The sequence below is a fragment of the Veillonella nakazawae genome, assembly GCF_013393365.1.
Classification (GTDB): domain Bacteria; phylum Bacillota; class Negativicutes; order Veillonellales; family Veillonellaceae; genus Veillonella; species Veillonella nakazawae.
In genome coordinates this window covers 1,222,060-1,279,730 of record NZ_AP022321.1, presented here as the reverse complement: position 1 = coordinate 1,279,730, position 57,671 = coordinate 1,222,060, and the positions used below count along the sequence as shown (strand labels likewise).

General features: G+C 37.8%; 51 protein-coding genes (2 of these 51 only partly in view). 47 read left to right on the top strand and 4 right to left on the bottom strand.

The window, feature by feature from the left end:
• From VEIT17_RS05805 to VEIT17_RS05700, 22 genes are all read left to right on the top strand, one after another.
• A protein-coding gene (locus VEIT17_RS05805; protein ID WP_060924775.1) for an ABC transporter ATP-binding protein crosses the window boundary here: on the top strand, positions 1-592 show its 3' portion. Its footprint begins 119 nt before the window's first position; 592 of the gene's 711 nt are visible here — the last part of the coding sequence; its start codon lies beyond the left edge, outside the window; the stop codon is at positions 590-592.
• Between the two features lie 419 nt (positions 593-1,011).
• On the top strand, positions 1,012-1,755 hold the full coding sequence (locus tag VEIT17_RS05800; RefSeq protein ID WP_178885215.1) for a polysaccharide biosynthesis/export family protein: 744 nt from the start codon (positions 1,012-1,014) through the stop codon (positions 1,753-1,755).
• A 36-nt stretch (positions 1,756-1,791) separates the two neighbouring features.
• A complete protein-coding gene (locus tag VEIT17_RS05795; RefSeq protein WP_178885212.1) occupies positions 1,792-3,618 on the top strand; it encodes a polysaccharide biosynthesis protein in 1,827 nt (608 codons plus the stop codon).
• Between the two features lie 120 nt (positions 3,619-3,738).
• Positions 3,739-5,184, top strand: a complete 1,446-nt coding sequence (locus VEIT17_RS05790; protein WP_178885210.1) for a GumC family protein — start codon at positions 3,739-3,741, stop codon at positions 5,182-5,184.
• A gap of 1 nt (position 5,185) precedes the next feature.
• Entirely contained in the window at positions 5,186-5,797 is a 612-nt protein-coding gene (locus VEIT17_RS05785) for a CpsD/CapB family tyrosine-protein kinase (RefSeq protein WP_155086922.1), read from the top strand.
• A 69-nt stretch (positions 5,798-5,866) separates the two neighbouring features.
• Entirely contained in the window at positions 5,867-7,072 is a 1,206-nt protein-coding gene (locus VEIT17_RS05780; protein ID WP_337250260.1) for a DegT/DnrJ/EryC1/StrS family aminotransferase, read from the top strand.
• Complete coding sequence (locus tag VEIT17_RS05775; protein ID WP_178885207.1) at positions 7,066-7,752, top strand: sugar transferase; 687 nt, start codon at positions 7,066-7,068, stop codon at positions 7,750-7,752. The genes VEIT17_RS05780 and VEIT17_RS05775 overlap by 7 nt, the downstream gene beginning before the upstream one ends.
• A gap of 11 nt (positions 7,753-7,763) precedes the next feature.
• A complete protein-coding gene (locus VEIT17_RS05770; RefSeq protein ID WP_178885205.1) occupies positions 7,764-8,630 on the top strand; it encodes a LicD family protein in 867 nt (288 codons plus the stop codon).
• Positions 8,631-8,639: 9 nt separating this feature from the next.
• A complete protein-coding gene (locus tag VEIT17_RS05765) occupies positions 8,640-9,362 on the top strand; it encodes an IspD/TarI family cytidylyltransferase (RefSeq protein WP_178885203.1) in 723 nt (240 codons plus the stop codon).
• Entirely contained in the window at positions 9,355-10,404 is a 1,050-nt protein-coding gene (locus VEIT17_RS05760; protein WP_178885201.1) for an NAD-dependent epimerase/dehydratase family protein, read from the top strand. Before VEIT17_RS05765 ends, VEIT17_RS05760 begins: the two co-directional genes overlap by 8 nt.
• Positions 10,401-11,468, top strand: coding sequence for a glycosyltransferase (locus VEIT17_RS05755; RefSeq protein WP_178885199.1), 1,068 nt, complete (start codon positions 10,401-10,403; stop codon positions 11,466-11,468). Before VEIT17_RS05760 ends, VEIT17_RS05755 begins: the two co-directional genes overlap by 4 nt.
• Positions 11,469-11,487: 19 nt before the next feature.
• Positions 11,488-12,729 (top strand): O-antigen ligase family protein, encoded by a 1,242-nt coding sequence (locus VEIT17_RS05750; protein ID WP_129822898.1) that lies wholly within the window; start codon positions 11,488-11,490, stop codon positions 12,727-12,729.
• The gene (locus tag VEIT17_RS05745) at positions 12,707-13,639 is read left to right on the top strand and encodes an ATP-grasp fold amidoligase family protein (protein ID WP_129822899.1); all 933 of its coding nucleotides are present in this window, start codon (positions 12,707-12,709) and stop codon (positions 13,637-13,639) included. Before VEIT17_RS05750 ends, VEIT17_RS05745 begins: the two co-directional genes overlap by 23 nt.
• Positions 13,593-14,756 carry a CapA family protein gene (locus tag VEIT17_RS05740; protein WP_238672454.1) on the top strand — a complete coding sequence of 388 codons (1,164 nt, stop codon included), beginning with the start codon at positions 13,593-13,595 and terminating at the stop codon, positions 14,754-14,756. Before VEIT17_RS05745 ends, VEIT17_RS05740 begins: the two co-directional genes overlap by 47 nt.
• On the top strand, positions 14,756-16,207 hold the full coding sequence (locus VEIT17_RS05735) for a lipopolysaccharide biosynthesis protein (protein ID WP_178885197.1): 1,452 nt from the start codon (positions 14,756-14,758) through the stop codon (positions 16,205-16,207). The genes VEIT17_RS05740 and VEIT17_RS05735 overlap by 1 nt, the downstream gene beginning before the upstream one ends.
• A gap of 26 nt (positions 16,208-16,233) precedes the next feature.
• Positions 16,234-17,331 carry an NAD-dependent epimerase/dehydratase family protein gene (locus tag VEIT17_RS05730; RefSeq protein WP_119208290.1) on the top strand — a complete coding sequence of 366 codons (1,098 nt, stop codon included), beginning with the start codon at positions 16,234-16,236 and terminating at the stop codon, positions 17,329-17,331.
• The gene (locus tag VEIT17_RS05725; protein WP_119208288.1) at positions 17,332-18,498 is read left to right on the top strand and encodes a nucleotide sugar dehydrogenase; all 1,167 of its coding nucleotides are present in this window, start codon (positions 17,332-17,334) and stop codon (positions 18,496-18,498) included.
• A gap of 36 nt (positions 18,499-18,534) precedes the next feature.
• Complete coding sequence (locus tag VEIT17_RS05720; RefSeq protein WP_178885195.1) at positions 18,535-18,981, top strand: VanZ family protein; 447 nt, start codon at positions 18,535-18,537, stop codon at positions 18,979-18,981.
• Positions 18,982-19,245: 264 nt separating this feature from the next.
• Positions 19,246-20,049 carry a tyrosine-protein phosphatase gene (locus VEIT17_RS05715; protein WP_178885193.1) on the top strand — a complete coding sequence of 268 codons (804 nt, stop codon included), beginning with the start codon at positions 19,246-19,248 and terminating at the stop codon, positions 20,047-20,049.
• A gap of 243 nt (positions 20,050-20,292) precedes the next feature.
• On the top strand, positions 20,293-22,443 hold the full coding sequence (gene nrdD, locus VEIT17_RS05710) for an anaerobic ribonucleoside-triphosphate reductase (protein WP_178885191.1): 2,151 nt from the start codon (positions 20,293-20,295) through the stop codon (positions 22,441-22,443).
• 143 nt (positions 22,444-22,586) lie between these two features.
• Entirely contained in the window at positions 22,587-23,084 is a 498-nt protein-coding gene (gene nrdG / locus VEIT17_RS05705) for an anaerobic ribonucleoside-triphosphate reductase activating protein (RefSeq protein WP_178885189.1), read from the top strand.
• A 2-nt stretch (positions 23,085-23,086) separates the two neighbouring features.
• Positions 23,087-24,325, top strand: coding sequence for a chloride channel protein (locus VEIT17_RS05700; RefSeq protein WP_178885187.1), 1,239 nt, complete (start codon positions 23,087-23,089; stop codon positions 24,323-24,325).
• A 169-nt stretch (positions 24,326-24,494) separates the two neighbouring features.
• Here the strand turns inward: VEIT17_RS05700 and VEIT17_RS05695 are convergent, their stop codons facing one another.
• Complete coding sequence (locus tag VEIT17_RS05695; RefSeq protein WP_156719554.1) at positions 24,495-25,043, bottom strand: gamma carbonic anhydrase family protein; 549 nt, start codon at positions 25,041-25,043, stop codon at positions 24,495-24,497.
• A gap of 17 nt (positions 25,044-25,060) precedes the next feature.
• Positions 25,061-26,014, bottom strand: coding sequence for a nitronate monooxygenase (locus VEIT17_RS05690; RefSeq protein WP_156719553.1), 954 nt, complete (start codon positions 26,012-26,014; stop codon positions 25,061-25,063).
• A gap of 536 nt (positions 26,015-26,550) precedes the next feature.
• On the opposite strand from VEIT17_RS05690, the gene VEIT17_RS05685 reads away from it, so the two are divergent.
• The 20 genes from VEIT17_RS05685 (at position 26,551) to uvrC (ending at position 49,719) form a co-directional block, all read left to right on the top strand.
• Positions 26,551-26,685, top strand: coding sequence for a rubredoxin (locus VEIT17_RS05685; protein WP_004693422.1), 135 nt, complete (start codon positions 26,551-26,553; stop codon positions 26,683-26,685).
• Positions 26,686-26,786: 101 nt separating this feature from the next.
• Complete coding sequence (locus VEIT17_RS05680) at positions 26,787-27,299, top strand: YceD family protein (RefSeq protein ID WP_156719552.1); 513 nt, start codon at positions 26,787-26,789, stop codon at positions 27,297-27,299.
• A 25-nt stretch (positions 27,300-27,324) separates the two neighbouring features.
• Positions 27,325-27,501, top strand: coding sequence for a 50S ribosomal protein L32 (gene rpmF / locus VEIT17_RS05675; protein ID WP_004693428.1), 177 nt, complete (start codon positions 27,325-27,327; stop codon positions 27,499-27,501).
• Between the two features lie 304 nt (positions 27,502-27,805).
• Positions 27,806-28,366 carry a transcription factor FapR gene (gene fapR, locus VEIT17_RS05670; RefSeq protein ID WP_105085443.1) on the top strand — a complete coding sequence of 187 codons (561 nt, stop codon included), beginning with the start codon at positions 27,806-27,808 and terminating at the stop codon, positions 28,364-28,366.
• A gap of 3 nt (positions 28,367-28,369) precedes the next feature.
• On the top strand, positions 28,370-29,398 hold the full coding sequence (plsX, locus tag VEIT17_RS05665) for a phosphate acyltransferase PlsX (protein WP_156719551.1): 1,029 nt from the start codon (positions 28,370-28,372) through the stop codon (positions 29,396-29,398).
• Entirely contained in the window at positions 29,382-30,377 is a 996-nt protein-coding gene (locus VEIT17_RS05660; protein ID WP_060924752.1) for a beta-ketoacyl-ACP synthase III, read from the top strand. The genes plsX and VEIT17_RS05660 overlap by 17 nt, the downstream gene beginning before the upstream one ends.
• Before the next feature lie 15 nt (positions 30,378-30,392).
• Positions 30,393-31,337 carry an enoyl-[acyl-carrier-protein] reductase FabK gene (gene fabK / locus VEIT17_RS05655; protein WP_105094461.1) on the top strand — a complete coding sequence of 315 codons (945 nt, stop codon included), beginning with the start codon at positions 30,393-30,395 and terminating at the stop codon, positions 31,335-31,337.
• A gap of 10 nt (positions 31,338-31,347) precedes the next feature.
• A complete protein-coding gene (fabD, locus tag VEIT17_RS05650; protein WP_105085446.1) occupies positions 31,348-32,289 on the top strand; it encodes an ACP S-malonyltransferase in 942 nt (313 codons plus the stop codon).
• 1 nt (position 32,290) lies between these two features.
• On the top strand, positions 32,291-33,034 hold the full coding sequence (fabG, locus tag VEIT17_RS05645) for a 3-oxoacyl-[acyl-carrier-protein] reductase (protein ID WP_105085447.1): 744 nt from the start codon (positions 32,291-32,293) through the stop codon (positions 33,032-33,034).
• A gap of 51 nt (positions 33,035-33,085) precedes the next feature.
• The gene (locus VEIT17_RS05640) at positions 33,086-33,316 is read left to right on the top strand and encodes an acyl carrier protein (protein WP_004693441.1); all 231 of its coding nucleotides are present in this window, start codon (positions 33,086-33,088) and stop codon (positions 33,314-33,316) included.
• 77 nt (positions 33,317-33,393) lie between these two features.
• Positions 33,394-34,350, top strand: coding sequence for an NAD(P)H-dependent flavin oxidoreductase (locus VEIT17_RS05635; RefSeq protein ID WP_005386972.1), 957 nt, complete (start codon positions 33,394-33,396; stop codon positions 34,348-34,350).
• A gap of 36 nt (positions 34,351-34,386) precedes the next feature.
• Complete coding sequence (gene fabF / locus VEIT17_RS05630) at positions 34,387-35,631, top strand: beta-ketoacyl-ACP synthase II (RefSeq protein WP_005386970.1); 1,245 nt, start codon at positions 34,387-34,389, stop codon at positions 35,629-35,631.
• Positions 35,631-36,368 (top strand): ribonuclease III, encoded by a 738-nt coding sequence (rnc, locus tag VEIT17_RS05625; protein WP_178885185.1) that lies wholly within the window; start codon positions 35,631-35,633, stop codon positions 36,366-36,368. The genes fabF and rnc overlap by 1 nt, the downstream gene beginning before the upstream one ends.
• Positions 36,369-36,563: 195 nt before the next feature.
• Positions 36,564-37,706 (top strand): elongator complex protein 3, encoded by a 1,143-nt coding sequence (locus VEIT17_RS05620; RefSeq protein WP_178885183.1) that lies wholly within the window; start codon positions 36,564-36,566, stop codon positions 37,704-37,706.
• Positions 37,707-37,751: 45 nt separating this feature from the next.
• Positions 37,752-41,306, top strand: a complete 3,555-nt coding sequence (smc, locus tag VEIT17_RS05615; RefSeq protein WP_178885181.1) for a chromosome segregation protein SMC — start codon at positions 37,752-37,754, stop codon at positions 41,304-41,306.
• On the top strand, positions 41,306-42,241 hold the full coding sequence (ftsY, locus tag VEIT17_RS05610; RefSeq protein WP_178885179.1) for a signal recognition particle-docking protein FtsY: 936 nt from the start codon (positions 41,306-41,308) through the stop codon (positions 42,239-42,241). Before smc ends, ftsY begins: the two co-directional genes overlap by 1 nt.
• A 76-nt stretch (positions 42,242-42,317) precedes the next feature.
• Positions 42,318-42,614 (top strand): hypothetical protein, encoded by a 297-nt coding sequence (locus tag VEIT17_RS05605; RefSeq protein ID WP_233542569.1) that lies wholly within the window; start codon positions 42,318-42,320, stop codon positions 42,612-42,614.
• The gene (gene uvrB, locus VEIT17_RS05600) at positions 42,614-44,788 is read left to right on the top strand and encodes an excinuclease ABC subunit UvrB (RefSeq protein WP_178885177.1); all 2,175 of its coding nucleotides are present in this window, start codon (positions 42,614-42,616) and stop codon (positions 44,786-44,788) included. Before VEIT17_RS05605 ends, uvrB begins: the two co-directional genes overlap by 1 nt.
• 117 nt (positions 44,789-44,905) lie before the next feature.
• Positions 44,906-47,758 carry an excinuclease ABC subunit UvrA gene (gene uvrA, locus VEIT17_RS05595; protein ID WP_178885175.1) on the top strand — a complete coding sequence of 951 codons (2,853 nt, stop codon included), beginning with the start codon at positions 44,906-44,908 and terminating at the stop codon, positions 47,756-47,758.
• A 134-nt stretch (positions 47,759-47,892) separates the two neighbouring features.
• Positions 47,893-49,719 carry an excinuclease ABC subunit UvrC gene (gene uvrC, locus VEIT17_RS05590; RefSeq protein WP_178885173.1) on the top strand — a complete coding sequence of 609 codons (1,827 nt, stop codon included), beginning with the start codon at positions 47,893-47,895 and terminating at the stop codon, positions 49,717-49,719.
• Positions 49,720-49,784: 65 nt separating this feature from the next.
• On the opposite strand, the gene VEIT17_RS05585 is transcribed toward uvrC, so the two are convergent.
• On the bottom strand, positions 49,785-50,897 hold the full coding sequence (locus tag VEIT17_RS05585; protein ID WP_105085552.1) for an IS1249 family transposase: 1,113 nt from the start codon (positions 50,895-50,897) through the stop codon (positions 49,785-49,787).
• Between the two features lie 215 nt (positions 50,898-51,112).
• Complete coding sequence (locus VEIT17_RS05580) at positions 51,113-52,456, bottom strand: MATE family efflux transporter (protein WP_178885171.1); 1,344 nt, start codon at positions 52,454-52,456, stop codon at positions 51,113-51,115.
• A 290-nt stretch (positions 52,457-52,746) separates the two neighbouring features.
• Here VEIT17_RS05580 and VEIT17_RS05575 point away from each other — a divergent pair, with 290 nt between their 5' ends.
• The 5 genes from VEIT17_RS05575 to VEIT17_RS05555 all read left to right on the top strand — a co-directional run.
• A complete protein-coding gene (locus VEIT17_RS05575; RefSeq protein ID WP_178885169.1) occupies positions 52,747-53,406 on the top strand; it encodes a TerC family protein in 660 nt (219 codons plus the stop codon).
• A gap of 145 nt (positions 53,407-53,551) precedes the next feature.
• Positions 53,552-54,220, top strand: a complete 669-nt coding sequence (locus tag VEIT17_RS05570; protein WP_005386950.1) for a TerC family protein — start codon at positions 53,552-53,554, stop codon at positions 54,218-54,220.
• On the top strand, positions 54,220-55,707 hold the full coding sequence (gene rlmD / locus VEIT17_RS05565; protein ID WP_178885167.1) for a 23S rRNA (uracil(1939)-C(5))-methyltransferase RlmD: 1,488 nt from the start codon (positions 54,220-54,222) through the stop codon (positions 55,705-55,707). Before VEIT17_RS05570 ends, rlmD begins: the two co-directional genes overlap by 1 nt.
• Positions 55,708-55,853: 146 nt before the next feature.
• Positions 55,854-56,561, top strand: coding sequence for a hypothetical protein (locus VEIT17_RS05560; protein ID WP_178885165.1), 708 nt, complete (start codon positions 55,854-55,856; stop codon positions 56,559-56,561).
• 379 nt (positions 56,562-56,940) lie between these two features.
• A protein-coding gene (locus tag VEIT17_RS05555; RefSeq protein WP_178885163.1) for a hypothetical protein crosses the window boundary here: on the top strand, positions 56,941-57,671 show its 5' portion. It continues 25 nt past the right edge of the window; only the first 731 of its 756 coding nucleotides appear in the window; the start codon lies at positions 56,941-56,943; the stop codon falls past the right edge of the window.

The window sequence follows — 57,671 nt, the reverse complement described above, 5'->3', positions numbered from 1 at the left end:
GTCTACAACTATGAAGACCATAATGGGCCTTGTAAAGCCAACATCTGGTAAAGTATTATTTGAAGGCCAAGATATTACTGGTCATAAAACACATCAAATTGTACATGGTGGTATTTCATTAGTTCCAGAAGGTCGCCAAATCCTTCAAGATATGAGCGTTTATGAAAACCTTGAAATGGGCGCTTATATCCGCAACGATAATGAGATTGAAGAAGATATTAAAAAAGTATTTAAACGCTTCCCAATCCTTGATGAACGTAGTTATCAATTAGGTGGTACTCTATCTGGTGGTCAACAGCAAATGTTGGCTATTGGTCGCGCCCTTATGGCACGTCCAAAATTGTTATTATTGGATGAACCATCTATGGGTCTTGCACCATTAGTAGTAAACGAAATCTTTGAAACTATCAAAGAGATTAGTGCTGAAGGAACTACTGTTCTTTTGGTAGAACAAAATGTACGACAAGCATTAAAAATAGCTGATTATGCGTATGTATTGGAAACAGGTAAGATGGTATTATCTGGTCCTGCTGACGAAGTACGTCATGATCCTCGCGTTATGGAAGCATATTTAGGCGGTCGTGTTGAATAATTAATACTTTGAGTCGATAGACTTATCTAAAATTTTTAATAAGGTGTATATACTAGAAAACTAGTATATACACCTTATTTTTTTATTTAATCAATAAAATTGATGAGTGTTTGATGATTTTATGAATCGACTATGAATTGAGTTTATATATTTTTTATTTATATATCTAAAATTAATGAAAAAAACGAGTGAAATATGAGTGAAATGCGTAAAAAAATACACATAATTAAATGGTAAAAACCTTATATTTACGCGATTTATTCTTAAAGGTTTAATGAAGTTAGCTCAGAACGGTCTGTGTTTATGGAAGAAAGTTTAAAATAATGATAAAATGACTTAACCGATTTTTTAGGATTAATAATTCTAAAAAAATAAAGTGTTGTATTGAGTGAGTTGAATGTAAATCAAAGAGGTAAAATATGAATAAAAAACAGTATATGATGATGGCCGCATTCTTATGTGCCACAACAACATCCATGGCTGCACCTGTTAATGTAACAGCTGAACAGTCTTACGATTCTAAAATATTACAAACTGAAGGCCACGCACCACTAGAAACTAGTGCATCTGTAGTGAGCTCTGATAAGGTGTATCGTCTACGACAAGGTGATGAACTAACTATTCAAGTTGTACAACAAGCAGATCTTGGTACACGTAATGGTAACGATATTATGTACACTGTTCGTCCTGACGGATATGTATCATTCCCTATGGTGGGACCAGTGAAAGCAGATGGTTTAACCGTCGATGAGTTTACCGCCCAATTACAGCAAGGTTTATCTCGGTACATTATTAATCCGGATATTACTGTAAATGTTACAAAACTCGGAGGAGTTCGGGTGTACGTATTCGGTGAGATTAATAAGCCTGGTGCTTATACATTGACTAAGTCTAGTACTGTTCTTGATGCGATTGGTGCGGCTGGTAGCTTTAACTGGGATACAGCTAAAAAGAAAATTTACTTAATTCATCAAGACAATCCTGAAAAACCAATTCCTATTAATTTAAATCGCATGTTACAAACTGGAGATATGTCCGAAAACTATATTATGCGAGAAGGTGATGTTCTTTACTTGACTAAAAATAGTCGTATTAACTTTGCTCGTGATATTGCTCCAATTTTGACTGGTGCATACATGGTATCACGTATCGGTAAGGATTAAGGATAGGGTTTATCTCACATATAAGGGGGCGTTCTTTTGCGTTCATATTTATTACCAGCCATACTATTTATTGCCGATATTGCGACGATTGTTATTGTTGCTTTCATTAGTTTATTTATTAGATTTGATGGCTATATAGAACCTCGATATATTGATCAAATGGTAGACGCATTGCCAATATTGCTGATTTCGTATATGTTGATGTTCTTGCTTATGCATCTATATACGCGTATTTGGCGTTATGCAGGGATGCGAGAGGTATTGGCAGTATTTGTCGCTACGACAGTAGGTACAGCAATCTTTTACTCCTCTATGTTTGTATTTGGTAAATCATTACCAAGATCAATCTATTTTATTACTTGGTTCCTTACAACTGGTGCAGTAGGTATGGGACGTATGTTGCTACATTATGTGGCGCTTCATTATAGCAGTGGTGATGATGGTGAAAGTGGTCAAGTGAATACGTTGATCATTGGTGCTGGCGATGCAGGGGCAACTATTGCTCGTGAAATTGAACGGTATCATAAGCGCTCTCGTCGAATCATTGGCTTTGTAGATGATGATATGTTCAAACATAACCGCCTTATGAATGGCTTTAGAATTTTAGGTAATCGTGAAGATATTCCAATGCTTGTAGCAAGATATAAGGTTGAAGAAATTATCATTGCTATGCCATCGGTAAAGCGTGATGTTATTCGAGAAATCATGGAAATCTGCTCACCTCTAAAATGTAAAATCAACACATTACCTGGGATGTACCAATTATTAGATGATGAGGTTTTAGTATCTCATTTGCATCCTATTTCCATTGAAGATTTATTGGAACGTGATGAGATTCATCTCGACACATCAAAAGTAGAACCATATTTAAAAGATAAAGTCGTTCTTGTTACGGGAGCAGGTGGTTCTATTGGCTCTGAAATTTGTCGTCAAGTATTACGGGTTAGACCTAAAAAACTATTGTTACTAGGTCATGGTGAAAATAGTATTTATCTTATTCACCAAGAGTTGCGTTCAATTGTAACTGAAGGTACATTGGTTCCCATTATTGCTGATATTCGAGATAAAAATCAGTTAGACCAAATCTTTACCGATTATGAACCAGATGTAGTATTCCATGCAGCAGCTCATAAACATGTACCGCTTATGGAAATCCAACCGATTGCAGCGGTGTTAAATAATATTTATGGCACTCGTAATGTGGCAGATGTAGCAGGCGCACATGGTGTTGAGCGCTTCGTTATGATTTCCACAGATAAAGCGGTAAATCCAACAAGTGTTATGGGGGCTACGAAACGGGTGGCAGAAAAGGTTGTACTTGGTATGAATCACAAGTACGATACAAAGTTTATTACCGTTCGCTTTGGTAATGTTCTTGGTAGTCGCGGTTCTGTTATTCCATTATTCCGCAAACAAATTGAAGCTGGTGGACCTGTAACAGTTACAGATCCTGAAATGACTCGTTACTTTATGACTATTCCAGAAGCAAGCCAACTTGTATTACAAGCTGGTGCAATGGGAAATGGTGGTGAAGTGTTCTTATTAGATATGGGTGAACCAGTAAAAATTGTTGATTTAGCGAAAAATATGATTCGTCTGTCTGGATTTGAGCCTGATAAAGATATTCGCATTGAGTTTACTGGTTTGCGTCCAGGTGAAAAGCTATATGAAGAATTATTAACTGCTGAAGAAGGTACTAATACAACTACACATAAGAAAATCTTTGAAGCTGCCTTAGAAGATGTAAATCAAGAATGGTTAAGCCGTGAAATTGATCGCTTTGAAACATGTAAATCTGACTTGGATGTAATCAATGTATTACAAGACATCGTTCCTACATATCATCCAAATCATAATGTATAACAATTTAGTTACAATCATTTATTTAGAGCTGTAGTCTACGTGAGAGGGAGATATACAGTAACTATTCCTTAGAGGGAGAGACCCTGTTGTTTGTATACTTTCACAGAAAGGGGTATATGGGTGGAACAAATTATTGATTTAAAAGAGGTCGGTAGAGTCCTCGTTAAACGACGTCGTAAGATTATCAATATTACGGTAGCATGTATAGTATTGGGTGGTGCATATGGTCTCCTAGCACCATCTACATATCAATCTACATCTATGTTGCGCATTAAACAATCTCAAGGATTAAGTAATTCTGTTTTATCAAGTACTAATGGTTACTCTGACTCTATGGCGCGTCAATTGATGAATACAGATGCTGAAATTTTAAAGAGTCGTAATGTTGTAGAACCTGTTATTGCAGCAATTGAAGATCCAGAAGGAACAGGTAAAGCACCTACATACGAAGAGTTTGTTAAAACACGTATTGAAACAAAACCATATAAAGAAACTGAATTATTACAAGTTAGTGTAACTGGTAAAAGTCCAGAACAAGCACAAGAGGCTAATCAATTATTAATTGATACATTCTTAAAGCGCTTGGCAGATATTTCCCATGTTGAGCAACGGACGACACGCGAATTTTTACAAAAACGTGTGGTAACTGCAAAAGAAGAATTGGGTCAAGCAGAAAAGAAATTACAACAATTCCAAGTGGACAATAAGGTATATTCCACGGCGGATCAAATGAAGGGGCTAACAGATAAGATTACCCTTATTGATCGTGAGAAAGCTCAAAACCAATTGGATTTGGAAACGGCGCAAGCAGCTTTAGGTAGTATTAATGAGCAATTAGGCTCTGCAGGTAAAAGTATTGCGGATAGTGCAACTGTTCAAGCATATAAAGGACAATTAGCTGACTTAGAATCTCGTAAGGCCTCTTATGTTGGTAAATATACTGATGAGCATCCGGCAATGAAAGAGATTAACCAACAAATCGAAGAAGCTAAGAGTGGTTTAAATGCTGAAATTAATGCTATTGCATCTCAACAAGCTCCATCTAGTAACTCTGCACAGCAAGGTTTGTTAGCAGATAAATTCAGAAATGAAGCGGCTTTAGCTGTAGCACAAGGTAAAGAATCTACATTAGCTGAACTTGATAAAGAAAATGAGGAAGCTATGAAAGGTTTGCCTGAAAAAGAACGTGGCTATATCCAGGCAAAACGTGATGTTGATGTAGCCCAAGACATTTACGAAATGCTATCTAAGCGTTTGGAAGAAGCTAAAGTAGCTGAAGTAATGGTACCAAATGAAGTTCAAATTGTAGATGCTCCTACATTGCCAGAAAAGGCTATTGCACCTCGTAAAATCCTTATTTTATTAGGCTCTGCAATTTTGGGTATTATCCTAGGCTGCCTTTACACATTGGGTCAGTTCTTCTGCAACCGCAAGGTTCAATCTGTACAAGAAATCAAAGATATTCTTGGCATTGAAAATTTAGGTGTCATTCCTAATCATGAAGAAAAGGAATATGAAGAACCAAGCAATCGTATTGTAGCATTGTGGCGTAAAGTGAGAGGTTAATATGATTAGACTAATTTCTAATGAGCGTGGTGATACACCACTTGTAGAAGCATATCGTACATTGCGTAGCAATTTACAATACGTATGTAATCAACATAAATGTAAGATCATTTGTATCACCGCTGCCACTAGTGGAGAAGGAACATCTGAGGTAGCGGCTAATACGGCATTAGCTTTATCGAAGAATAATAACAAAGTTCTTTTGGTAGATGGTAATTTACGTAATCCAGTTCAGCATGTAGCATTCAACGTGCAAAATAAAGGTCTTACTAATGCAGTTATTATGGATGAAGATTTGACGATTCATCGCAATATTGTTCCTCATTTAGATGTGCTTACTGCTGGTGAAGTAGTTAGCCATCCTTCAGAGGTAGTTGATTCTAGTAAATTATCTACAATATGGGATTATATCCGCGACGAATATGATGTAGTTATCATTGATACACCACCAGTATTAGATGTTACGGATGCCATTGTATTAGCTGAAAAATCTGATGGTGTCATGCTTGTTGTTAAAAATGAAGTCGCAGGTCCTAAAGATTTAATAGAAGCTAAGAAACGACTTACTCAAGTTGGAATTCCTTTATTAGGTTCTATCGTCATTGATGTGTAGTCAATAATTTAATATATATTCCATTAGATAAATCAAGCGTATCGACAAGGTACAGAAAGTAATGAGGTGATGTATATGAAAATTAATTTTTCCCCTCCTGATATTACAGAGTTAGAAATCAATGAAGTTGTTGAAGCCTTAAAGAGTGGTTGGATTACAACTGGACCGCGCACTAAAGAATTAGAAAAAAAGATTGCGGCACAGTTAGGTACACCTAAAGCTGTTTGTTTAAACTCTGCTACCGCGGCGCTTGAGATGTCTCTCCGTGTATTAGGTATTGGACCTGGCGATGAAGTTATTACCAGTGCCTATTCCTATACTGCTAGTGCAAGTCCGGTTGTTCATGTAGGGGCTACACTAGTTATTGTAGATACCCAAAAAGATTCATTTGAAATGGATTATGATGCAGTGGCTCGTGCTATTACACCAAAAACAAAGGCAATCATTCCTGTAGATATTGCAGGGGTACCTTGTGATTATGACCGTTTACGCTCTATTGTAAACGAAAAGAAATCGCTATTTACACCTGCCAATGATATTCAAAAAGCATTGGCACATATTCCTATCGTTGCGGACTGTGCCCATTCCTTTGGTGCTTCATACAAAGGTATACCAACTGGCAATGTAGCTGATTTTAGTAGTTTTTCCTTCCACGCAGTAAAGAACTTTACGACTGCCGAAGGGGGCTGTGCTACATGGCGACATATAGATGGTATTGATGATGAAGTCATTTATAAGCAATTCCAATTATTATCTTTGCATGGACAAGATAAGGACGCCCTTGCTAAGACAAAGGCTGGTGCATGGGAATACGATATTAAGGGTACATATTATAAATGTAATATGACCGATATTATGGCGGCTATTGGTTTGGCTCAATTTGAAAGATACCCAAAACTGTTAGCACGACGTAAGGAAATCATCGCAGCTTATGATGCAGGTTTAAAAGATTTACCTGTTACAGTATTAAGTCACTATACTGATGATCATCAAAGTAGTGGTCATTTGTACTTAGTTCGCTTAGATGGACGTGATGCAGAATACCGTAACAAGGTAATTGAAGCTATGGCTGAAGCTGGAATTGCAACCAATGTTCACTATAAGCCAATTCCTATGCATACGGCTTATAAGAACTTAGGATTTACCATCGATGATTATCCAAATGCTTATAATCAATTTAAAAATGAAATCACATTGCCTCTTCATACATTGCTAACGGATGAAGAAGTGCAATATATCATTGAAACATTTAAAAGGATTATTACCGAATGTTAGTAAAAAACTTTCACGATCTACCACAAGAGTTGCAGTGTGAAGAGGTGCGTCCATACTTTGAAATATTGAATCAAAGACGAACAAGCCTTCTTTGTAAAAGCATATTTGACCGTGTTATAGCTGCTGGTATGCTCATTGTATTAAGTCCTGTATTTTTGGTGTTAGCCATCATGATTAAACGAGATAGCGAAGGGGAGGTCTTCTTCCGCCAAACTCGGGTGACGCAATATGGTCGTACCTTTGGTATCTATAAATTTCGTACCATGGTAAAAAATGCGGAATCATTAGGTGCTCAGGTGACATCACAAAATGATATGCGCGTTACAAAGGTAGGCAATATGCTTCGTAGCTGTCGTCTTGATGAATTGCCTCAGTTAATCAATATCCTATTAGGAGATATGAGCTTTGTTGGTACAAGACCAGAGGTGCCTCGTTATGTGGCGGCTTACACAAATGAAATGAAAGCAACTTTGTTATTACCAGCAGGGGTAACAAGTGTTGCAAGTATTGCTTATAAAGATGAAGATCAACTTTTACAAAATGCTAAAAATGTTGATGAAGTGTATATCAATGAGGTTTTACCAGGTAAAATGGCTTGGAATTTAAAGAGTATTAAAGAGTTTTCTTTTTTACAAGATATTAAAACGATGATTGATACCGTATTAGCTGTTTTACGTTAAGAGAGGTTCCTATGAGTACATCTATGACAAAGGAAATACAAGAAAAAGAGCTTAGTATGTTGCTGTACTTTAAAGAGTTTTGTGACAAACATAATTTGCGCTTTTATCTCTGTGGCGGTGGCCTCATTGGGGCAATACGTCATAATGGCTTTATCCCTTGGGATGACGACTTGGATTTATTTATGCCACGTCCAGATTACGAAAAGTTAGCTGAACTATGGCCTAAGTATGCAGATACAGAACGGTATACCTACTGTCGTACAGATCAACATCATATCTATCATGATGCAGGTGCTTCTATTAGAGATAATCATACGACATTTATTAATCGCCATAGTATGCATGAAGATATTTGTCATGGTTTAGCTCTTGAAATTATGCCTATTGATGGTTGTGCACCAGGAAAAATTAGCCGTACTTTACAACTTATGTGGGCCATGACCTTTGCACTTTTTAATGCACAACGTTTACCGGATAATAAAGGTCCGATGTATCGTGCATTGGCAGGATGTATTTACAAGGTATTCTCTAGTCAGTCATTACGTTACCATATATGGCGCTTTGCAGAAAAGCAAATGACCAAATATGATTTCAATACGAGCAAGGAGTGTACTGAGTTAATTGGTAGTTTAAAAGGCATGAAGTTGCGTCATCCTCGAGAAGACTTTGCTTCTGTTGTATATAAAGACTTTGAAGGTCATCAGATACCTGTTATGAAAGGGTATGAAAGATATTTACGTCTTATTTGGGGCGACTATATGCAATTACCACCAGTAGAACAGCGTGTAGCAAAACATGATGCTGTGTTTGCTGATTTACATACACCTTACAAGGAGTATAGGGGCATACATTATGCCAAGAACGAAGCTCAACCTTAAGGAGGGCCTATGAAACGAATAGCAGTAATCTTTGCGGGTGGCGTAGGTGCTCGAATGAATAACAGCAAGACGCCAAAACAGTTTCTAGAATGGAACGGTAGACCTATTCTGATTCAAACTTTAGATGTGTTTGAACAAACCGACTCTATTGACGGTATTGTTTTAGCTTGCAAAGCAGAGTGGATTGATCATACTAAAAACCTCATCAAAGATGCTGGTTTACAAAAAATTGTATCCATTGTTCCAGGTGGAGACAGTGCTTTAGACTCTCAATATAATGGATTGGCAGAGGCAAAACGATTATTTCCTAATGAAGAGGTTACCGTATTGATTCACGATGGTGTTAGACCACTTGTGGATAAGGCAACAATAGAGAGAAATATTGAATCTGTAGAAACAAAGGGTTCTGCTATTACGGTTACACCTGCTATTGAAACCGTTATGGTTACAGATAATGGTTCTATAAACCGAATTTTAAATCGTAGTGAATGCCTTATGGCAAAAGCACCTCAAAGCTTTAAACTAGATGATATTTTATCGGTTCATGATAGAGCTAAAGCAGAAGGCATCCATAATTTTATAGATTCTGCATCCATGATGATGCATTATGGATACACCTTGTATCCAGTATTAGGAGAAACAGAAAATATAAAGATTACTACACCATCTGATTATTATATGTTCACAGGTATTATTAAAAACCGTGAATTAGGAGGATTACAAGATGAGTAATTCCGTTATTAAACGCGAGTTAACAGCTTTACTACAAGATAAAGAGTACTTTGAATTCCTCTGCCATCAGCGCATTCTTGTGACAGGTGCGACGGGACTTATTGGTTCTATGTTTATAAAATTGCTTATACTTGCCAATGAGACTTTTAACTTGGACATAAAGGTAATAGGTCATGTACGAAGTCATGATAAAGCACAGGCTATATTAGGTAACTACTTAGATAATGATTCCATTACACTTATTGATGGTGCTTTAGAATCTATTGACGTACCTTGTGACTATATCTTACATGGTGCTGCACCAACACAATCTAAATTCTTTATGGAGCATCCAGTAGAAACTATTCGTACATCTATTCATGGTACGGAAGCTATGCTTGAATTAGGTCGTCATAAAACAGTAAAAAAACTTGTGTACTTATCGAGTATGGAACAGTATGGTGTACCCTATGAATCTGGACAAGTGATGACAGAAGAACGATTAGGGTATTTAGATCATTTAAATATTCGCAGTTCTTATTCTGAAAGTAAGAGATTATGTGAGTGTTATTGTAAGTCCTATGCTGTAGAATTTGGAGTTCCTGCTGTTATAGCTAGACTTGCTCAAACTTTTGGACCAGGTGTTCCTGTATCTGATAATCGTGTATTTATGCAGTTTACTAAGAGTGCGCTACGAAATGAAAACATTATTCTTCATACAAAAGGTGACTCCATGTCGAACTATTGCTACATTACTGATGCATTAACGGGCATTTTAACCCTCATGAAGGATGGCGAAGCTGGTGAAGCATATAATATTTGTCATGATGAGGAGACTCGCTCCATAGCAAGTATTGCGCATCTAGTAGCTACACATGTAAGTCATGGAAAAAGTGAAGTAGTTTTTGACATTCCAGAAGATGTACAAGGTTTGGGATACGCACCGACAGTTCACATGTTCTTAAGCTCTAAGAAGTTGAAATCTTTAGGTTGGCAGCCTAAAGTGTCAATGGCACAAGCCTATGTAAGACTTGCAGAATATATCCAAGAGGAAGGCTTATGAAAAAGGAAATAATTATTGTTACCATCTCCCTCGGTAATGATGGGGCTGAACGTATTTTAACAGAGTTAGCTCGTCAGTGGGTGCATGATGGTCACCATATTACGGTTATCCAAACAAGCCCTAATCGTTATGGTAATGAATATGCTTTAGAGGAAGGTATTGAACAAATTCAGATTCATACTACAAGCTCCAATAAAGTAATTCGCTTTATTCAGGAAATTAAAGAACTAATTAAGATTTTAAAGACTAGACCAAATGCAACATGTCTATCTTTTTTGTCGGCATCAAGCTTTATACTGGCTATTAGTTCGTGGTTTGTGAAGAATCGCATCGTCTTTTCGGAGCGAAATAATCCGCGTAAGGTGCCTATTGGTTGGCATCAACAAGCGTTGCGTAATTTTGCCTTTAGATTTGCTGATGCGTTAGTATTCCAAACTGAGGATGCTCGTTCATATTTCCCTGAATCTGTACAAAAGCGTGGTGTTATCATTCCAAATCCTATTAATGGTAAACTGCCACCACCAATAGAAGGGGAACGTGAGAAGACAATTGTTACGGCTTGTCGATTACATCCGCAAAAGAATTTGCCTATGATGATTAATGCTTTTAGTATGCTGGCAGATGAGTTTCCAGAGTATAAACTTATCATTTATGGCCAAGGCGTTTTAGAGGATGAACTACGTGCTCAAATTAAAGCGCTCAATTTAGAGAATCGTATTTTATTACCTGGCTTTGCTAGTAATATTTTAGAGAAGGTTGCACCTTGTTCTATGTATGTTTCATCATCTGATTTTGAAGGTATTTCAAACTCTATGTTAGAAGCACTTGGCATGGGCTTGCCTACAGTAGTTACAGACTGTCCAGTAGGTGGTGCTCGTATGGTAATAAATAGTGGAGAGAATGGTATCTTGGTACCTGTAGGAGATACAAAGGCTATGTATGAAGCTATGCGCAGTATTCTGAAAGACCCTGCATTAGCAGCAAAACTTTCACAGGAAGCTATCAAGGTGCGTGATAAATTTCCACTATGTAAAATTGCTAAACGTTGGTTAGATGTTTTATGAGTTGTAAGGAGGAGAACCATTGAAGTTAAATATAACGGCTATTGCTGACCGCATGATATGGTTCATAACTCTAATTTTTTTAGTGTTGTCGTTGACCATTTCCTTTGCCCTTGGCGATGCGAATTATGGTGCCTATGTATTATTTGTATGCCTATTTGGACTTATTATTTTTTATCTCATACGAGAGCAGGGAGTTATAAAACTTCGGTTTACTTGGATGCATGGTTATATGCTGCTCTTTATTGGAGCCTGTTATCTGAGTACTATTAATGCTATTGAGCCATCTGTAGCACTCAGTCGAAGTTTTGATATCGTCAAGATATTCTTTATGCTTATCATTTTATACATGTGTTATCAAGATAAAACATCGGTGGACACATTATTAAAAATTGGTATGTGGACCGGTTATATAGTTTGTTTTTACACGGTATATTTCTATGGCTTAGATTACTTTATTACGGTTTTGTCATCTTCTGCACGAATTGCAAATGATGCATTAAATGCGAATACTGTAGGTTTATTAGGTGCCAATGCTATCGTTATGACATTGTATTACATGTTATACAATCGACCTCGTTGGTGGAATATTATAGCCTTACCTACATTGGGTATTCTAGCAGCTACTGGTAGTCGTAAAGCTTTAGTATTTGTTGTTGTTGGTACAGTATTACTATTTGTATTTAAAAGTTTACGTAGTGCCAATGTAGTAAATTCTATTGCTAAGATTATTGGGTCATTGTTAGCTCTTACTATCATTGGTATTGCAGTTTTACAATTACCTATGTTTTCAGAGGTTCTGGATCGTATGTCGAGTATGGTGGATGCTTTCTCCGGTACTGGTGGTGATTCATCTACCATTATTCGTTTAGCCTTGGTTGATATAGGGTGGGATTTATTTTATCAATCGCCCATCACTGGGGTGGGGGTAAATAATCCATCTGTACTTACCTATTTTTTATATGGTAAAGAGAATTATTATTTACATAATAATTATATTGAACTATTAGCGGGTACAGGGATAATCGGCTTATTGGCGTATTACTCAATGTATGTGTATATAGCTTATAACTTAATTCGTTATCGAAATTTTCATAGCAATGAATATGTAATGGTGCTCATTTTATTCCTTTCTCAAATCGTCATGGATATGGGGATGGTGTCTTATGAAAGTAAGAGTACATATTTTTATATGATGATGTTTTATTTAGAGGTGCAATTGCTTCGGAAAGGACGTAAAAATGAAGCTCAGCAAGTTATGTAAAGTTGGCATGTCCTTTTTAACAAAACCTTACTATCGCACAAGAGTATTAATCAAATTAGGTTATTATGATTCTTTATCTGATGAAGAGTTTTTAAAGAAAGTATTCCCAAAATACATGGGCTATCCTCTAGATTTAGAGAATCCTAAAACTTTTAGCGAAAAGTTACAATGGCTAAAGGTTAATTACAGAGACCCTATACAAACTGTAATGGTTGATAAACATGAAGTTAAGAACTTTATTGCTCAACGGGTGGGTGAACAATATATAATTCGCACACTTGCTGTTTGGGATTCTGTAGAGGATATAGACTTTGATGCATTACCTAATCAATTTGTTTTGAAATGTACACATGATAGTGGGGGCATCGTTATTTGTAAAGATAAGTCATCCCTTGATCGAGAAGCTGCTAAAGCTAAATTAAGTGCATCCTTACAACGGGATTATTCGCGTATAGCCAGAGAGTGGCCTTATAAAGATGTTCCTCGTCGGATTATAGCAGAGGAATATTTATCTGAGCTAGGTAGCAATGAAATCTTAGATTATAAAATGTATTGTTTTCATGGCAAACCAAAATTGACTGTAGTATGTTCTAACCGCTTTTCTAAAACAGGAACGCGTATGAATTTTTACGATATCGATTGGAATCCTATGGGCATTCATTTTGGACATTATCCGCCGGTATCAACTGAGTTCACAAGGCCTGAAACATATGAAGAAATGCTAAGATTGGCTACTGAACTTAGTAAAGACTGTCCGTTTTTACGTGTTGATTTCTATGAAATAAAGGGACGACTTTATATTGGAGAGTTAACGTTCTTCCCGGGTGCAGGATTCGAAAAGTTTCGTCCTATGACAAAAGATTATGAATTGGGAGAGTGGTTACACCTTGAAACTGTACATCGGGGCTGATTTTGTCCCAACGGATATAAATAGAGAATTATTTGAATCTGGTAATGGAGAGGCTTTGGTTGGTAAGGAGTTACTGGGACTTCTAAAGGAATCTGATTTAAATGTATTTAATTTAGAGGTGCCTTTAACAGATGCATCTACTCCGATTAATAAATTTGGTAATAATTTAAAGTCTCCTACAAAAACAATCTATGGTTATAAGGCTTTAGAGCCTATATTTTTAACATTGGCTAATAATCACTCCTTAGATCATGGTGTAGAAGGATTAACTACTACACTGGAGTTATTAAAAAAGCATGATATTAAAAATGCAGGTGCTGGTGCTAATGTAAAAGCAGCTAAAAAGCCATTTATCTTTGAAAAAGAAGGTATACGTATAGGATTTTACCTATGTGCAGAACATGAGTTTACCGTTGCTTCTTGTCATACAATGGGGGCTAATCCATTTGATGTATTAGAGAGCTTTGATGATGTAGAAGCTTTAAAGAAAACTTGTGATTATGTTATCGTCCTATATCATGGTGGGAAGGAGTTTTATCGCTATCCATCGCCAATGTTACAAAGATATTGCAGAAAATTTGTTGATAAAGGGGCAGACCTTGTAATTTGCCAACATAGTCATTGTATAGGTTCTCGTGAGGACTATGGTAAGGGGATTATTATTTATGGCCAAGGTAACTTTATCTTTAACTCTGAATCCTATATACATCATAAGGAGTTTGTAAAAGATTCCTTATTAATCAGTGTAGAGGCTACAAAGGATACCTTTGTTGTATCTGAAGTGCCAATTCGTGGTACCGAAAGGGGCACCCGTTTGGCTACTGAATCAGAAGCCATTGAAACATTGACGGAATATAAAAAGCGAAGTGAAAACATTAGAGATGCTCATTTTGTTGCTCAAGCATATAAGGATTTTGCTGATACTCATGTAAAGCGATATTTGCGTGAATTTTTAGGTAGATCTTTTATTATCCGCGCAATAAATGGATTATTTGGACGAAAATTAATGCAACTTATTTTAGGAAAAACAAGTTATTTAGCAATTCAAAATTACTTGGAATGTGAAGCTCACCATGAATTATTCTTGCGGGGCATTAAGAATATCAATAAAAAATAATGGATACAAAAATAGTAGCTGCTGCTAAATGGTCTGTCATAACAGAGGTTTTAGCAAAGCTTATTACACCACTAACAAATATAATATTGGCCCATATGCTAGCACCTACGGCATTTGGGATATTGGCAACAATTATGATGGTTATATCCTTTGCAGAAATGCTAGCTGATGCGGGATTCCAAAAATTTCTTGTACAGCACGAGTTTCAAAGTGATAAAGAAAAACAGGAGGCTACAGATGTAGCTTTTATTGCTAACTTAGTTCTATCTTTACTCTTGTGGGGGGCTATTATAGTCGGTCGTGATGAATTGGCCGTATTAGTTGGAAATGATGGCTTAGGCATACCGTTGGCCATAATGGGGGCCATGATTCCGCTCTCTGCTTTCAGTAGTGTACAAATGGCATTGTATAGACGGGACTTTAACTTTAAGTTTCTTCTTAATATTCGGCTCATCACAATTCTGACTCCTATATTGATATCCATACCTATGGCGCTCATGGGATATGACTATTGGTCTTTAATCGCTGGTATGTTAGGGGCTCAGTTATTTACGGCTTTGGCCTTATTGAAGAGTAGGAAAAATCAAATCCACCTCTTCTTTAGTTCTCGCGTCTTTATGAACATGTTTAGTTATAGTGCATGGTCATTGGCTGAAGCATTTTCTATTTGGCTTACTGCATGGGTGGATACCTTCATTATTAGTCGCTTTTTAGATGCCTATTATTTAGGGATATACAAAATGCCTATGGCTATTGTTACAACTGTTATGGCCATGGCTACTTCATCTTTAGCGCCTGTATTATTTGCCGCTTTAAGTCGAGTTCAACAGGATGAACAGGCATTCTCAAATACATTCTTTACCTTCCAACGCTATATGGCTCTTTTTTTAGTACCTATAGGGATAGGCTTGTTTGTATTCCAAGACTTTGTTGTTGATCTCTTATTGGGACCACAATGGAAGTTAGCAGGTATTGTATTGGGATCTTGGGCCTTGAGTTCCGCTATTATGACAGTAACAGCGAATTTGATTTCTGAAGTATTCCGTGCAAAAGGAGTTCCTAATTTATCATTCTGGACTCAAATATTACATTTAGTTGTATTAATACCGGTAATTTATATTTGTATTCAGTATGACTTTAGTACATTTGTCTATGCTCGTTCAATAGTACGCATGGAAATGTTAATGGTTGCCATGATTTTCTTAGCATTATTTATACATATGAGTGCCCTTCGAGTGATTACTAATATAGGTGTATATCTAATTACTGCATCTATTGTTGGTGCTCTTGCATATAGTATTTTACATTTATATGATGCGGTATGGTGGACTATAGCTTGTATGATCTTATGCGTGGTGCTATATGTGGCTATATTATGTATTGTTCCATCTGAGCGTGCCATTATTACTTCTGGCATTGATAAAGTATTAAGTAAAGTAAGACGCTCATAATTAACAGAACTATGAAAGGAGTACATATGCTTTCAAAAAATGTAGACTTAAACAACACGGTGATCCTAGTAACGGGAGCCGCTGGATTTGTAGGGGCTAATCTTGTTATGTCCCTGTTATCTGAAGCAGAAGGAACTCAAATTATCGGCATAGATTCTGTTAATGATTACTATGACGTGGCCTTAAAAGATTATCGATTGCAACAAATTGATGAGATGAGCAAAGATAATAAAAATACGTGGATATTTAAAAAAGGGAATATTGCAGATAAAACCTTTATTGAAGAAATTTTCTCTACCTATAAACCACGTGTTGTTGTTAATTTAGCAGCACAGGCGGGTGTGCGTTATTCTATTACGAATCCTGATGCTTATATTGAGTCTAATATTATTGGCTTTTACAATATATTAGAGGCTTGTCGTCATTCTTATGATAACGGTGAAAGTGGAGTAGAGCATTTAGTTTATGCATCATCGTCTTCTGTATATGGAGCGAATAAACAAATTCCATACTCTACAGATCATAAAGTAGATAACCCAGTTTCTCTGTATGCGGCTACTAAAAAATCAAATGAGTTATTGGCTTATTCTTATGCCAAGTTATATAACATTCCTAGTACAGGACTTCGTTTCTTCACTGTATATGGTCCTGCAGGGCGTCCTGATATGGCATACTTTGGTTTTACTAATACATTGCGTAGTGGCGGTACCATAAAAATCTTTAACTATGGTAATTGTAAACGTGACTTTACCTATATCGATGATATTGTAGAAGGCGTATCTAAGGTTATGTGCGCAGCACCAGAGCGTCGTAATGGTGCTGATGGGTTACCAGTGCCACCGTATGCTATTTATAATATTGGTAATAGTCATCCTGAAAATCTCCTCGATTTTGTACGTATTCTTTCAGAGGAATTAGTTTCTGCTGGTGTATTACCAGAAGATTACAATTTTGAAAACCATAAAGAATTAGTGGCAATGCAACCCGGTGATGTACCTGTCACTTATGCAGATACAAGTGCTCTAGAAGAAGATTTTGGATTCAAGCCGAATACATCTTTACGCGAAGGGTTACGGAAATTTGCTATATGGTATAAAGAGTTTTATATGACGGAGGGCAAATAAATGAAGATTGCAATTGCTGGGACCGGCTATGTAGGCCTTTCAAATGGTGTTTTATTAGCACAACATAATGAAGTAGTAGCCCTCGATATTATTCCTGAAAAGGTAGAAATGTTAAATCGCAAAGAGTCACCTATTGTAGATGCAGAATTGCAAGAGTATTTGGCTACTAAAAAATTAAACTTTAAAGCTACCTTGGATCCTGTAGAGGCTTTTACAGGTGCTGATTATGTTATTATTTCAACCCCTACTAATTATGATCCTCAAAAGAATTTCTTTGACACATCTTCTGTAGAGCAAGTTATCAAAACAGTATTAGATATCAATCCAGATGCTGTTATGGTTATCAAGTCAACAGTACCAGTTGGATATACAGCTCAAATGCGTAAAGAATTCGACACGGAGAACTTGATTTTCTCTCCAGAGTTCTTACGTGAAGGTAAAGCTTTATATGATAATTTACATCCTTCCCGTATTGTGGTAGGAGAAGACTCTAAAAGAGCTCGTTGCTTTGGTCAACTATTAGCTGATGGTGCCATCAAAGAAAATGTGCCTCAATTATATACGGATTCTACGGAAGCAGAAGCTATTAAATTATTTGCTAATACTTATTTAGCATTGCGTGTTGCTTACTTTAATGAGTTGGATTCTTATGCCGAAGTTCGTGGTCTTAGTACAAGCCAGATTATTAATGGTGTTTGTTTAGATCCTCGTATAGGCGATTTCTATAATAATCCATCCTTTGGTTATGGCGGTTATTGCTTACCAAAAGATACTAAGCAATTATTAGCCAACTATAATGATGTTCCGCAAAATTTGATTTCTGCTATTGTTGATGCTAATAGAACTCGCAAGGATCACATAGCAGATGTTATTATAGGAAAGAACCCAAAAATTGTTGGCATCTATCGCTTGACTATGAAAATGAACTCTGATAACTTTAGAGCATCTGCGATCCAAGGTGTAATGAAACGAATCAAAGCTAAGGGGATTGCAGTAGTTGTTTATGAACCGACTCTTGATGCAGAAGACTTCTTTAATTCTCCTGTGATTCGTAACTTTGAAGACTTTAAACGTGTTAGTGATGTCATAGTAGCTAACCGTTGGGATAAGAGTTTAGAGGATGTGAAGGATAAAGTTTACACAAGAGACATTTTTGACCGCGATTAATATGAGTATATGCATTATGGCGTTTAGGAGAGTACTATGAAACGTTGGATACTATATATCCTGTTAGGGCTAATAGTATTTTTTATATGGGATAATTCGATGCAGAATGGTGGATCATCAGATGGATTTAGTTTGCTTTTTGCAGAGACTTTGACTCCTATAGCAAATAAATTAGGCTTTCATGGAAATATATGGATCTTGAATAGGATTGTTCGAAAATTAGCTCATCTCACAGAGTTTACAATCCTTGGTAGTGTTTTATATGCGATTCTACGTCGATATATTAAATATGGTACAGTAATAAAAACGATAGGTTTAGGAATGTTGATAGCTTGTCTTGATGAATTTATACAATTATTCTCACCAGGTCGTAGCTCTCAGTTTTCTGATATTTTGATCGATACAGTAGGTATTTTTATTGGTATTTTAGTGGTAAAATTAGTCTATTATATCAGGTATAAGAGAAGTACATTTAAAAATTAAATTGTTAATAATATACAGATGAGTGAAAAATACCTCATAATCTTAGTGATTATGAGGTATTTTTAATGAAGATAATATGAAAATATAAATAATATATTAAATAAACACATTATAATTTATCTATTTTTATATAAAAATCACTATACAAGCTACTTTTCCCTTGATATAATCATGAATAGAAAATGAAAAATAAATGAGAACAACATGAAATTTATAAAGAGAACGATATCTATAAGGGGTTATCGTAAGTAGAAGGGAAAGAATATGAATCGCGTGGTTGACTTACATGGTTGCATTTTGCCAGCTGTGTTAGGGCCTCAAGGGCCACAAACAATGGCAGAATCAGTAAAAATGATAAAATCTTTGGCTGAACAAGGAATTACAGATATTTTCAGTACACCTGATGTAATAGTATCTATGGATATGAATACTTGGGATGAAATGGAAACAACATTGAATGATGTAAAACTTGCAGTAGGTGAGCAACAAGTAGATGTTACTATTCACAGTGGTGCTCGCGTTTTACTTTGTGATGAAATGGTTGAATATATCGTTGCTCATCGCAATCAGTATTTGTTGGGGAATAGCCATTTTATGTTAGTAGCATTACCTGAAAATAGTAAGGTTCACCATATTAATGCATGGTTGCTAAGCTTACTAGATATGGGCATTGTTCCTATCATTAGTGAAGTAGAAACGCATCGCCAATTATTTACAAAACCAGAACAGCTATTGGAATGGGTAGATAAAGGGATTTTAATTCAATGTAACATGGCATCCTTTAATCATAGTAATGCTAATTATCATAGAGCGATCGAATTATATCGTAATGGATTAATTCACTTCTTTGGCACTGGTTATTGTAATGAAAGTGATGTACAAGCGCATCAAGGGTATGTAGAAGCTATTTCTAAATTAGACAGTACATACAAAAAAGATTTGTTGCCAAATATTCATCTCAATGAGCGCGATCTTTTAGCTGATCGCACATTCTATCCTACTGTTCCTTCTAGTTGGGTAGGTCAAAAATCTAACTTCTTGACTCGTCTATTTGGGTTTACATTATAATTTAAATAGGTTCTTTTATTCATGCTATATTAGCATGGCTGAAAGAGCCTATTTTTACTTTATATAGTATTTGTTCTTGAAAACAACCACCATATATAGTATACTGAGTTAGCGGTAAAAATAGAGAGTTTACTAATAATTCTTTACATTTTTACATATAAATTTATAAAAGTATGGTATACCATACTTTTTTCTTTGTCATAACATATATTTCAGCGGTAACAAAATGGGGAGGTTGCCAATATGTTGCAGGTCATTAAACGGGATGGTACAAAGGTACCTTTCGACAAAAACAAAATTGCTTTGGCTATAGAAAAAGCCGAGCATAGTAGTACAGGGTTGTACGAAGAGGGGTTGGCACAGCGTATCGCTGATGAAATTGAAGAATATGCTACAAAGCTCCAAAAGGACATGACAATTTATGCTATTGAAGATCAAGTGTATTATAAGTTGATTGAGTATCATAATCCTGCAACGGCACGTGCCTATGAAGGTTACAAAGCTGTGCAAGCTTTTAAACGTCGTCAAAATACTACAGATGATGATGTAATTGGTTTATTAGACCGTAGTAATGTTAGCGTTCTCGACGAAAACTCTAATAAGGATGCTGCGATTGTATCTACACAACGTGATTTAATTGCCGGTGAAGTATCTAAGGATATCGCGCGTCGTAAGTTAATTCCTACAGATATTTTAGAGGCCCATGATAGTGGTGCCATTCACTTCCATGATATGGATTACATTATCCAGCCTATGTTTAATTGTTGCTTAATCAATTTGGAAGATATGCTTACAAATGGTACAGTTATCAATGGTAAGAAGATTGATACACCTAAATCATTCCAGGTTGCATGTACGGTGACAACACAAATTATTGCTCAAGTTGCATCTGGGCAATATGGCGGTCAAAGTATTAATGGTATTGATCGCATTTTGGCGCCATTCGTACGTAAATCTTACGAAAAAATCCTTAACAATGTTATTGAAGAACAAGTTGAGATTTACGGGATGGAACCAAATATGGAAAAGGCTCGTGAAATTGCGTGGAAACGTACGCGTAAAGAGGTTAAGGATGGCATCCAAACTATCCAATATCAAATCAATACATTGATGACTACAAATGGTCAATCTCCATTTGTTACGTTGTTCATGTATTTTAAACCTGATTATGAATACGCTAAAGAGGCTGCTCTCATTACAGAAGAGATTTTACGACAACGCATTAAGGGTGTAAAAAATGAAGCTGATGTATATATTACGCCAGCATTTCCTAAATTGATTTATGTTCTTGATGAACATAATGTAACGCCTGATAGTCCATATTACTATTTAACTGAACTTGCTGCACAATGTACGGCTAAACGCATGTATCCAGATTACATTTCCGCTAAGAAGATGAAGGAAAACTATGAAGGTAATGTATTTAGCCCAATGGGATGTCGTTCTTTCTTATCTCCTTGGAAGGATGAAAAGGGGAACTATAAGTTTGATGGTCGTTTTAATATGGGCGTTGTAAGTTTGAACTTACCTCAAATTGGTATCTTAGCTCGCGGTAGTGAAGAAAGATTCTTTGAAATTTTAGATAAACGTCTTGAATTAGCGGAAAAAGCATTACTATTACGTTACAACTTATTAAAGGATGTAGTAAGTGATGTATCGCCAATTCATTGGCAACACGGTGCTATTGCGCGCCTAAAAAAAGGAGAGAAAATCGCTCGCTTCCTTACTGGTGGTTATGCAACAATTTCTCTTGGCTACATCGGTATTTATGAAGCAACTCGATTGATTACTGGTCAGTCTAACACAGGTGAAAAAGGGCGTGTATTCGCCATGAAAATTATGGATCGTTTAAATGATGCCATCAATCTATGGCATGATAAACATAATCTTGGCTTTGGTTTATATGGTACACCTGCTGAAAGCTTAACAAATCGATTCTCTTCTCTCGATCGTGCTCGCTTTGGTGTAATTGAAGATATTACTGATAAAGGGTATTACACTAATAGTTATCACGTTAATGTTCGTGAAGAAATCAATGTATTTGATAAGTTTAATTTTGAATCTGAATTCCAAAAGAAGTCAACTGGTGGTTGTATCTCCTATGCAGAAATTCCAAATATGACTAATAATATTCCAGCCGTTTTAACTATGATTCAATATATTTATGACCATATTTCTTATGCTGAATTTAATACCAAGTCTGACTACTGTCACGAATGTGGTTTTGATGGTGAAATTAAGGTCAATGAAAATAATGAGTGGGAATGTCCTCGTTGCCATAACACAAACCGTGATAAATTAACTGTTATTCGTCGTACTTGTGGTTATTTGGGTGAGAACTTCTGGAATGAAGGCCGTACGAAAGAAATCAAAGATCGTGTAATGCATATCTAATAATAGATAGCATCACTGTTATTATTATAATTCTATACATGGTAAAAGCTGTGCCTAGCGCACAGCTTTTACTATACATGTGAAAAATTGAAATATATCTATATAGTGTTGATCATTTGATATGCACTACTATGGAGGTAATTATGAGATATGGGCAAATAAGACAATATGATATTGCCAATGGAGAAGGAATTCGTACATCTATCTTTGTGACTGGATGTACGCATTGTTGTTATAACTGCTTTAACGAAGAATACCAAGATTTTAATGCCGGTAAAGTATGGACACAAGCTGAAACAGATCTAGTTGTCTCTTATGTTAAGAATCCTAACTGCTCAGGTTTAACTTTATTGGGTGGAGAGCCTTTCCAAAATGTACAAGGTTTATTACCTGTAGTAAGAGCTGTACGAGGGGCTGCACCGGAAAAGAAAATTTGGGCCTATTCCGGATATGAAATAGATGATATTTTAGAGGATGAGTTGCGAAGTGCTTTATTACAGGAAATTGATATCCTCGTAGATGGTCGATTTGTAGATGAACTTAAAGATCCAGCATTACGATTTAGAGGTTCATCTAATCAACGTATTATAGATGTTAAGAAAACATTAGAAACTGGTGAAGTTGTGTTAGCAATGGAGTAGGTATGGCATTTGATAAACGTTTAATAGGTCTCATAATTGTTGTTGGATTTATAGCGGGATTAGTAGGGGCTTCTTATACACATTTAATGCATAGTATTCAGCATTTTGTATATCATTATTCTTCTGCAGATCATATGAGCTTTGGTGCTGCTGTAGCGCGAGTATCCCCAGTAGAACGATTGATACCACTTATTATTTGTGGTCTCATAGGTGGTGTGGGCTGGTTTCTTATTCACCGATATGGTAAAGGTGTTGTAGATATTAAAACTGCGGTTTCCGGTAAGATGGATATGAATCCTATCACTACTGTTTTACATGCAACCTTACAAATTATTACGGTAGCTATAGGTTCACCTTTAGGGCGAGAAGTAGCCCCTCGTGAAGCAAGTGCGGGGATTACAACTTTTTTAGTTAAGCACTTTGATATAAAACAAGAAGATCGCCAATTATTGATTGCTTGTGCTGCAGGCGCGGGCTTAGCAGCAGTTTATAATTCACCATTATCGGCGGCAATCTTTACCTTAGAAACCTTGCTCCTTACTTGGAATATACGCGCCATGAGTGCTGCACTTATATGCTGTGGATTAGCAACTTTTGTAACTCGACAAGCTGGTGTAGGGGATGTAATTCAATATACAATGGCTCAACCTAGCTTGGGCAGTCACTATGTAGAATTCTCTATCGCCTTGGGCGCTATTGTTGCTTTAGGTGTAGTTTTATTTAATATTACTCAAGGTAAGTTACCTTCTATTCATCGTAGCAGTCCTGTTATGATTCCAATATCTATCGTTGCGTTTACAATTATTGGTGCGTTAGCTATGTATTTCCCTGAAATTTTAGGGAATGGTAAGGCTGGGAACGAATTAACCTTTACTAATGATATTACATGGACTTATGCTCTAGGATTATTTGGTTCTAAGTGGGTAGCGGTATTACTCGCATTAGCAGCTGGAGCTTATGGTGGGCGTATTACTCCATCTATGATGTTGGGAAGTACGTTAGCCATAGTATTTGGTACTTTTTGGTCTATTGCTGTAGCTCCTATATCATTAGGTATGGCTGCCTTTATCGGTGCTGTAGCATTTTTAGGACTAGCACAGAAGATGCCTATGACATCTTGCGTATTTATGCTTGAGTTGACTAGATTTTCCGTAGAGATGTTATTCCCTATAGCGTTGACCATGGGTACAGCGCTCATGGTAGAACAAATTGTTCAGGACAAATTAAATACCGGTAAATAGTTTTCGAACTAGAGTATTTATCAATGTATCGTTTTGGATAGTCTACTAACTTATAAGGCTATATTTAGTTATTTTGAAAGCTAAGTTCTGTTTGCGATAAAAAATAAAAACGGATAGTTGTTTATCAACTATCCGCTTTTGTTTTTTTGTATAACTTTTGTATATGCATTTATACGATTTTAGCGTTTTTATCGTATTCCTCGCCACCTGCATCAGGAAGCATACCGTATTCAATAGTCCATAAGTGTTTATATTTTAAAGCTTGGTTGTGAATACGTTCGATTTGAGTTTCGTCTGTGCGAACAATACGAGCAGGAATACCTACGACTAAAGAGTTAGGTGGGATGACAGTGTTTTCTTTTACTACCGCACCGGCTGCAATAATAGAGCCAGAGCCAATATGACAACCACTTAATACAATGGCACCCATGCCAACTAACACATTGTCTTCGATTGTACTAGCATGAACGATGGCACCGTGGCCGATTGTTACATAATCGCCAAGGACGCATGCTTTATCGTCGTCTACATGTAATACAGAGTTGTCTTGTACATTAGAGTAACGACCTACTACAATCTTATTTACGTCACCACGAAGTGCACAGTTTTGCCAAATAGAAGCATATTCTTTAAGTTCTACATCACCAGCAAGTTCTGCACCGGGCATTACGCAACTTTTAGGATCTAATTTTGGATATTTTCCATGAAATGGTAACATATGGTACTCCTAATTTATTAAACAATTTCAAGAAGGCGTTGTGCCTTACGAATAGACATAATTGCTTCGTTCATTACAGTTTGAACAATTGTATGAGCTGGTTCAATAGCGACAAGACGATTCAAAGCTTGACCAACTTGTACCGCGCCGTTTACAACATCGCCATCGATAGCGGCGCGTTTATTAGTGCCTTGAGACATTTTTGTACGCTCTTCAGGTGTAGTAACACCATCAGTTTCTGCTGCTAAATAGCGAGTAGTAAATTCATTTTTTAAGCTGCGAACACCGCCGTGGCCAGAGAGAAGACCGGTTACAACAGAATCAGTATCTGTAGCTTTGATGATTGCTTCTTTCATATTTTGATGTGCTTGGCATTCTTCCGCTAGCAAGAAGCGAGAGCCCATTTGTACACCTTCCGCACCCATTAGTAGTGCAGCTGCAAGACCGCGACCATCTACGATAGAACCGGCAACTACTACAGGAATAGAGATTTCTGGTAAAATATTTTCCATTAAGGACATTGTTGTTTGGCTACCGATATGACCACCAGCTTCCATACCTTCTACGATCATCGCATCAGCACCTGCTTCTTCGATACGTTTAGCCAATTTAAGGGAAGGGACTACAGGAATAACTTTGATACCAGCCTCTTGGAGTGGTTTGATATATGGTACAGGATTACCAGCACCGAGTGTTACAAATGCAGGTTTTTCTTCGATAATAATATCGACTAACTCATCTTTATTAGGTGCCATTAACATGAGGTTAACACCGAAAGGTTTATCAGTTAACTCTTTACATGCACGAATTTCATTACGTGTCCATTCAGCATCACGACCACCAAGGGCGATAACACCTGTTGCGCCAGCATTAGCAACGGCAGCTACTAATTTGTGTTCAGATACCCAAGCCATAGCACCTTGGATAATAGGGTATTCAATTTGTAAAAGTTCTGTTAAAGCTGTTCTCATAAATCCTCCTATGATAACAATATAAATGATGATTTCTCTAGTTAATATTTCATATTAAGAAGGTAAATATCTTATTATGAGTATATTGCATAGAAAAGTAAGAGTTCATAAGTACATACTTATATAATATGTTATTAATTTAGATGTTTTAGAATATAGAGTGTGACCATATTCTCTTCTATATATAATAGTATAATATATAAATTATGTACACCTTGGGTAGTAGTTGATTTACTTAATATACCAAAAATAATTGGTATAATAATTATTTTTGGTATTGAAACATCGAAATGATGGAGGAGTGTGTTGGTTCATATTTAGGTCTAAATCCCTATAAATGATAATGCGTTTCAAATTATGGAGTAGCACAAATCCGCATATTATATATGCTTTATAAATATTATAAAAAATGAGAAATTAAGAAAATGAGTATTGAAAAGTTTCGATATCTTTGATATACTACATTACAGATAGAGTATCTGAATTATAAAAGATAAACATTAAACAATAATTTTCAAGTGAAGGAGGAAATACTCATGGAAAAATACGTATGCGTAGTATGTGGTTGGGTTTATGACGAAGCTGTTGAAGGCGTAAAATTCGAAGATCAACCAGCTGATTATGTTTGCCCAATTTGCGGTGTTGGTAAAGACCAATTCGAAAAAATGTAATTGACTTACCAAAAAGACTATCTTGAGTCCGCTTAAGATAGTCTTTTTTATTTGACAAAGCACTATGTCATGTTTATAATATTATGAGTCGAGGTAAGATTATGAAACTGCAAGTAGAGCAAGCAAAAGAACATATAGGAAAGAAATTTCCTTATAGCTATACGATACCATCCTCTGAGCTTGGTGACGTAACTGCTTTTCCTTGGAGCCGTCATGATATAACCATTAATGGTGAGTTTTGGTTTGATGGTCAAAATTACATCGTTCAAGGTTCGATAGAGTCTAAAGGCGATTACGAATGTTCTCGTTGTTTAACTACAACAGAGCAAGATCGTAAGGATTCCTTTGAGGAAATCTTTAGTGACTCTAGAGAGGCTACTGATGATGTGATTCCTTTCGATGGAGAGGAAATTGACTTAACCGAACTAATTAGGGATACATTAATCATCAATGAGCCCTCTCAAGTGTTATGTCAGGATGATTGCAAAGGATTGTGCGTTCATTGCGGAGCAAATTTAAATGTTTCACCTTGTTCTTGTGAATCCTTTGTGGTGGATCCTCGATTCGCAGAGTTACGTGCTTTGCTTGATGAGAAAGATGATAGATTGTCCTAATGATTGTACTAAGGAGGTGCAGATAATGGCAGTACCTAAGCGTAGATTGTCTAAATGCCGTCGCGATCGCCGTCGTGCTAATTGGAAATTGGAAGCTCCTGGTTATGTAGCATGCCCACAATGCCACGAACCTAAGATGCCTCATCGTGTTTGCCCTACATGTGGTCACTATAAAGGTGAGCAAGTAGTAGCTAATGCTTAATATGTGAGCTAAAAAAAGACGCCTACTGTAGTAGGCGTCTTTTTTGTATACTTTTAGTAATATATAACTTAATATACTTGATATGCATTAGTCAGTGCCATTATTTTATAGTAATATAAAACTGTAGAATAGTGGCATTTTTTATACTTTTATAAACAAAAAGATACTTAAATATAAAATAATAACTATATTTGGTATATATGTGCAAAATCTGTTACTATATGTATGAAAAGCCTTGCAAATAAGGGAATTATTGTATATACTTAGGATGTAATATTAATACTAGGTCATAAAAGGTGGTCCCATGAGTCGGTTAAAGAAGCAAGAGCGCCAAAAGCAGTTACAAGAAAAACTGAATATTACGCCATTTCTTACTGATGAAGAATTGGCTACACACTTTAATGTAAGTGTGCCAACGATTCGTCTGGATCGTCTAGAGTTGGGCATTCCTGAATTGCGTGAACGCATACGCGTCATGGCTACAGGTCAATCACAAGAAGCGGTAGAACATGTACCGTACGAAGTGGTTGGTGAACTGATCGATGTTACGGAAGGCCAACAAGCATTATCAATGCTACGTACTACTTCTGACATGGAAGATCGATTTGGACATGTAGAGCCACAGTATTTATATGCTCAAGCAAATTCCCTCGCAAAGGTAGTCATGGGGACTACTGTTTGTTCTGCGGAGGTTGGAAATATAAAATATAAAAATCCAGTTGGAGCTGGTACTAATCTGGTGGCAAAAGCAGAAATTGTGCGTCGCCGTGGTAATAAGTTCTTTATTTGGGTCATTATAAGAGATAAAATAAAAGAAGTATTTCGCGCAAAATTTATTATGGAATCCGTAGAGAATAGGGTGTAGATTATGAAAATTGCAATAGACGCCATGGGTGGCGACTTTGCTCCATTGGAGACTGTACTAGGATCCATTGAAGCCGTACGAGCAAATGAACACATTGAAGTGGTGCTCGTCGGCGATGAGCAGCAAATTTTTAATATATTAGAAGCTAGGAATGAAGCTAAGAATCCACGCATTTCTGTACACCATGCCAGTCAAGTTATCGGTATGGATGAGCATCCAGGACAAGCATTGCGTAAGAAAAAGGACGCATCCATTGTGGTAGCAACATCTTTAGTTCGTGATAATGCTTGCGATGCCGTGATTGCTCCTGGTAGTACAGGTGCAGCTGTAGCAGCTGCATTGTTTGGCCTCGGTCGTATTAAGGGGGTTGATCGCCCGGTTATTGCAACTCCGATGCCAACAGTTAGTGGTATTACTGTTATGTTAGATTCTGGTGCTAACTCAAATAGTAAACCAAAACATCTTGTACAAGGTGCATTGATGGGTTCTGAATATGCAAAACTTTTATTAGGTAAAGAAGAACCTACAGTAGGGTTATTAAATATTGGCGAAGAAGCCACTAAGGGGAACGATGTCGTTCTAGCCACATATCCAATTTTGGAACGTATGAAAACTATTAACTTCAAAGGTAATATTGAAGGCCGTGATATTCCAAAAGGGGTCGTAGATGTTGTTGTTTGCGATGGTTTTGTCGGTAATGTGGTACTTAAATTTGCAGAAGGCTTGGTAACAGGTCTTACACAATTAGTAAAGGATAGCATTATGGCAGGTAGTATTTTTGCCAAAATTGGTGCTATGCTTGTAAAGCCAGCTTTAAAAAAGATGGCAAAACGCTTAGATCACACAGAAAATGGTGGTGCTCCACTCTTAGGGGTTAATGGGGTGTTTATGATTGCTCATGGTAGCTCCAAAGCTAAAGAGATTAAAACTGCTATTGAAATTGCTAGTGATTTAGTAGAACGTAAAATTATTCAACACATAAGAGAAACAATGGATATTGAAGGAGCCTTGAAGTATGACTATGATGAGTAAACCGGTTGGAATCATTGGTACTGGGAGCTTCCTTCCTGACAATGTAGTAACAAACTTTGATCTAGAAAAAATGGTTGATACCAATGACCAATGGATTAGAGAACGTACTGGTATTGAGGAACGACGCATTGCACCGGAAGGTATGAATACATCCTATATGGCGACTGAGGCAGCAAAAAAAGCTATGCAAATGGCTAAGGTTAGTGCCGAAGATATAGACGTGATTATTTTTGCTACCTTAACACCGGATATGATTATTCCTTCAGCCGCTTGTGTATTACAAGCAAATTTAGGCGCTAAGAATGCAGCGGCCTATGATTTACAAGCTGCATGCTCTGGCTTTGTATATGGATTGATTACTGCAGCTAGCTATATTAGCTCCGGTTTATACAAAAAGGTGCTCGTTGTGGGCGCTGAAATTCTCTCCCGTCGAGTAAATTGGAACGATCGTAGTACAAGTATCCTCTTTGGTGATGGCGCTGGTGCCGCAGTAGTATCTGAAGTCCCTGAAGGTTATGGCATTAAAGGTGTTGATATGGGTGCCGACGGTACTGGTGGTCCATCTCTTTGTATTCCTGCAGGTGGTACAGCCGTAGTTGCCAATGACCAACGCATTGAAGAAGGTTTAACATTCATTCATATGGATGGTTCTGAAGTATATAAATTTGCTGTTAAAACGATGGGGCGTACTGTTTTAAAATCTTTAGAACGAGCTGGAATGGAACTTAATGAGTTGGATTTCTTTATTCCACATCAAGCAAATATTCGTATTATTGATTCGGCTGCAAAACGCTTACATATGCCGATGGAAAAAGTATTTGTTAATTTACATAAGTATGGTAATACATCTGCCGCGTCTGTAGCGATAGCTTTGGACGAAGCTAATCGTGAAGGGCGTTTCAAACGCGGCGATAATGTTGCGTTTGCAGGATTTGGTGCAGGCCTTACATGGGCTAGCCTTGTCTTGAAATGGTATTAAGGAGGACACATCAAGATGATTAAGACTGACATTTGTGATTTATTGCAGATTGAGTACCCAATCTTACAAGGTGGTATGGCTTGGCTCGGTACTGCAGAATTAGCGGCAGCTGTTTCCGAAGCGGGTGGCCTTGGTATCATTGGGGCTGGTCATATGCCTCCTGATATTTTCCGTAATGAAATTCACAAATTAAAAGAGCGCACAAACAAACCATTTGGTTGTAATATTATGCTCATGTCTCCATTTGTTAAAGAAGTTATGGAAGTAGTTGTGGAAGAACGCGTTCCTGTAATTACAACAGGTGCTGGTAATCCTGGCGTGTATATTCCAGCTTTAAAAGAAATCGGTACTAAAGTAATTCCTGTAGTTGCTTCCGTATTACTTGCAAAACGCTTGTTGCGCGGTGGTATTGATGCAATTATCGCAGAAGGTACAGAATCTGGTGGTCACGTAGGCGATATTACTACTATGGCATTGATTCCACAAGTAGTAGATGCTGTAGATGTTCCAGTTATCGCAGCTGGTGGTATTGCTGATGGCCGTGGTATGGCTGCAGCCTTTGCATTAGGCGCTCAAGCAGTACAAATGGGTACGCGATTCGTATTATCCGAAGAATGTATTGCTCATGAAAACTATAAAAATGCAGTATTGAAAGCAAAAGATCGTGCCACTGTTATGACTGGTTTAACAACAGGTCACCCTGTACGTATCATTGATAATGCATTAGCTCATAAATATAAATCCCTTGAATTTAGCGGTGGTTCCAAAGAAGATTTAGAAAACTTAGGTGCAGGCACACTTCGTAAAGCTGCTATTGAAGGTGATGTAAAAGAAGGCTCTGTAATGATTGGTCAAATCTCTGGCATGTTAACAGATGTTAAACCATGTGCAACTATTATCAAAGATATCATGGCTGAAACTGAAACTGTAATTAAAAAACTTCAAGGTCTTGGTAAATAAGGAGGCCCTTATGAAAACAGCATTTGTTTTTCCTGGTCAAGGTTCCCAAAAAGTAGGCATGTTACAAGATTTGTACAATGCATATCCTATTGTGAAACAACGTTTTGAAGAAGCTGACGAAGCGCTTGGTTATTCTATTTCCAAATTGTGCTTTGAAGGCCCTGATACTGAACTTGTTAAAACTGCTAATACACAACCGGCTATCTTAACTGCATCTGTAGCTTGCTATGAAGTTCTTAAAGAACAAGGCTTTACACCTGATATCGTAGGTGGTCATAGTCTTGGTGAATACAGTGCTCTTGTAGCGGCAGGTGTATTGAATTTTAAAGATGCTGTGTATGTTGTTCATAAACGCGGTGAATATATGCAAGAAGCTGTGCCATTGGGCAAAGGTGCTATGGCAGCAATTCTAGCTTTACCTCGTGAACAAGTTGTAGAAATTTGTAAAGAGGTTAACGATTCTGTTGGTTCTGTGCAAGCAGTTAACTTCAACTGCCCAGGTCAAATTGTTATTGCTGGTGAAACAGCAGCGGTAGAAACTGCAGCAGAAAAGATGAAAGAAGCCGGTGCAAAACGTGCTGTTATGCTTCCTGTAAGTGCTCCATTCCACAGCCGTTTGATGGAACCTGCAGCTCTTCGTTTAAAAGAAGAGTTGGATAAAATCGAAGTGAGCGATGCTCAAATTCCTGTAGTGGCAAATGTGACAGGTAAAATTTTGACTAATGCAAACGATATTAAAGAGTCCTTAGTTACACAAGCTGCAAATCCTGTATTGTGGGAAGACTGCGTAGCTGAAATGGTTAACTTTGGTGTAACTCGATTCGTTGAAGTAGGTCCTGGTAAAGTACTTACTGGCTTTACTAAAAAGATCAATAAAGATATGGAATTAGCCAATGTTGAAGACATTGCATCCTTAGAGAAAACGCTTGAATTTTTGAAAGGGGTTCGATAAAATGCATTTAGAGGGTAAAGTAGCCATTGTAACTGGCGCATCCCGTGGCATTGGTCGCGCTGTAGCTATCAATTTAGCACAATCTGGTGCTGATGTGGTAGTTAACTATAGCGGTAGCGAAGGTGCAGCTCAAGAAACTGTTGAAGCTGTACAAGCTTTAGGCCGTAAAGCCATTAAAATTAAAGCCAATGTAGCTAATGCTGATGAAGTTGCAGCTATGGTGGAAGAAGCTCATAAAGAGTTTGGTCACATTGATATTCTCGTAAATAATGCGGGTATTACGCGTGATGGTTTATTGATGCGTATGAAAGACGAAGATTTTGATGCTGTTATAGATATCAACCTTAAAGGTGTATATTTAGTAACTAAAGCAGTATCTAAAATCATGATGAAACAACGTTCTGGTCATATTATCAATATGACATCTGTTGTAGGCGTTATGGGTAATGCAGGTCAAACTAACTATGCAGCATCTAAAGCTGGTGTAATTGGTTTTACTAAATCCTGTGCTAAAGAATTAGCAAGTCGTGGCATTACTGTTAATGCTATTGCACCAGGATTTATCAATACTGATATGACTGATGTATTACCAGAAAAAGTTAAAGAAGCTATGGTTGCAGAAATTCCATTGGGCCGTATGGCTAATGCTGAAGAAGTAGCGACAGTAGCAACATTCCTTGCTAGCGATTTTGCTAACTATATTACAGGCCAAGTCATCAATGTAGATGGCGGTATGGTGATGTAGTTTCAAAATTAGACTATATATAAATACACTTTGAAAGGAGGTGAACCACCAATGAACACTTTCGATAAAGTAAAAGCAATCGTTGTGGAACAATTAGGCGTTGATGAAGCTGAAGTTACCATTGATTCTACATTCATCGACGACTTAGGCGCTGACTCCTTAGATATCGTTGAATTGATCATGGCATTCGAAGAAGAATTCAATGTTGAAATCCCTGACGATGTTGCAGAAAAAATCAAAACCGTTAAGGATACAGTAGAATATATTGATTCTGCTAAATAAGCTGTAAAGCTGACAATTCAGCCGTACGGGAGGCCGAGTGGCCTCCCAACCGGTTTTATTTACAGGAGGATTTGATAGTGAAGCTCCCTGAACTTCGCATTGGGAATCTAGTGGCCAAAGTACCTATTATTCAAGGTGGTATGGCGATTAGATTGTCTACAGCTCGCTTGGCGGCAGCCGTTGCAAATGAAGGTGGTATCGGCCTTATTGCAGCATCCGGTTTGCCGTTTGATGAATTACGATACGAAATACAATTAGCTAGAAAATTATCACCTACGGGTATTATTGGTATAAATGCGATGGTAGCCGCAACACAATTTGCGGGCTTAGTTAAAACTGCCATCGAAGAGGGCATTGATCTTGTAGTAGCAGGTGCTGGTTTTTCAAGAGATATGTTCGCAATGGGCAAAGAGTCTGGTACGCCAATCGTACCAATTGTTTCGTCCGCAAAATTAGCTCGCATTTCTGAAGGTTTAGGTGCAGCAGCAGTAATCGTAGAAGGCTGCGAAGCTGGTGGCCACTTGGGGACGGATCGTTCCGCTCGAGAAATCGTTCCAGAGGTTGTAGCTGCTGTTAAAAACATTCCAGTTATTGGTGCTGGTGGTGTTCTTGATGGTCGTGACATCGTAGAAATGTTGAAATTAGGTGCTAGTGGCGTTCAAATGGGTAGCCGTTTTGCTGCTTCTGATGAATGTAATGCATCTGACGAATTGAAAAAAATGTATGTACGGGCTACTAATCCTGAGGATATTGTATTAATTCAAAGTCCTGTAGGTTTGCCTGGACAAGCAATTAAAAATAAATTTGCTGAATCTGTATTAGACGGTACTGTAGCACCTCCAACGGTGTGTGATAACTGTTTGAAACATTGTTCCCATAAATTCTGTATCATCCGTGCTCTTTCTCGTGCACAACAAGGTGATGTGGAAACAGGTTTGGTGTTCTCTGGCAATAATATGAGAAAAGTCGACAAGATTATGCCAGTTAAAGATATCTTTGCTCAACTAAAACAGCAAGTAGCAGAGATTGATTAATTTAAAAGGGCTGTATAGCTATAAGAGGTGGAATAATTGGAAAAACGTGTAGTAATTACTGGCTTAGGGGCAGTGACTCCTGTAGGTATCGGTAAAGAGAACTTTTACAATGCGTTATTGGCAGGTCAATCTGGTATTGGGCCAATTACACGCTTTGATGCATCTGACTATGCAACGCGTATTGCTGGTGAAGTAAAAGATTTTGATGTTACAAACTATGGCGTAGACAAGAAAGAAGCTCGTCGTATGGACCGTTCTGTAGAATTGGCTATCGGTGCTGCTGTTCTTGCTTGTGAAGATGCTGATCTTGATTTAGATAAACAAGATTTAGATCGTTGTGGTACTGTAGTTGGTACTGGTATTGGCGGTATCGACTCCATCCATGAAGTATATGAAACATTATTCGAAAAAGGTCCTGGCCGTGTAAGTCCATTTGCAGTTCCTATGATGATTGCCAATATGACATCTGCACGTGTATCCATCCGTCTTGGCCTTAAAGGTCCTGTTATTACAGACGTAACAGCTTGTACTTCTGGTACAAATGCTATTGGCGATGCTTTCCGTATTATCCAACGTGGTGATGCTGATATTATGTTTGCCGGTGGTACTGAAGCGGCTGTATCTCCTGCAGCTGTAGCTGGTTTCGCAGCTATGAAAGCTATGTCTACACGCAATGACGAACCAACAAAAGCATCTCGTCCATTTGACCGCGATCGCGATGGTTTCGTAATGGGTGAAGGTTCTGGTATCGTTGTTCTTGAAGAATTAGAACACGCAAAAGCTCGTGGTGCTCATATCTACGCTGAAGTTGTAGGTTATGGTACTAATGGCGATGCTTACCACATTACTGCACCAGCTCCAGGTGGTGTACAAGCTCGTAAATGTATGGAATTAGCAATTAAAGATGCAGGTATCGATCCTAAAGACGTTAACTACATCAATGCTCATGGTACATCTACTGGCCTTAATGACAAAAATGAAACATTGGCTATTAAAGAATTATTCGGCGATCATGCTAAAGACATCGCTGTTAACTCTACAAAATCCATGACAGGTCACTTGTTAGGTGCTGCTGGTGCTATCGAAACTATCGTTATGGCGATGGCTATCGAAACTGGCAAAGTTCATCCTACAATCAACTGTGACAACCCTGATGAAGGTTTGGATCTTGACTATGTTCGCGAAGGTGCACGTGACCTTCAAGTTAAATGTGCTCTTTCCAACTCTTTCGGTTTTGGTGGTCATAACGGTACACTTTGCGTACGCCGTTATGAAGGCTAATGGTAGCTGTTGAAGCGCATAAGAGTAAGATGACACAAGCTCGTGAAGAATCTCTTCATGGGCTTGTTGCTCGTTTAGACATACCTGTGTCAGATATATCCATTTTAGATTGTGCTTTTACACATACATCTTATGCGAATGAACATAAATCAAAGCATATTAATCACAATCAGCGATTAGAGTTTTTAGGCGATGCTGTTTTGGATCTTATTATTGGGGAATACCTATTTAAGACATATCCAGACATGGCCGAAGGTAATTTGACGAAAATTAAGGCCGCTACAGTGTGTGAGGATTCTTTAGCATCTGTAAGTCGTTCTTTGCAATTGGGGCAATATTTATTGCTCGGTCATGGTGAATGTGCTTCTGGTGGTAATAATCGTAATTCTATTTTAGCGGATACCTTTGAGTCTCTCATTGGTGCTATCTATATTTCTACAGATTACCAAACGGCGATGAACTTCGTTTTAAAACATCTCATTACTTATATCAAGCAAGCTTTAGAAGGTAAACGGGGCAAAGATTATAAAACCTTGTTACAAGAATATGTGCAACGGGATGGTGATAAACATATCGTCTATCGTTTGCTCAGTGAAAGTGGTCCCGACCATGCTAAGACCTTCCATATGGTGGTCGAAATCAATGGTGTTACTTACGAGGCAGGCTCTGGTAAAAGTAAAAAAATTGCAGAACAACATGCGGCTCAATTAACGTTAGAAAAGTTAATGGACAAATAGAAAAGCGCCTAATGGCGCTTTTTTCTGTATAATAGTATATAGAATAGTAAATATATTTATCTTATAATCGTTGTATCGAAAGCCTTATATCTTAATATATTAATTACATATCATAAGGATTAAATACATGGATATTAATATATTAATATAAAAGGTTTTGGCTGAGTTTATTTTATATAAGAAAGGAGAGTGACTATGAAACCATTTGGTATGATAACTTTTTTTATACCTCATGTAGGGTGTCCTTATGTATGTACATTTTGTAACCAGTCCCGTATTACAGGTCAATCTGGTATTAGTCACCTAACACCGGATTATATAAAAAAAACGATTACAGATTATGTGGGTAAAAAACGAAATGATAAGTTTTGGGAGGTCGCCTTTTATGGAGGCTCTTTTACAGCCATTCATCACGATTTGCAACATACCTTATTAGCGCCAGCTTATGAGATGTTACAACAGGACATAATCGATGGTATACGTTGCTCTACACGGCCTGATGCTGTTGGGGATGAGGCTATCTCATTGTTACAATCCTATGGCGTAAAAACAGTAGAGCTTGGCGTACAATCTATGAATGATGGTATTTTAGTCGATGCTAAGCGCGGTCACACAGCACAAGAGGTAGTAGATGCTGTTGCGCGATTAAAGCGACGTGGAATGACTGTAGGTGTTCAGCTTTTACCAGGATTAAAAGGTGAAACTTGGGAAACCATTCTAGAAACCGCTATTGCTGTAGTTAAACTAGAACCAGATTTTGTTCGAATCTATCCTGTTCTTGTTATAGAAAATACAGAACTAGCAGATCAATATAGATCTGGTGAATATGAGCCATTAAGTACTGAACAAGCTATTAAATATTGTACATTCTTAAAGGAATGGTTTGAACAGCATAATATTGAAGTTATACGTACAGGATTACAAAGCACGGAAGAGCTCGATTCAGGCAATAGTTTAGTAGCAGGTCCCTATGAACCTGCTATGGGTGAGCTCGTTGTAAATGAACAATATAAACAACGTATTGAAAGATGTATTGATGAACATCTTTCTTTAGAAAATTTATTAGGAAAGCAAAATGATTACAATTTTTCTCATTTTGATTGTTACCATACCCATAAGGTAAAATGTAGATCTTATTCGGATAGTGGTAATATTTTGATGAAACATAGGATTGTAATTTCTTATCCTAGAAGCAGTACATCAAAGGTTCGAGGTCTCAAAAATCGCAATATTTTATATTTCCAAGAAACATATCCTCAATTTAGCATAGATTGGTGTGAAGATAATACGAGAAATACTGTTCGTTGCTGTATTGATGGCCTACAATATATGTTATAATAAAAGATATGATTATTCGGGGTTGTTAGTAGAAAGGAGGCAGTCATGCAATTACTTCGGTTAGAATTAAAGGGCTTTAAATCGTTTGCAGATAAAACGGTTGTAAAATTCTCGCCAGGAATGACTGCCGTTATTGGACCTAACGGAAGTGGTAAAAGTAATATTACGGATGCTATGAAATGGGTTTTAGGGGAATCCAATGTCCGTAACTTACGTGGTCAAAAAGCAGAGGATATTATTTTCTCTGGTACGGAAAAACGTAAACCAATGAGTGCAGCTGAGGTTACACTTGTATTTGACAATAGTGACCATCAATTAGATGTAGATATGGCTGAGGTTGCTATTACACGCCGTATTTATCGTACTGGTGAAAGTGAGTTCCTTATCAATAAACGTTCTTGTCGTTTAAAGGATATTCATCTTTTATTAGCTGATACAGGCCTTGGGAAAGACTCAATGGCTATTATCGGTCAGAACCGTATTGATGCTATTTTGAATTCAAAGCCTGAAGAGCGTCGTTTGATCTTTGAAGATGTAGCAGGTATTTCTCGTTTTAAAATCAACAAAGAAGATGCATTGCGTCGTATTGCTAGCACAGACAGAAACATGGAACGCGTACGCGACGTAATGGCTACTATCGAAGAACAACTAGGACCTTTGTCTGAAAAGGCGGAAAAGACTAAAAAGTATATGACCTTAAGTCGTACAAAGCGCGACTATGATGGGGCATTAGGCTTTCACAATTATAAGACCTCTGATCGTTTATTAACGCGTTTCGAAAATGATAATATTGCATTTAAGAATGAAGAGATTGAGCTTCAAACTGAATTGTCTAAATTGGAAGCGCGCCGTCATACCTTGCAATCCGCATCAACAAAAGAGCAAGAACAACTCAAGTTGTGGGAAGCTCAGTATACGGAAAAGCAACGTGATGAAGAACGTTTAGCAGGTCATTTACGTCTGTTAGAAGAACAGTTGAAGACAGCTCATCGTGAATTAGATGAAATATCTATGCGTATTAGCGAACTAGAAGCTACGCAAAAGGGCGAAGAACAACAATTGCGCATTTTAAATCAGTTGATTCAAGATGAAAGTGCTCAATTAGTAGAAAAAGAGTCTAAGCTAGAAGCGTTAGAATCTAATTATAAAAAAGCTGTTGAAGATGTTAGCGCCGAGCAAGCTAAGTTCCAGTCATTGCAGTCTAATCGAGAAGCCTTTGAGCAACATCAATTAGAGCTTGTGAGCGCTATTGAAACAGCAAAGGCTAGTATTCGTAGCTTAGAAGCTCGTAAGGAAGAGTCTACAAAACAATGTGAAGTTTTAAAGGATGAAATAGGTCAAGTAGATAGTGAACTACAAGCAGCACGTGCTGAATATGAATCACTTGGTCAGAAATTTACTGCTATTTCTGCACAACGACAAGCCCTCGTTGATGGTGGTAAAGAAGCAGTTATACAAGCTCGTGAGGAACGCAAAGAGTTACAAAAATTACGTACCCAAGAGCAACGTGTTAAAGGTCGTATCGAACTATTAGCCCAATGGGAAGAACAACATGAAGGCTATTTAGAAGGTACTAAGAATATCCTAAACGGTAAAGGATCTTGGCGCGAACAGATTACGGGTGCTGTTGGTGATCTCTTTACGGTAGAAGATAAATATACTACGGCTATCGAAACGGCATTAGGTGGTAGTGTTAATCACGTTGTGACCACTACTGCTCGGGCTGCTGCGGAGGGTGTCAATTATTTGAAATCTATCCAAGGTGGCCGCGTAACCTTCTTGCCAATGGATTCTGTAAAAGGAAAACCCTATGATACACCGGCTTTACATGAAAGCTGTGTAATCGGTACTGCTGTTGATTGTATTTCCGTTGATAATACATACGCTCATATTTTCCAATACTTATTGGGGCGCACCTTGGTAGTATCCTCCATGGATGATGCAATTGGTCTGCAAAAAAAATATAATCAACAATTGCGTATCGTTACGCTTACAGGGGAACAATTCCAACCTGGTGGTTCTTTAACTGGTGGTGCTACAAAGCGTAAGCGTGCCTCTGTATTGAGCCGTAAGGAAGAGGCGACTAGCCTTGAACAAGAGCTATTGCAAATTGAAGAACAAATTCGTTCCTTAACAGCTAGCTTGGAAAACCTTGAAAAACGGGTTGATGAAGCTGAAAAAGAACGAGGTGCCCTTGATGAAAGCTACCAACATACGAACTTACTGTATGTGGCTAGCGAAACAAAGGTACAAAATATTCAAAATCAAATGGAGCGTAAGAAACGTGTTCTCCGTGAAGAAGAGCAACGTTTATTACAAATCGATATTGATTTAGCTCGTACAACGGCTAACTTGAAAGACCAAGAAATAGCATTGGCTTCTTTGCAAGAAGACCACGGTGTAGATGGCAATCAAGGGGCCTTAATGGAGCGTTTAACTGTATTACAAAAGGTACAGCAAGAGGCTTATGAAGCTTTCACAGAGGCACGCCTCACCTGTGATACGTTGCGACAAACCATTAAGGAACGCGAAGCTCAGCGAGAACAACGTAATCAATCCATTGCTAACATTGTAGAGCGCTTAACACCGTTACGTAATCTGCTAATTAGCACTACAGAGCGCTGCGAAGTGGAGCTACCCAAGGATAAAGAATTGGCAGAGGAAGAATTGGCTTCTGCTACAGCGGAGGTTGAACGATTGCGTGCACTTCGCGATGAGGCTTATGATAAAACATCTACAGGACGTGAAGAGATGGAATCTATCCTCGGTGAACAAGATCGATTGAACCAACGATATAAAGTCGTTCAAGGTCGACTCGTTGATATGGAAGGTAAAATTACCCGTCATCGCATGGATTGCGAACGCTTTGTAGAAGAACTACAAGAGTTAGGCTTTACCTTAGAAGATGCGCAGGCTCTTCGCATTGAAGGTTCCGTCAGTGATTGGAAGGATGAACAAGCACGTTTGATGGCTGAAATTGCCGAGCTTGGTCCAGTCAATCCGAACGCTGTTGAAGAATATGAAGAAACTAAAGAGCGTTATGATTTCTTATCCACACAATTAGTAGATTTAGATACAGCGAAAGAGCAATTGCAAGCGGTTATTGCTGAAATGGACAAGGCTATGAGTACACAGCTATACGATGTATTAGATGTAGTAGGTCGTAGATTCCAAGAGGTATTTAGCCAACTATTTGGTGGTGGTACGGCTCAAATTGTATTGACTGATCCAGATAATATCTTAACTGGTGGTATCGATTTCTACATTCAGCCGCCAGGGAAGAAACGTCAACAATTGACCTTGTTGTCCGGTGGTGAACGAGCCTTAACGGTTATTGCTTTATTATTCTCGTTCCTCGATTATCGTCCTGCGCCATTCTGTGTGCTTGACGAAGTTGACGCAGCCCTTGATGAAGCCAATGTAGAAAGATTTAGTTCTTACTTAAATCGGGTAAATAAAGAAACACAATTTATCGTAGTATCGCACCGTAAAAAGACGATGGAAGCTGCCGAAGTATTACAAGGGGTGACCATGGTTGAACGAGGCGTATCGCGATTATTAACAGTAGCATTTGAAGATGTGAAGGAGGATCTAGCATAATGGCATTTGGATTCTTTGATAGAATTAAAGACGGCTTAGAGAAAACTCGTAAGTCCTTTGTAAAAAACGTTGAAAGTATCGTTATCGGTTATGCACAAATTGATGATGATTTCTTAGATGATTTAGAAGCAGTTATGCTCACTAGTGACCTTGGTCCTAAAACGACAGAATATTTGATGAAAGAAATTCGTCGTGGTGTAACAGAAGGTATTATTAACAATACTGGTGATGTAATGCCATTCATGGAAGACCGCATTACAGAAATGCTAGTTGACCAAGAAGATGAAATTACACTTCACCACCCAGAGGTTATCCTTGTAGTTGGGGTAAATGGTGTCGGTAAAACTACGACTATTGCTAAGTTGGCTAACTATTACACTAAAGAAGGCAAAAAGGTAATTATTGCTGCAGGTGATACATTCCGTGCCGCTGCGGCTGATCAATTGTCTATCTGGGCAGATCGCGTAGGTGTACCTATCGTTAAACATAAAGAAGGGGCTGACCCTGCAGCCGTAGTATATGATGCAATGGAAGCAGCTAAAGCTCGTAATGCAGACCTCGTTATTGTAGATACTGCAGGTCGTTTACACACTAAAGTTAATCTTATGGAAGAACTTAAGAAGATGGGCCGCGTAGCGAATAACCACGTAGAAGGGGCACCACATCAAACATTGCTCGTGTTAGACGGTACTACAGGTCAAAATGCAGTAAGCCAAGCTAAATTATTTGGTCAAGCAGTACCAGTAAATGGTATTGTTGTGACTAAGCTTGATGGCACAGCAAAAGGTGGCGTAGTTATCTCTATTAAAGAGGAATTAGGCGTACCTGTTCGCTGGATCGGCGTTGGCGAAGGCATGGATGACTTGCGTCCATTTAATGCGAAAGAATTTGCTAATGCACTATTTAATAAAGGAATGATTCAAGGTGACAAATAAATATAACCGGGAATTCTTACTTGAATATGTAGAATCTGAAAATAAAAAAAATGAATGTAATGTTAGCCTAGAAAATATGGAAAAGATTGTTGGCTTAATCGAGTATTTCGGCATTGAATTATATCGCCCTATTACAAGATTGCTACTTTCAAACTGGGAAGAGATTACAGAACGTATTAATAACTATACTGAATCAGATTGGATGATGGCAGATGAAATCCAAAAGACTACACCTACATTAGATCGATTCTCTATTGCTATGCTCATCGAAGTATTAGAAGGTGAAGATACGTTGAACCAAGCAGAAAATGCAGGTCGTCGTCTATCTGAGGAAGAGCTCAAAGCTATCCGTAAACATCAGGATGAACAGTAATGAAACATAATACATATAATTACGAAGGGGGCCAACCATTTAAAGTGGAGGCGCCCTTTACGCCTACTGGGGACCAACCAACTGCCATACAATCTCTAACAGAAGGTATTGAGCGCGGTGAATGGGCTCAGGTCTTGCTCGGTGCTACTGGCACAGGTAAGACATTTACGATGGCTAAGGTTATCGAGGCGGTACAAAAACCGACCTTGATTATTGCACACAATAAAACATTGGCTGCTCAATTATGTAGCGAGTTTAAAAGTTTCTTCCCTAATAACGCGGTAGAATACTTTGTGTCTTATTACGATTTCTATCAACCAGAAGCATATATTCCTTCAAGTGATACGTACATTGAGAAGGATGCGTCTATCAATGATGAAATCGATAAATTACGACATAGTGCCACTATGAGTCTTTTCGAGCGTCGCGACGTAATCATCGTTGCCTCTGTTAGTTGTATTTACGGCTTAGGTGACCCTGAGGATTATTCTGAACTCGTATTGTCCTTGCGCTTAGGTCAGACGAAATCTCGCGATGAAATTCTATCTAAACTCGTAGATATTCAGTATACGAGAAATGATATGAATTTTATTCGTGGTACCTTCCGTGTTCAAGGTGATACTATCGAGATCTTCCCAGCCGCTTACAGTGAAAGAGCCATTCGGGTGGAACTTTTCGGTGATGAAATTGATCGCCTTGTTGAGGTAGATGCTTTAACAGGTGAAGTCATTGCAGAGCGTAAGCACGTTGCAGTCTATCCAGCATCTCACTATGTAACAACGAAAGATAAGATGCGTATTGCTGTAGAGCGTATTGAGGCTGAATTAGACGAACAATTAGCTAAGTTGAAAGCTGCTGACCGCCTATTGGAGGCTCAACGTCTTGAACAGCGTACCCGTTACGATATAGAAATGATGCAAGAAATGGGTTATTGCTCGGGCATCGAGAATTATTCCCGCCATATGTCTGAACGTAAGGCTGGAGAAGCTCCATATACATTGATAGACTATTTCCCAGATGATTTCCTCATTATGGTGGATGAGTCTCATGTAACGATTCCGCAAATTCGTGCCATGTATAATGGTGACCGTGCTCGTAAAGAATCCCTTATCGAATATGGGTTCCGTTTACCATCTGCACTCGATAATAGACCACTTCAATTCGATGAATTCGTAGAGCGTATTAATCAAATCGTCTATGTATCAGCCACACCTGGTCCGTATGAAATGGAAGTGGAAACGAATATTGCAGAACAAATTATTCGTCCTACAGGCTTATTAGATCCATCCATTGAAATTCGTCCTATTAAGGGGCAAATGGATGACTTACTCGGTGAAATTCATAAGCGTGCAGCTAAGAATGAACGCGTTCTCGTTACGACATTGACGAAAAAGATGGCTGAGGACTTAACAGAGTTCTTGAAGGAGATGGGCGTCCGCGTTCGTTATCTCCATTCTGATATCGTTACTATCGAGCGTGCCGAAATTATTCGGGACTTACGAGCTGGTGTATTCGATGTACTAGTTGGTATCAACTTGCTTCGTGAAGGTCTCGATATGCCAGAGGTTTCTTTAGTGGCTATCTTAGATGCGGATAAAGAAGGTTTCTTACGCTCCGATACAGCCATGATTCAAACTATTGGTCGCGCTGCTCGTAATGTGAATGGTCACGTTATCATGTACGCTGATCGTGTAACAGGTTCTATGCAGCGCGCCATCGATGAAACAGATCGTCGTCGTGCCGTGCAAGAGGCTTATAATATTGAACATAATATTACGCCTAAGTCTGTCTCTAAAGATGTAAAAGAGCTTATTGAGTTGACGAAAATTGAAGAAGATATGGTCACCGATGGAAAGGACTTTTCACCGAAGAAAGGGAAAAAGAAATCCTCTACAACGGGTATGGACCATGGACACGAACCATATGCACAAGATATATCTAGTCCTAAGGTGGCAGATATAACGCCGGAAGAGTTATTCAATAAAATTGAAGAGCTTGATCGTCAAATGAAGGCCGCTGCAAAGCAGCTTGAATTTGAAAAGGCTGCAAAACTTCGTGATCAATTAGGGGAACTACGTCAACAATGGTCCGATATGCATAGTGCAGGTGAAAGCAAGTTAAAAAAACCTGCATCAACTAAAGGTAGAAAGCGGACTAGCTCAAAGAGTAAATAGATTGTAATAAAACACATAGATTATATAGACTATATGTGCGATAATATACATATATTATTTCATGTTAGTAAAAAGAGATGATGCCGATTGGTATCATCTCTTTAAATAGGGAACATAATGAAAGATCAATTGATTGTAAAAGGTGCACGTCAGCATAATCTTAAAAATATAGATATATCCTTACCACGGGATCAGTTTATCGTGTTGACTGGCCTCAGTGGTTCTGGTAAATCATCCTTAGCGTTTGATACAATTTACGCAGAAGGGCAACGACGCTATGTAGAGTCTTTATCTGCTTATGCACGTCAATTCTTGGGACAAATGGATAAACCCGATGTAGACTATATTGAAGGTTTATCTCCAGCTATTTCTATCGACCAAAAGACTACAAGCCGTAACCCTCGTTCTACAGTTGGTACTGTAACGGAGATTTACGATTACTTGCGTCTATTATTTGCTCGCGTAGGCCATGCTCATTGTCCTGAATGTGGTAAGCCTATTACACAGCAAACGATACAACAAATGACAGACGATGTAATGAACTTCCCAGAAGGTACTAAGATTTTAGTATTAGCCCCTATGATTCAAGGGAAAAAAGGAGAGCATAAATCCGTCTTTGATCAACTTCGAAAAGAAGGTTTTGTTCGTGCCCGTGTAGATGGCGCTGTACGTACATTAGATGAAGATATTGTATTAGAAAAAAATAAAAAACACTCTATCGATATCGTAGTAGACCGTCTCGTTGTAAAAGAAGGTATTGAATCTCGCTTAGCAGACTCTATGGAGACCGCATCAAAATGGGCAGAAGGTATTGTAGTTATCCAAGAGGTAGATGGACCTGAACACATGTATAGCCAACACTTTGCATGTCCAGATTGCCATATTTCCTTACCGAAAATTGAGCCACGTATGTTCTCCTTTAACAGTCCATTTGGTGCCTGCCCAGCTTGTTTGGGAATTGGCTCTACCATGGAAGTAGACGAAGAACGCGTTATTCCAGATGGATCTATTACCTTTGCCGATGGTTGTGTGCAAGCGTTGAGTTCTAACCCTAATGCATGGTTTATGCGCCAAGTAGAAGGTTTGTTAAAAGCTAATGGATATTCTTTAGACTCTACCTATGATGAATTACCAAAAGCATTACAGAAAAAAGTAATGTATGGCACTACAGATAAGGTTGCTTTCACGTACGAAAATATGCGCGGCGAAGTAAAGGAATTCTTTACTGAGTACGAAGGTATTTTACCGATGGTAAAACGCCGTCATAGTGAAGCCTCTACAGATTCTATGCGTGAAGAGTTTGAAAAATTTATGTCCATTAAGCCTTGTACTACATGCCATGGAGCTCGTCTTAAACCTGAAGTATTAGCTATAACCGTAGGGGATAAGAACATCAATGAAGTGACCCAATTGACCATTAAAGAAGCACTCGATTTCTTTGGTAAGTTACAGTTAACAGAGCGGGAACAAGTGATTGGCGCTCAAATTTTGAAGGAAATCAATGCTCGTCTTGGATTCCTCAATAATGTAGGCCTTGATTATCTTACTATGAACCGTAGTGCAGGGACCCTTTCTGGTGGTGAAGCACAACGTATTCGTTTGGCTACGCAAATCGGCTCTGGTTTGGTAGGTGTATTGTACATCCTAGACGAACCGTCCATAGGTCTACATCAACGAGATAATGATCGACTCATCGATACCTTAAAAGGGTTACGGGACTTAGGTAACACCTTGCTCGTTGTAGAACATGACGAAGATACGATGCGTGCGGCTGACTATCTCGTGGACATTGGGCCCGGTGCAGGTGAGCATGGCGGTCAAATCATTGCCGCTGGTACGGTAGACGAAGTGATGAAGGTAGAAAACTCCATTACTGGTCAATATTTGAGTGGTCGTAAATTTATCGCACTTCCTGAAGAACGCCGTAAACCAGGTAAGAACTGCATTGAAATTCGTAGTGCTAAGGAAAATAATTTACAAAATGTAAATGTAAAATTCCCTATCGGCTTATTCAATGTTGTTACTGGTGTCAGCGGTTCTGGTAAGTCTACCTTGATTAATGAAATTCTCTACAAAGGTTTAGCTAATCAATTATATCGCTCTAACCACAAAGTAGGGGCTCATAAAGAAATCCGCGGCTTAGAACATATTGATAAAATCATCAATATCGACCAAAGTCCTATCGGCCGTACGCCTCGCTCTAATCCAGCGACCTATACTGGTGTATTCGATGCTATACGCGAGCTCTATAGTCAAACACCGGAAGCAAAGATGCGCGGCTACAAACAAGGGCGCTTTAGCTTTAACGTAAAAGGTGGCCGCTGTGAAGCTTGTCGTGGTGACGGTATCATTAAAATTGAAATGCACTTCTTGCCAGATGTGTACGTACCTTGTGAGGTTTGTAAGGGAGCCCGTTATAACCGAGAAACCTTAGAGGTTAAATACAAAGGTAAATCTATTGCAGATGTACTAGATATGACGGTAGATGATGCGGTTGAGTTCTTCAGCGCAATTCCGAAGATCAATCGTAAAATGATTACCTTGCAAGAGGTAGGTTTAGGCTATATTCGTTTAGGTCAAGCAGCAACAACCTTATCTGGTGGTGAAGCACAACGCGTTAAATTAGCTACTGAATTAGCTCGTCGCAGCACAGGTAAAACATTGTACATCCTAGATGAACCGACTACAGGTCTTCACGCCGAGGATATTCGCAAGTTATTACACGTATTGCAACAACTCGTAGAGGGTGGCGATACCGTTGTCGTTATCGAGCATAATTTAGATGTCATTAAGATGGCAGACCATATCATAGACCTCGGTCCTGAAGGCGGTAATCGCGGTGGTACTATCGTAGCTACAGGTACACCTGAACAAATTGCTAAGGTAAAAGAAAGTTATACAGGTAAATTTTTAGGTCCTGTATTAGAACGGACTAAGAAATTTATGAAAGCAGTTAAAAATAAGAAATAAAATAGGGTATTAAATTTTGTTTCTATAAAAAATCATAACGGAAATAGAATACTTTTTTCTAAGCATTTACCATGAACATATCTTAGCGAAGAATGTATTCTATTTCCTTGAAATCTATAAGGAAAGGAGGACATATGCCATCTGAAGAATTACTAGAGAAGGTCAGTCATTTACCGACTACACCAGGTGTGTATTTATGGCGTGATCAGTACAACAGCATCATCTATGTGGGTAAGGCTATCAATTTGCGAAATCGCGTGCGTTCTTATGTGCGTAATGATGCGAACCGAGCGCCGAAGGTTGCGGCTATGATGAAGCGTGCCGTCGATGTGGAGATTATCCAAACAAAGACAGAGATGGAAGCGCTTATCTTAGAGAATACGCTTATTAAGGAGCATGAACCTAAATACAATATTAGGCTTCGTGATGATAAAACGTATCCGTACGTAAAAATCTCAGTACAAGAGGATTACCCACGGGTATATATGACGCGCCGACTAGAACGCGATGGAGCCAAGTACTTTGGCCCTTTTACAGATGTAACATCTGTACATGTGGTATTGAAATTAATACGCCAGTACTATCCACTCAGGACTTGTAAGTCTATGAAGGTAGAGCGACCATGTTTGCAATATCATATGCACTACTGTGAAGCACCGTGCTTTAATAAGATTTCCGTATCGGATTATGGAAAGTATATCGATGAAATCATAGAGCTCTTTGAAGGTAAGCCTATCCCTTTGCTGAAGGAAATTAAAGAGAAGATGGAGCTTGCTGCAGAAGACTTACGTTTTGAAGATGCAGCACATTATCGAGATCAGTTATCTAGTATTGAAAAGATACAAGAAAAGCAACGCATGGTTACACAGCGTGGCGACTTAGACGTGTTAGGTATTGCAGTGGATACCTCGATGGCTTGTGTACAGTTATTATTCATTCGTGGTGGCCGACTATTAGGCCGTGAGAACTACTTTGTACAACATGATGGAGATAGTGCTGAAACTATCATGACGGACTTTATCAAGCAATACTATGGAGATACAAACTTCATTCCAAAGGAATTATTATTACCTATGGATAGCACCGATAGAGACTTGTTAAAGGAATGGTTTACACAGCTTAAAGGTCAGAATGTAGACGTATCTGTGCCACAGCGTGGTTATAAGATGGACATGATTAAGATGGCTCATGAGAATGCAGAAACCTTCCTAGAAGAGCGTCGTCGTCAGTGGCAACACCAAATTGATAAGACCGGTGGGGCTGTTAAAAAACTAGCTGAAGTCCTAGACTTGCCGCGATTACCAGAGCGTATGGAATGCTTTGATATTTCCCATACACAAGGGGCCGAAACGGTGGCATCTATGGTTGTCTTTGAAGGTGGTAAGCCTGCGAAGAAGGAGTATCGTCGTTTTAAATTGAAAACTACGCAAGGTAAACCTGATGACTTTAAGTCTATGGCTGAAATTATGGAACGACGCTATGGTAATGAAACAGATTGGCCTATGCCAGACCTGATTATTATCGATGGCGGTAAAGGTCAGCTCAATGCAGCGTTGCCGTTGATTCGCGGTGTAGGTGTTACAGATGTGCCTGTTATCTCTTTAGCTAAGCGTATTGAAGAGGTCTTTGTAGAAGGACAATCTGAAAGTATCATCTTAAGCCATCACACACCAGAGCTTCAATTGCTGCAACAAATACGTGACGAAGCCCATCGATTTGCTATTACGTACCATCGTAAGCTTCGTGGAAAACGTAATTTAGAATCCATTCTAGATCATATAGAAGGAATTGGCCCTAAACGCCGCAAAGCCTTGTGGGCACATTTTAATAGTTTAGAGGCTATGAAAGAGGCATCCATTGATGAGCTTTCAAAGGTGGAATCTATGAACTATAAGACGGCAGAAACACTATATAATTTCTTCCGCATGTCTAAGGTAGAAAAACAAGATATGTTGAAATAAAAAAGAGCATCTTACATGAGATGCTCTTTAACTGTATAGGGTTATAGGACAAAAAGTGTGTGTGACTAATCCCAATAAGTTGGAAAATCTGTAGACATATGTAGCTCATTCCAAACAGGAGCATCACCCCATTGAGGTATTGAGCGATCTATTTGGCAATAATCAGATAACCGTTTGTAGATAGCAGCAATCGATTCATCTGTAGGCATACAATTTAATATATCTGAAATAGAAAGCGGTCTTGGTGAGTGCATATAGCACCACCAATAGACCGCTTTTAGTCTTCTTTCAAGTGAAAGGCCCCTATGAGATCGTAACATACTTCTTAGTTGAGCATTTACTCCACCTTCAATACGATTATTTGTTGTAGGTACTGTAATATCAATACATTCCAAAAATGTAAATAAAGTTTGTTGCCTAATCAGACGCCATAATGATGATTCGGCTTTAAGCAAACGCTCATGTGTAGAGCGTTTGTTCCCGAATTCATCAATCGTCATTTCTCGTAAAAAATCAGAATATGTCATTCGCCACGCTGAAAGTTCATTAATCCATACAAGAGCTTGATCCATTGTTTTCACATTAAATAAATCTTTAGCCAGAGTATAAAGATCCTTTCCTGCTAACGTTTTAGGTCTACTTGTCGTATATCGTCTAACCTGACAAAAAATGTGAAACAAGCATCTTTGGTGACTGCTATGAGGCCAAACTTTACGTAATGCTTTAGGCAAACCATTAGCACCATCAGACACAACAACTTTAGGTTCGGCAATCCGTTCCATTAAACACTGCCAAGCTCTAGCATGCTCATAACGACAGACATACCATCCTAGAACATGAGTATCATTGCAACAAATCAAAACACATAAATTCCTAGCTAAGTAAATTCCATCAAGATATACCACATCATGTACTTCTTCCACTTTTGGTGGCAATGGCCATATGGACCAAAATTTAGCGGTTTTACGCCTGAATGTACGACCTTTACCAGGCATATCAGCTTGAATATTGGTGCTGAATAACCAATTCAAGAATAGGCTTAACTCTTTACTTAAATTATTAATTTTAACGGTAAATGCCACCTTACAATGTTTGCAAAACCAACGCTGAGAACCAGATTTTAAAACACCGTGTTTAATACATGTTTCATTACAATCAGGACATTTTATTTGTCGCATAAACTCTTCCTCCATATTTGTTTATATATAGGAAGATATAACCTCATTTTAGTCAGTAATTACAAGGGTTAATTGATGTTTTCACCCACACTTTTTGTCCACCCTCAAACTTCTCCAAAAAAAGATTAAACCCTTATAACACTAGTAAATATCTAGTGTTATAAGGGTTTTTACACACACTTTTTGTCCTATAAGCCACTGTATACGTATGTTATTTATTTTAATTGACGCTGAATATACCAAGTACGCCAAGTGAACAATACACCTGCTACTAGTACGCTAGCGAGTAATCCAATCCATACGCCAAATGGTCCGTAATTAGGATTATTAGCAAGAATATAGGCGGTTGGGAAGCATACGCCCCAATAGGATATGAGGGAGATATAAAGAACTACTTTTACATCTTTATAGGCTCTCAATATACCTTGTAAAGGGGTTCCAATGGCATCGATAGCAGAGAAGAATACACCGTATCCAAGGAAGCTGTAGATAAGCTTGTATACTTCATCATCATTTGTAAAGAGATCTGCAATAGCGTCCATATTAGTAAACGTAAATGTACAAATCATGATAGCCAATACAATGGCTAAGATGCGAGAAATATAAGAGTACTGGATAGCCTCTTGTTTACGACCTGCCCCAAGTTCATAAGCAACTGCAATGGTAGAGGCCATAGCGATACTAAGAGGTAAACAGTAGAATACATTGGTAAAGGAAATAACAGATTGATGAGCAGCTACGACGGCGGATCCAAAGTGAACCATCAAGAGTCCAGCAATGCTAAAAATACTAGCTTCTAAGAAGATGGAAAAGCCAATAGGAATACCTATATGTAGCTGTTCGCGAATGTAGTGAAAACTTGGTTTACTGAAGTCTTTAAAGATACGATATCCCTTTAGCTTTGGATGTAATAGTAATACTAAGCTAAAGAGAATAAAGTTAGTCCAACAAGCACCGGCTATACCATAGCCAGCACCGACACCACCGATCTCTGGAAATCCGAAATGCCCAAAGATGAGTGAGTAGTTCAAAAATACGTTCACAATAAAGCTAGTAAATACGATGGCCATAGAATAATGTGTTAATCCATGACTGTCGACTGTATTGCGCAATGTATTAACCCAAAGTAGTGGGAATAGACCTATAGCAAATGCTTTCAGGTAACTAATACATACCTCAGCTGCAGCAGGTTCCAGATTTAATGCTGTCAGAAGAGGACGTAGACCTAAGAGACCAATTATTAAAATGATACATGCTAGGCCTGTACCGATATAAAGACCTTGATAAAAGATTGTTGAAATATCATTGGTTTTCTTAGCTCCCAATAGCTGAGAAATAATTGGTGTGATACCTAACAACGTTCCTTGTGCAAAGATATAGAAGAGGAGCCATAAATTATACCCCGTAGCAACCCCAGCTAAATCTATTGTACTATATTGTCCCGTTAAAAAGATAGCTATAAATGTACCACCTATAAGGGAAAATTGCGTTATGCACATAGGAGTAAATAGCTTAATGAACAACCATAACTTTTGTAATATAGAATATGTTTGATACATACTTACCTCCCTTATTAATGATATATTATACGATATCATAAAGTAGCCTAATTTAATAGATAAATTCCTTGAGATTTGGGAATTAAATATATAGTATTGATTAGTCTATTATGAATCTATAATTAATGATTTTTTATATCCTAGAACTTCCATTTGTAGTGTTATGCTTCTCATATTAATATGAATGGAGTATGCTAAAAATGAATATATATTTTGTAAATTGAATTTTACACCACTAAACTATATCGATTATAATATATATACTATAGTTATATTCTAAGGAGGATACATTGGACATCTTATCTATTCAAGGTTTATTGGCGATGCTTCAGATCATCGTTATCGATATCTTACTCGCTGGCGATAATGCCATTGTAATTGGCATGGCAGCTCGTAACTTGCCAGCACATTTACAGAAGAAAGCTATCTTCTGGGGCACAGCAGGTGCCATTATTTTACGCCTTGTTATGGCATTCCTATTTGTAGAGGCATTGAATAATATTCCTGCACTTCGTTTAGTAGGTGGTATCCTTCTTTTATGGATCGGCTACAAGCTCGTTGCTGATGATGAAAGCGAGCATAATATCGAGGCTAAAGATAACTTGCGTGCTGCTATTACAACGATTGTCATTGCAGATGGTATCATGGGCATCGATAATGTTATCGGTGTAGTTGGTGCTGCAGGTGGCCATATGACAATGGTAGCCATTGGTATGCTCATAACTGTACCAATCATCATCTATGGCAGTACTTTATTTGTGAAAGTTATCGAACGTTTCCCAATTATCCTATACGCTGGCGGTGGTATCCTTGGATGGGTAGGTGCTGGCATGGCAGTAGAGGATACATTGATTGTTCATAGTGTTGAACCATATGCACTATTCATCAAAATAGCTGCAGTAATCCTCGTAGTAGGGGCATCTTTGATAGCTAAAAAACTTAAGAAATAACACAATATATCTCTTCTCCTAGTCATAGGAGGAGAGACTTTTTTATGTAAACTATTAGCCCTCTTATAGATGAGAAAATAGAAAAATTATGGTATAGTTAAGGGATAGTTATTGAATTAATCGTTTGAATTGAGGTATGTACGGAATGGAATTTTTAGAAGTTGCCACGTGGGTGACCATTGGTAAGATTATTTTAATTGATATTTTGCTGGCTGGTGATAATGCTGTAGTAATTGGTATGGCAGCAGGTAAGCTAGCTCCAGAACTACAAAAGAAAGCCGTGATTTGGGGTACAGTAGGTGCCATTGTAATGCGCCTTGTATTTGCTACTCTTTTAGTAGAGGCTCTTACTTTAATTCCTCTTATTCACTTAGGTGGTGGCCTTGTACTTGTATGGATTGCCATTCAATTATTAAAAGGTGGCGATGAAGATGCACATATCGAAGCTAAGAATTCATTAATGGGTGCCATTTGGACGATTATTGTAGCTGACGCTATGATGAGTATTGATAATGTCATCGGTGTAGTAGGGGCCGCTAGAGGTCATTTAGAGCTTGTTATTGCAGGTATGTTAATTACTGTTCCAATTATCGTATTTTGCTCTACATTATTTGCTCGAATTATTAATAAATTCCCTGCTATTCTTTGGGCTGGTGGTGCACTCCTTGGCTGGGTTGCAGGCGAAATGATTGTGGAAGATCCACTTCTTATGCCATATATTCAAGGTGAAGAATTACTCGTTAAATTCGGCACTGTATTCTTCGTTCTTATTGTGACAGGTATGATTAAAATTTGGAAGAAAAGAGACGCGTAATGAACGGTACTAATCGTACATCTCGTAAAAAACAATCTAAACAACATAGAAGAAGTAATCGCTCTAATTCACAGCAAGCTATAAACGGCCAATTATCTAAAAAACAACAGGCTATTTTAAATGCGCCTGTTAAGTTTGGTGATGAAGTATTGGTAACTATTCATGGCATTGGTAGCAGCGGTGAAGGGGTAGGTCGTGTAGATGACTTTACTGTTTTTGTACCTTTTGCCTTACCTGGAGAAACTGTGAAAGTAGCTATTGATATGGTTAAAAAAACCTATGCTACAGGGCGCCTCTTAGAAATTGTTACGATGGCTCCCAATCGTATCGATGCAAGTTGTGATCTTTATGGATTCTGTGGAGGCTGCCAACTACAACACATTACCTATGAAGGTCAGCTTTCACTAAAAACACAAAAGGTAAAGGACGTTATCGAACGTATTGGTCATCAAAATCCAGACCTTGTTAAGCTTACATTAGGACCTAAAGAACCTTGGGCATATCGCAATAAAATGCAAATGCCTGTAGGCGGTACTAAAGGCGATATTCAAATGGGATTCTATGCGATGGGATCTCACGATATCGTACAAGGTACAAACTGTCCTATTCAAAATGAAGGAAATAATATCATCGCTCAAGCGTGTTACCAAATCGCTAAAGAATTTGATATTGAACCATATGATGAACATACTGGCAAAGGTATACTACGCCATGTAATCGGTCGCATTGGACAATCTGGATGGATGATTATCCTTGTAACTGCTACAGATTACTTACCACACCAAGAAAAATGGGTAGTAAAATTAACAGAACGAATTCCTCAAGTAGAAACTATCGTTCATAATGTAAATGGTAAGCGAACTAATGTTATCTTAGGACCTAAGAATCATATCCTCTACGGTGATGGAACAATTACAGACCATATTAAGGACCTACAGTTTACTCTATCCCCACATTCTTTCTTCCAAGTGAATCCAGAACAAACTACAGTACTGTATGACCAAGCATTAGCTTATGCAGATTTAAAAGGGGATGAAACTGTTATCGATGCGTACTGTGGTACAGGAACTATTTCCCTCTTTTTGGCACATAAGGCAAAACATGTTATTGGCATAGAAATTGTAGAACCTGCCATTATTAATGCTCGTGAAAACGCTCAACGCAATGGTTATGACAATACAGAATTCATCGTCGCTGATGCGGCCATAGAAATGCCAAAACTCTACAAAGCTGGCGTACGCCCTGATGTAATAGTATTCGATCCAATCCGTGCTGGTTGCAAAGAAGAAGTACTAACCTCTGCAGCAGGCATGGAACCAAAACGTATTGTCTACGTATCCTGTAACCCTGCAACCATGGCAAGAGACATTGAAATATTGACGCACTATGGCTACGAACTAAAAGAAGTACAACCCGTAGACATGTTCCCAATGACAGCGCATGTCGAAGCCGTAGCTTTGCTCACTAGAAGCGAATTGACGCAGTGAGCATTAGAACTGCCCATGTGATAGGCATCCAAGAACATGAGACGAAGACTAAGTGTGATTGGAAACGCCGAACTACTGATTAGATTATAGCTGGCTAAAAATTTTTTTAGCTGATTTTTAAAAGTATATGTTTTGTAGGTGAGACTATGAATTTTAAGAAACAAATTATTTTATTTTCAATTTTAGCTATGTCTGTTATGGCAGTATCTGCAGAAGATATTAGTACTTATAATCCTCAAGTTATTGAGAAACACCAAATAACAAATGCAGATATTGCAGCAGCAACATCTTATGGACAGTCTTTAGTAGAAAAGAAAAATATTAAAATGATATCTACTGCTAAGAAGAAGTTTATTAAAAGGCGTTATGGTGGAATTTTCCCAAGAAATGAATTGCAAGGTATCGTATATGTGCAAACTCCATTTGCAATTTATGCCAATACGGCATTGGAGGATGCTAGAGGTGTAGCAAGTAATTATTCAACAAGAAATGCTAATAATATATTACAGGTTAGATCTTTCCTTTATATGCCGGAAAGTAAGATTTATAATGATACTAATAATGTCGTTATATCTATAGTACAAAATGGAAATACATATTATCCAATAGAAACAGTACGTGGCGATGATCAATTTGAAGGTCCTGGTATGTGGGTAACAGTAGGTTATCAATCATTATTTGAATTATCTAAGATTGATACTAATAGTCCTTTTGAAGTTCATATTAAGTCTGATGCGGTTAAGGTTGGAGAGGCAGTAATTCAGTTCCTACCATTAAATGCGTCTAATAAGTATGTTTTAGATGACTCATATTCACTTTATAGAGGTGATGCAGTTTTTATTGATAAGAAATAATGTTTTATTAAGAATGTTATTTTACATTTTTATAAATCCAAAACTTTTATAGCTTACTTCTAATATAATAAAAGGGTGTAAAAGGATGCAGTAAAACCGCATTCTTTTACACCTTTTTTACATTAAGACTATTTCCAAAGGTTTATTTAGTAAATAATTTTCAGAATGTCTGATTTTTTATATAATAAGGTTATAAATATTAGTACAGTATGTAATGGGGATAATTAGTTCAGAGGTAAGAAGGTAAAATATCAACAACGATTGGTTGACATAACATAGATTGGGCTATAGCATTTTATGTGTGATAAAGTAAACTGAGCGTATACTTTATAAGGGAGATTATAATGGAGTTGGTTACTTTATAAATGGAGATGATTCTTTGGCTAATTATGCATATAGAGATAAAGAAAGAAAACATATAATATTAGCAAGTAAAGCTCTTGAAGAAGATAGGCATAAGTCTTTTTACTGTCCAAATCCACTATGTAATAGTAAATTATTTATATGTGCTGTTGATGGCTCTCGAAAAGCACATTTTAGAGCTACTAAATCTACGTATAAACATATTGCTAACTGCCCTTATGCAAATAGCTCAATTGTTTTTGATGACAATAAATTTAATCAGTCAAATTTTTCTTTTGAAAATGCAATGCAAAATCTTTTAGTTAAGAATAATTCAAAATCTGCAATGAGTGCCTCTAAAAGCTCTTCTTGCGATGAACATACTAATTATACATTAAGAACAATTAAGCAGATATATTCTATGTGTAAACAATTTCCTCCTAATTACTCGTATGGGAATGAGAAGATTGGAAGAATGATTTTAGATGATAGAACTGCATACTGGTATCCTAAAGGTGTTTTCGGCCTTAAAATAATTGAGTCTTGTGTAAAAGGTCGCTTTTACGATAATGATAAAAATGAGATTTATTTAGTAGCCCCTATAGCTAATCCCAATTATCATTTTATATTATCTATTCCTGATATAAACCTTTATAGAAAAATAAGAAATATGGTATTTGAAAATAAAGATAAATTTATTATAGTTGCTGGAGAATGGAAGTTGTCAGATTTTAGACATGATTATTTTAAAACAACAATATATAATAA

Bases quoted from the DNA above. Each gene is read 5' to 3' on its own strand.
- VEIT17_RS05800 (WP_178885215.1), top strand. From the start codon at position 1,012: ATGAATAAAAAACAGTATATGATGATGGCCGCATTCTTATGTGCCACA.
- VEIT17_RS05785 (WP_155086922.1), top strand. From the start codon at position 5,186: ATGATTAGACTAATTTCTAATGAGCGTGGTGATACACCACTTGTAGAA.
- VEIT17_RS05780 (WP_337250260.1), top strand. From the start codon at position 5,867: ATGTATATGAAAATTAATTTTTCCCCTCCTGATATTACAGAGTTAGAA.
- VEIT17_RS05775 (WP_178885207.1), top strand. From the start codon at position 7,066: ATGTTAGTAAAAAACTTTCACGATCTACCACAAGAGTTGCAGTGTGAA.
- VEIT17_RS05770 (WP_178885205.1), top strand. From the start codon at position 7,764: ATGAGTACATCTATGACAAAGGAAATACAAGAAAAAGAGCTTAGTATG.
- VEIT17_RS05765 (WP_178885203.1), top strand. From the start codon at position 8,640: ATGAAACGAATAGCAGTAATCTTTGCGGGTGGCGTAGGTGCTCGAATG.
- VEIT17_RS05760 (WP_178885201.1), top strand. From the start codon at position 9,355: ATGAGTAATTCCGTTATTAAACGCGAGTTAACAGCTTTACTACAAGAT.
- VEIT17_RS05755 (WP_178885199.1), top strand. From the start codon at position 10,401: ATGAAAAAGGAAATAATTATTGTTACCATCTCCCTCGGTAATGATGGG.
- VEIT17_RS05745 (WP_129822899.1), top strand. From the start codon at position 12,707: ATGAAGCTCAGCAAGTTATGTAAAGTTGGCATGTCCTTTTTAACAAAA.
- VEIT17_RS05740 (WP_238672454.1), top strand. From the start codon at position 13,593: ATGAATTGGGAGAGTGGTTACACCTTGAAACTGTACATCGGGGCTGAT.
- VEIT17_RS05735 (WP_178885197.1), top strand. From the start codon at position 14,756: ATGGATACAAAAATAGTAGCTGCTGCTAAATGGTCTGTCATAACAGAG.
- VEIT17_RS05730 (WP_119208290.1), top strand. From the start codon at position 16,234: ATGCTTTCAAAAAATGTAGACTTAAACAACACGGTGATCCTAGTAACG.
- VEIT17_RS05725 (WP_119208288.1), top strand. From the start codon at position 17,332: ATGAAGATTGCAATTGCTGGGACCGGCTATGTAGGCCTTTCAAATGGT.
- VEIT17_RS05720 (WP_178885195.1), top strand. From the start codon at position 18,535: ATGAAACGTTGGATACTATATATCCTGTTAGGGCTAATAGTATTTTTT.
- VEIT17_RS05715 (WP_178885193.1), top strand. From the start codon at position 19,246: ATGAATCGCGTGGTTGACTTACATGGTTGCATTTTGCCAGCTGTGTTA.
- nrdD (WP_178885191.1), top strand. From the start codon at position 20,293: ATGTTGCAGGTCATTAAACGGGATGGTACAAAGGTACCTTTCGACAAA.
- nrdG (WP_178885189.1), top strand. From the start codon at position 22,587: ATGAGATATGGGCAAATAAGACAATATGATATTGCCAATGGAGAAGGA.
- VEIT17_RS05700 (WP_178885187.1), top strand. From the start codon at position 23,087: ATGGCATTTGATAAACGTTTAATAGGTCTCATAATTGTTGTTGGATTT.
- VEIT17_RS05695 (WP_156719554.1), bottom strand. From the start codon at position 25,043: ATGTTACCATTTCATGGAAAATATCCAAAATTAGATCCTAAAAGTTGC.
- VEIT17_RS05690 (WP_156719553.1), bottom strand. From the start codon at position 26,014: ATGAGAACAGCTTTAACAGAACTTTTACAAATTGAATACCCTATTATC.
- VEIT17_RS05685 (WP_004693422.1), top strand. From the start codon at position 26,551: ATGGAAAAATACGTATGCGTAGTATGTGGTTGGGTTTATGACGAAGCT.
- VEIT17_RS05680 (WP_156719552.1), top strand. From the start codon at position 26,787: ATGAAACTGCAAGTAGAGCAAGCAAAAGAACATATAGGAAAGAAATTT.
- rpmF (WP_004693428.1), top strand. From the start codon at position 27,325: ATGGCAGTACCTAAGCGTAGATTGTCTAAATGCCGTCGCGATCGCCGT.
- fapR (WP_105085443.1), top strand. From the start codon at position 27,806: ATGAGTCGGTTAAAGAAGCAAGAGCGCCAAAAGCAGTTACAAGAAAAA.
- plsX (WP_156719551.1), top strand. From the start codon at position 28,370: ATGAAAATTGCAATAGACGCCATGGGTGGCGACTTTGCTCCATTGGAG.
- VEIT17_RS05660 (WP_060924752.1), top strand. From the start codon at position 29,382: ATGACTATGATGAGTAAACCGGTTGGAATCATTGGTACTGGGAGCTTC.
- fabK (WP_105094461.1), top strand. From the start codon at position 30,393: ATGATTAAGACTGACATTTGTGATTTATTGCAGATTGAGTACCCAATC.
- fabD (WP_105085446.1), top strand. From the start codon at position 31,348: ATGAAAACAGCATTTGTTTTTCCTGGTCAAGGTTCCCAAAAAGTAGGC.
- fabG (WP_105085447.1), top strand. From the start codon at position 32,291: ATGCATTTAGAGGGTAAAGTAGCCATTGTAACTGGCGCATCCCGTGGC.
- VEIT17_RS05640 (WP_004693441.1), top strand. From the start codon at position 33,086: ATGAACACTTTCGATAAAGTAAAAGCAATCGTTGTGGAACAATTAGGC.
- rnc (WP_178885185.1), top strand. From the start codon at position 35,631: ATGGTAGCTGTTGAAGCGCATAAGAGTAAGATGACACAAGCTCGTGAA.
- VEIT17_RS05620 (WP_178885183.1), top strand. From the start codon at position 36,564: ATGAAACCATTTGGTATGATAACTTTTTTTATACCTCATGTAGGGTGT.
- smc (WP_178885181.1), top strand. From the start codon at position 37,752: ATGCAATTACTTCGGTTAGAATTAAAGGGCTTTAAATCGTTTGCAGAT.
- ftsY (WP_178885179.1), top strand. From the start codon at position 41,306: ATGGCATTTGGATTCTTTGATAGAATTAAAGACGGCTTAGAGAAAACT.
- VEIT17_RS05605 (WP_233542569.1), top strand. From the start codon at position 42,318: ATGGAAAAGATTGTTGGCTTAATCGAGTATTTCGGCATTGAATTATAT.
- uvrB (WP_178885177.1), top strand. From the start codon at position 42,614: ATGAAACATAATACATATAATTACGAAGGGGGCCAACCATTTAAAGTG.
- uvrA (WP_178885175.1), top strand. From the start codon at position 44,906: ATGAAAGATCAATTGATTGTAAAAGGTGCACGTCAGCATAATCTTAAA.
- uvrC (WP_178885173.1), top strand. From the start codon at position 47,893: ATGCCATCTGAAGAATTACTAGAGAAGGTCAGTCATTTACCGACTACA.
- VEIT17_RS05585 (WP_105085552.1), bottom strand. From the start codon at position 50,897: ATGCGACAAATAAAATGTCCTGATTGTAATGAAACATGTATTAAACAC.
- VEIT17_RS05580 (WP_178885171.1), bottom strand. From the start codon at position 52,456: ATGTATCAAACATATTCTATATTACAAAAGTTATGGTTGTTCATTAAG.
- VEIT17_RS05570 (WP_005386950.1), top strand. From the start codon at position 53,552: ATGGAATTTTTAGAAGTTGCCACGTGGGTGACCATTGGTAAGATTATT.
- rlmD (WP_178885167.1), top strand. From the start codon at position 54,220: ATGAACGGTACTAATCGTACATCTCGTAAAAAACAATCTAAACAACAT.
- VEIT17_RS05560 (WP_178885165.1), top strand. From the start codon at position 55,854: ATGAATTTTAAGAAACAAATTATTTTATTTTCAATTTTAGCTATGTCT.